Genomic DNA, 57,671 nt, shown 5'->3' with positions numbered 1-57,671 from the left:
GTAAGGGTTATTTCGGCAACCAATGCTGATTTACAACACGATATTAAAGCAGGGCGTTTTAGAGAAGATCTCTATTATCGCCTCAATGTAATTGAGTTACGCCTGCCGCCGTTGGCTGAGCGAAAAGACGATATTATGCCGCTCGTTAAACACTTTTTACCAAACCGAGAGTGTGGATTAGCAACTGAACAAGCGCTGGTAAATTACCCTTGGCCGGGCAATGTACGCGAGCTTGAAAATGCCTGTAAACGCGCTGCAGTACTAAAGCCAAGTGGTCAATTAGCATTAGCGGATTTTGGCTTGGCGACAGCAACGAACGAGGTAAAAACCGCGCTTAGTCACGAGCCAAATAAAATAGAAATCGAAGCGGCGATGCGCGAATATCACGGTGTTATTGCAAAGGTGGCTCGTCATTTTGGCTTATCTCGCCAAGCGCTTTATCGTCGTTTGCAAAAATTTGATATTGAGTATTGATAACAGATTATGAAAACTTTTTTTGCTCATTATCGTACCCAAACCAAATCGCAGTTGGCGGTTGTAATAAGCCTTATTCTGGTGCTGATCCCGTTATTACTGGTACTGGATGTCTCGCTGAAACAAAGTGTCGTGATTATATTAATTACTTTATGCGCGGCATGGTTTATTAGCGGCTTACTCACGCAATCGGTCAGCTCAGGGATTCAAGCCCTTGAAACCGGATTGTTAAATTTCAAAGATGGTGAATTTTCTAGCCTACTAGCTTACGATGCGCCAGATGAATTGGGCCGCCTTTGCCACATTTACAATCAAACAGCAGACCATTTACGCCAAGAAAAACAGTGGATTTATCAGCGAGAATTAATGTTGGACAAAGTACTGCAATCTTCTCCTCAAGCCTTGGTGCTGATTGATAGCAATGATTATGTGGTGTTTAGCAACCACAGTGCTAATCGATTATTTAATAGTGAACACAAACTTGAGGGCTTACAGCGTGAAGAACTCTACAAGGCCGCTAATGAACAAATAAAACAAGCAATGGAAGCAGGCAGAGATGGTTTGTTCCACTTACAGCACGAAAAAGATGACAGTGAAACATGGCATCTTTCTACAGGTCAGTTTCTATTAAACAATCACCAACACCGCTTGTATATTTTTAAACAGCTTACGCGCGAATTGAGTCGTCAAGAAGTAGTGGTATGGAAGAAAGTGATACGTATTATTAGCCATGAATTAAATAACTCGTTAGGGCCAATGTCATCGATGTTACACAGTGGCAAGTTGTTAGCGCAAAATGTGGATGAGCCGCGATTAGGACGTGTGTTCTCAACATTGCAGGAGCGGATCAGTCACCTGAATGAGTTTGTGCAGGGGTATGGTAAGTTTGCCAAACTACCATTGCCAAAATTGGAGTTGCTTGATTGGCAAAGTATGCTGAGTAATGTGCAGCAGCAATATGCTTTTAATCTTGATGGGCACGTGCCAAAGCACCGATGTTTTGCTGATCATATTCAACTTGAACAATTGTTGATTAACTTACTCAAAAACGCTCATGAATCCGGTTCGAAACCGCAAGATATTGCGGTTAGTATTGAAAATAAACAAAGTGGCACCGTTATCAGCGTGATCGATGCGGGCCCCGGCATGAGCGAAGCAGTTATGGCAAGTGCATTAATTCCATTTTACTCAACGAAAGCCAGCGGCAGTGGTTTAGGTTTGGCGCTGTGTCGTGAAATTGCCGAAGCTCATCATGGTCAGCTCAGTTTGCATAATCGTTCAGGTGGCAAAACGGGATTAGTGGTAAACGTATTTTTACCTCATGTAAAATAAATAGATAGTCACTGAAGGTGTTAAATCACCTTTAATCTTCTTTAATCAAGGTGATTTATAACTTAGGCTGTTATTTGTATCAAAAGCATAAGCTAAACAAAATATAAACTGACCTAGGTTACAATAACTAAAATCTGTTGTTTGTCCCCAAATTATGCAGCGTGTCTCTAATCAATGGCTTCTTTTATAAAATTTTGTTAAATTTTTATGACTGGTTTAGATAAACAGCAATAAGCACGTTAAATATTACTTCCCCAGCAGGTTACCTTTGAAATTCCCGTTCACTAAATTTAGCATTTTTGTTTTTATTTGTTGGTGTTTGCCAGCCACAGCAAAAATAATATTGCACACTGATAATGCACATGACTTAGCAAGCTTTAAACAAAGTGACATGCGCAGCTTATCGTCTGAAACAAATATCTTAGCCTTAACACAGCAAACGCATAAATTACATTTTGAGTTTGTGCCACTTAAGCGTTCGTTAAAGTTTATGGCAAAAGGCCAATCGATTTGCATTACGAATAAAATCAAAACGCATCAGCGCGCTCAGCAATTTATCTTTAGTAAACCCATTAATTTGTTTTTGGGCAGACGGCTCTATCAGCTCTCAGATTTATCATCGCAAGGTATTAACGAGCCGATTAGTTTGGCTGAATTGTTTGTGCAGTATCCACAAAGACGCTTAATTGTGTCAGACCAGATTTCATACGGCGATAAATTAGATCAGCAAATTACCAAATTGCCTGAGCAAAACAAGATTGTGCGACGCGGTGCATCTCATGTGCAAGGTATACTGGATATGTTTAGTGAAAAACGCGGTGAATACGCGCTTTTTTATCCACTTGAAATGAGTGCGAGGCAGTGGCAAGAATCAACGGTAAGTTACACGGTGGCAGGCATTGAACCTTATGTTTTAGGTCGTTTAATGTGTGTAAATAACCCGGAAACAAGGCAGTTTATTGAAAAAGTGAATAAGCAAATTGATGCATTAAATCAAGACGGGGCGTTATTGCGTGCTCATCTTAAATATTATTATAGTGATTTTCATCAAGACGTCACACGCTTTGTAACTGCTGAGTTTTTAGCTCCGCACTAGTTAACCAAAATACGGGTTAAGTCGTTTGCTCTTGGCATTTTTGCTTAAAGTCTTTTTGTACAATTTCAAGCGCTTGCAGTACGGTTTTAGCATCAAGTTCATGTTGTTCTAGCAGCATTATTAAATCTACCGCTAATTGAACGTGTTTAGGCGCGTTTGCTAGGGTATTACTTTCAGTCATCACTGTTACCACGTTTTGCAACGGCAGCGGTTGCAAACTCAATCGCGTCTCTTACGCGCTGTTCCATTTCTAAGCGTTCACTTTGCGATGAATAAAACGCCATATCCACTTCAAAGCGAATGTATCGTGATGGCAATTGATTCAATGCAGTACAACAAAAATCAGCCAATGTGTCGTTGTCATACTTAGCTTCAATTTTTTGCTTTTCAATTTCGTCGATTAATAATTTTTCGTAATAATTATGAATATCGTCATGTAATTTCATGCTATTCCTTAAGATTACTTAATGTGACTGTTCTTAGTATTGCTTATATCTTAGGAATCGTCTATCCATTTGTCATGCTTAAATAAAGTTGTTTATGAACATTTACTAGGTTGTCAACATTTCGCTGGTAACCGCCACCTGACGCCGTAAAAAGAGGGAGATCATGAGATGCACAAAACGAGATCACGCTTTGTTCGCGCTGTTTTAGGCCCGCTAAACTGACGTTGAAATAGCCTAGCTCGTCGCCGCTATAAATATCGGCTCCGGCATTGTAGAGCACGATATCAGGTTGCTCTACAAGCAATGTAAGCAAGCATTGCTGTAACATGGTTTGGTATTCTTGGTCATTAGCGTGTTTATTGAGCGTAAAATCGTAATCTGAATGTTGCTTTTTGGCTGGGAAGTTTTGCTCACAGTGCAATGAAATTGTGATGATATCGTCCATCGCTTGTGCGCACACCGCTGAACCATCACCTTGGTGTACATCAAGGTCGAGAATAACAACTTTGCTTACTAGGTTGTTATCAAGTAAATGGCGCGCGGCAATTACCAAATCATTAAAAATGCAAAAGCCACTACCAAAGTTGGGGAAGCTATGGTGATAGCCGCCGCTTATTTGACTCGCGATGTGTGTTTCAAGCGCAAGCTTTGCTCCTTGAATTGATGCGCCAATTGAATAAAGCGTGCGTTCAACAAGTTGTGGCGACCACGGAAATCCCATTTTACGTATCGCTTTTGGCTCAAGAGTGCCTGTTACAAACTGCTGTACAAAAATAGGGCAGTGTACTTTGCTAATATCATCTAAACTTGCTTTTTCGGGCGTGATAAAGCGAAATTGCTCAGCCAATTCTTGCTTAATAAACTGGTAGAGCAATTGGTATTTTTCAATTGGAAAGCGATGGTTGTCGGGCAGTGATAAAGATGAGTAACTAGGATGATAGAAAATCGGTATCGTCATTATCGGTTTGATTTCTCCGCTAGTTGAATTTTTTCCTCGACGGCCGTAATGGCCTTACGGCAACGGCCCAACCTACCATGTAGCACAAGGATTTCGTTATTTAACTCTTTGGCGCGCTCAGCACTGCAGTTTATTTTTTCGTTTTGTCTAAGTTCAATCATTTCTTGTAAGCGACGCTCAAACTCATGATTCTGAGATAGTTCACGATACAACTCTTGTGATGATTGAATGATTTTTTTAACTACTTTTTTATAGCGAGTAACTGGCTTAATTTGTTGTTCTTTTTGCCAAACGCTGGTGGCTTTTAATGCAGTGATAATAGCGTCAATTTGCTGTGAAATTGACTCAAGGGCAAAACGCTGGGCATGTCTTCGTTCGCTTGAGGGAAGTGCGTCGATATTTTCAAATACTTCATTTAAGTAATCGCTTAACTTTACGCTTTTAGTACGAAATAGGTGGTGTTCAAATAAACCGTGTTGGTTTTTTACAAAGCGTTCATTTTTAAATAAATTTTGCTGGTCAAATTGTTGGCAGCTAACTTTTAAGCGCTCAACTTGGTTTTTAAGCGTTTCGACTTGTGCACTTGTTTTAAGCATAGACATCTAAAATCAATTTTATGGCTAACACAATGACAACGGTATTGAACACAGGTTTAATTAACTTGCTGCCGAATTTAATTGCCGAATGTGCGCCTATCCATGCACCGAGCATGATAAATGCGCCCATGGTTAAACCTAACATAAAATGCACATGGCCAAGGGCTATAAAGGTTGCCAGCGATACTACATTACTAATGAAGTTCATCGAGCGTGCTAAACCGCAATTAAGCAATATACCCATTTTATACAAAAAGCTGTTTGAAGCGGTCCAAAATGTGCCCGCACCAGGCCCTGCAACACCATCGTAAAAGCCAAGAATAAGCCCTTGCCAGCTTTGCTTTACTTTTAGCTGTGAGTTTTGACTTGGCAGCTGCATATTTTCTGCGAATTGGCTTTTATTAAATAAGCTATATATTGCCACCACAATAATCACCACAGGAAGCAACACGTTAAGAAACTCTTGGGTAAGAAAATCAACAATTAATGTACCAAAGATTGCACCTAGGGCAGTCGCACAGGCTGATACCAGCCAAAAACGAGGGTTAAAAAGCTTTTTTTTGTAATACGTGAAACTTGCTGTAAATGACCCAAAGCTAGCGGCTAACTTGTTGGTGCCGAGTGCTAAATGCGGTGGCAGGCCAGCGGTTAAAAGGGCAGGCACGGTTAACATACCGCCGCCACCGGCAACAGCGTCTATAAACCCTGCGGCCAATGCTGCGGAGCAAAGCACAAGCCAAGTTGTTGGCTCTAAAGCTAGTTCTATCATTAATACTCGATTTTTCGTTTGAACGGGGGCAGCGAATCTAACATGGCTTTACCGTAGCGCTTGGTAACTAAGCGTCTGTCTAAAATGGTTATTTCACCACTATCAGATTCTTTACGAAGCAGTCTACCACAGCTTTGTACTAATTTCTTTGCCGCTTCGGGTACGGTGATAGACAAAAATGGATTACCACCTTTCGTTTCGATATATTCACTTTGTGCTTGCTCTATCGGCGAGGTGGGCACTGCAAATGGGATTTTGGTGATGATTAAGTTTGTCAGTAAATCACCTGGTAGGTCTAACCCTTCTGAAAAACTTTGAGTGCCAAACAAAATTGACCCTTTTCCATTTTTAACTTTGTCGCGATGAAGCGTAAGTAACGCATCGCGAGAGGCCTCTCCTTGCAGCAATAAACTGAAGCCTTTTTTTCTGAGACCCTCTGCCACTTGATTCATTTGCCAATAAGAGGCAAATAACACCAAGTTTGCTTGATCTTTTTTAATGTAATTGGGCAGAGTTTTAATTAACTCGTCGCTGAATTCTTTATGATTTGGCTCTTTGCTGATGTTAGGAATAGTCAGCACAGCATTTTCTTTATAATCAAAAGGCGATTGCGCTTTGATGTACTTAACCCCTTCGATAGGTTTCAAGCCCGCTTCAAAAGCAAAGTGGTCAAATGAACCTAGTGCCGATAAGGTTGCGGAGCAAAGCACCGCACCTGCACATTCTTGCCATAGCTTATCGTGTAAATAATAGCCGACTTGAATAGGGCAGTCTGCTAACAGGTAATCAACGTGATTTTTGTATTCAAGTTGCTTAAGCCAGCGTGCATGGGGAGGATTTGATTGTTCGATGGACAAGTTTCCCCATAACTTAGCGAAGCCATCTAGGCGCGTTAAGTAATGCCCACTTTCAGATAGCAGTGGCTCGGCGACTTTTTTGCTCACGTCGCCATCAGACAAATCTAAGGTAAGCGCGTCGTGCATTTTGGTAAGAAACTTAAGCATGTTGTTTGATGATTGCTTTAAATCTTTCACCCAATTGCTGATACCTTTTGGTAACTGCCCTTGCTCAAAGCGGTGCACATTATCTTCGTTAAATTCAAAGTAATTATCGGCAAAAAATGTTTTCACATTTTTTAAGTCTTTTGCACTGTCGTTGATCGCGTCTGCCAGTTTAAAGTTGAGACCCGTTGCCCGTGTTGAGCTAATCGCATTAGCCATTTTTTGGTTAAATTTCGCTAGCTTATCCAACCACTCTAAAGTAGCTACTAAAGTACTTGACGCGGATGAAAAGTCGCGTGCTACTTGCGGCAAATGATGTGCTTCATCGATTACGTAAATACTGTCTGCAGGTTCAGGTAAAATAACCCCACCACCTAGTTCTAGATCAGCGAGTAATAATGAGTGGTTTACAATAATCACATCAGCTTTTGCTAAACGATCGCGAGCGCTATGAAACGGACAGTGCGCATGGCTAGCTAATTGACGCTGGCATGAGTGTTTGTCACTTTGAATTAAACGCCATACATTGTCGGAGATGACTTTCGGCCAAGTATCTCTATCGCCTTGCCATGTGCCTTTCTTATAGGCGGCTTGCAGTTGTTTTAAACTATCTTGCTCTTTTTCATTCAGTGGCGCATCGGTGGTCGCTAAAAAATTAAGCTGCGATGGGTCTTCAACAAGCGCGTTGTATAAACGCTCAGCGCAAACATAACGCTGACGTCCCTTTGCAAGCTCAAAGCTAATTTCAATACCAGAGTTCTTTGCAAAAAATGGCAGCTCTTTATTGATTAGTTGCTCTTGTAACGCAACTGTGGCGGTTGAAATGATCAGACTCTTTTTGTGCTGCTTTGCGTAAGGAATAGCACCGATACAATATGCTAACGATTTGCCTGTACCTGTGCCTGCTTCTATTACTGCAATGCGCTCTGTGCGGTGGTAATTTCCCGCTAAGGTTTTAGCGATTTCTGCCACTAAGTAATTTTGACTCGGACGTGAACGGTAATCAGGTAATTTGGCTGCAATATTAGTATGAATAGTGCGAATGGTTTTTTTTAGGGAGTCAGCCAGCATGTTAGGTCCGAGAAAAGGCGTTTTCGCGATTTTAAAGGTGCTTGTAATTAATAACAATGCAATACAGGCATTTTTTCTTTTGTTAGACTGTCGCGATAATCAAGTTTAATAATAGTTGTAATGGTAATTGAGCGTACTTTTTCTGGGTTAATTTTAACCAAGCAACAGTTTGACCGTGACGGTAAGCTGATTTTAGTGTTTTGGTTAAAGTCTAAAGAAGGCCCTGTACGCGTGGAAGTTACAGGCGAACAGGCAGTGGTATTTTGTTTATCAGAAGATGCCAAATGGTTTGCCGATGCGCTTAATCGAGAGGGGATTGCTTTTGAGCAAAAGTCGCTGCCGCTAAAACATTTTAATCAAAGTAACGTTAGCGGATTTTATTTCACTAGCTTGAAAGCTTTTTTTGCTGCAAAAGAAACAGCAAATGAAGCCGGTGTGATCCTGTATGAACAGGATATTCGCCACGCCGAGCGCTATTTAATGGAGCGTTTTATTCAAGGGCAAGCATGGGCAAAAGGGCAATATAAGTTTAGCCAGGGTGTGCATTGTTTGTATCAAGCAAAACTTGCTAAAAGTGAACAAGCGAGTTTAGCCGCGCACGAATTGACTTGTGTCTCACTCGATATAGAGTGCAGTGGGTTAGGGGTGCTCTATTCGATAGGCTTTTATAATGCGAATTACCAAAAAGTGGTAATGATAGGGCAAGGTGAAAGTCATGAGTGGTTGGAGTGGGTTGCTGATGAAACCGCCTTACTCAAACGCTTCGTTGCCATTACACAAGAATTAGACCCAGATGTGTTTATAGGTTGGAATGTTATTGATTTTGACTTTTCGATGTTAGCTAAGCGAGCAGAAGCACTGGGTGTAACGTTGTCGCTTGGACGGTTTGCAAGTCAGCTTCGAGTGACGCAATCAAAAATCAATAAACTTAATTTACCCGGCCGTATGGTACTCGATGGTATCGATATGCTGAAAAACGCAAGCTACCATTTTTCTAGCTTTCGTTTAGGGCAAGTAAGCTACGAATTACTCGGTGAAGAAAAGCTGATCCAAGGCGGCGATACGCTTGCAGAAATCGAACGCCAGTTTAAACACGAAAAACTAGCGTTAGCCAAATACAATCTGCAAGACTGTAAGCTGGTATGGGATATTTTTCAGAACAAATCGCTAATCGATTTTGCAATTGCAAGGTCCAAACTCACAGGGCTTGATTTAAACCGCCTAGGTGGTTCCGTTGCGGCGTTTACCAATTTATATTTGCCGCATTTACATCGTGCTGGGTATATCGCCCCTAATTTAGGTGACTCCCCAGTACAATTTGAAAGCCCAGGTGGCTATGTAATGGACTCACTTCCAGGGCTTTATCAGAATGTCTTGGTCCTCGATTATAAAAGTCTTTACCCATCAATTATTCGCACTTTTAAGATTGATCCCATGGGGTTAGTTGAAGGGTTAATGGAAGATGATGCGATCGAGGGGTTTAACGGCGCTCAGTTTTCACGCACTGAACATTTTATTCCTTCGCTTATCAGTCAGCTATGGCAAGCAAGAGAAGCGGCAAAAAAAGCCAAAGATGAAACTATGTCTTACGCCATAAAAATTATTATGAACAGTTTTTATGGCGTATTGGGTTCTACTGGATGCCGGTTTTATGACCCGCGGTTGTCAAGTTCGATTACCATGCGTGGTCATGAAATTATGAAAAAAACCAAGCAGTTAATAGAACAAGCTGGTTACCAAGTGATCTATGGTGATACGGATTCAACCTTTGTCTCGATAGACGGAGAAGCCTGTAAAGCAACATGTAACGACATAGGTAAGCAATTAGTTAACAAAATAAATAGCTACTGGCAGGCTGAATTGAGCGAAAAAGGTTTAGACAGTGCACTAGAAATTGAGTTTGAAACTCATTATCAGCCGTTCTTTATGCCGACATTGCGCGGTGAAACAACCGGGTCGAAGAAGCGTTATGCCGGTATTAACCAAGCTGGAGAGCTAATATTTAAAGGTCTTGAAGCGGCACGTGGCGATTGGACTCGCCTAGCGAAAGAGTTTCAGACCGAGTTGTACCAAAGACTATTTAGCAATCAAGCTGTCGATGAATACATCACACAACAGGTTAGTGCCCTTAAATCTGGCGCTTTTGATCACAAACTTGTATATCGCAAGCGCTTGGGGCAAGAGCTTGAAATGTATCGCCGTAATATCCCACCTCATGTTAGAGCAGTGTTAGATTACCAGCTAAAACACCCCGATTTTTTCATCAAACGAGGCGACTGGGTGAATTATCTTGTAACACTTGACGGCCCCGTTTACTTAGCCGAAGGCGATGTGTCAGACGTAAATCGAATCGATTATCAACATTACTTAGATAAGCAACTAAAGCCAATTGTAGAGGCGCTTGAAAAGGCGTTAATGTTAAATTTTGAGCAGTTAGTTAATGAGCAACAAAGCCTTTTCTAAAAAGTTCAAAAAAAATGTAATTTTTTGATTACAATTAAAGCTTACGAGGCTTCAGGTTTTTTTTTGTTTTAAATCAGGGTTTTATATTTTTCGTGTACCTAAAAGCGGTGTATTTCTAAGTGTGTATAAATGTGATCTAACTGAAACATCTAAGTCTTAAATGTTAAAACTTTATAAACACATGTTGACCGGTGTTTGCCCTTATGATTATTATTGCCCTCGGATAAATGAGTTTCGACTCAAAAAAATCAATCAACAATTTGTTAGATTGTGAATAAAAGTAAATCCACAAATGTGGTCCAGGGAGAAATCTAAATGTTAAATAATAAACTAGCGAAGGCGGTTCGTTTAGCGATCGCTTTCGGTGGTGCTAGCACTGCTGTGTTTGCAGCAAACGCTAATGCCGCTGAAGAACAAGCAGCTGAAGCTGTTGAACGTATCGAAGTAACAGGTTCTCGTATCAAGCGTACTGATATGGAAGGTGCGAACCCTGTAGTTGTAATTGACAGAGCGTCTTTAGACAATTCAGGTCAATTAAGCGTTTCTGACGTGTTAAACAGATCTACGTTTAACTCTTTTGGTTCAATCCAACCTTCATCTGGTAATACTGCACAAAGCCAAGCTACTGTAAACTTACGTGGTTTAGGCTCAAGCCGTACATTGGTACTTATCAACGGTAAGAAAATGCCAGGTTCACCTGTAATGGGTGGTGGTGCAGCTGACTTAAATACAATTCCTTTCGCTGCGGTTGAAAGAATCGAAGTTATGAGTGATGGTGCGTCTGCGGTTTATGGTTCAGATGCTATTGCAGGTGTTGTAAACATCATTCTTCGTGACGACTTTGAAGGTGTTCAAGTTCAAGCTCGAGCTGGTAGCCCAAGCCGTGACGGTGGTGGTGATGAGTCTTCATTCTCAATCATCACTGGTCTTTCAAATGACAAATCAAGCATTGTTTTCAGCTATGAACACGACGAACGCGATATCATTTTCGCACGCGACCGTTGGTTTACGTCTTCTACGGACGATGGTTCAGGCACTTACGGTGGTACTACTGGTTTAAGCTGGTACGGCCGTAATATCTTAGATATGACTACGTTTGAATTCAACCCGATGATTAGTGGTCAAGACTGTTCACAATACGGTGACTTATTCAGTTATCACAATGATGCGCCAGATTATCCAGCAGACGACGGCTGTCATTTCGATTATACAGCGGTATCAGCAGATGCTGCTTCAACGAAACGTGATTCAGTATTCGTAGATTACGACTATGAAGTAAGTGATAACACAACTTTTAACTTCCGTTCTCTACATGCTCGTAACGAAAGCTTTGGTCGTTACGCTCCTGCAGCAGGTTGGTTCACATTCCCTATGGACATGCCAGCTGAAAATGGTCTAACAGCAGTTAACGAAGGTGACCGTGGTTACTACCGTTTCAACAATGTTGGCGCATCACGTGATACTTGGCAAGTAAGTAACATGCAAGATTGGGCCGCTTCTTTAGAAGGTCTTACAGATCTATTTGATTGGCACGTAGATGCTCACTATAACCGTTATGACATGAACGAGTGGGGCCAAGGTTACGTTCACCGCCCAAGCGTTGAGCAAGCAATTCGTGATGGTTGGGATCCTCGTGACCCAGATCAGTCGAAGTATACAGCGCAACTTGCTGACTTAGCTGCTAACAGTAACCGTCGCTCAGGTAGTACACTTCGCGAAATCAGTGGTGGTATGACGTTCAATGAACTAGCTGACTTGGGTGCTGGTTCAGTAGCTCTTTATGTTGGCGCAAACTACAAAGAAACAACATATTATGACCAAGCGGAAGCACAAAATGAGGCTAAGAACATCATTGGTACAGCAGGTGGTTCTGCATCAGGTGACCGTGAAGAGTACGCAGTATTTGCTGAATTAGTAGTACCAGTACTTGATAGCTTAGAATTTAACTTCGCAGGTCGTTATGATGACTTTAGCGATGTTGGTTCATCGTTTGTGCCTAAGGCTTCACTTCGTTACCAACCGTTTGAATCTCTTGTTGTACGCGCATCATGGGGTCAAGGTTTCCGCGCTCCAACACTTGAAGACTTATATAAAGCACCTCAAGAATCGGCAAGTAGTGCGAAAGACGTGGTACTTTGTTCAGCAGCAGGAACTAACCGTTCAGACTGTCGTTCGCAACAGCACACGACTTACTTTATTGGTACTGAAAACCTTAAACCTGAAGAGTCTGAAAGTGTTAACTTTGGTATTGTATATAATGTAACGGACAATGTTGACGTTTCATTCGATTACTACAATATTGACATCACTAACCAAGTTTCTTCTTTATCAACTCAAGACGTATTTGATTTAGAAAACATTGGCTTACTAGGTGATCCAGAAGATCCAAATGATAACGCGCCAGGTTATGAAGGTGCAGCTGTAGATCGTGGTGGTAACCCAACGGCGCGTTCACTTCTTGTTACGGCACCTATGGCAAATATTCCTGGTTTCTCGACAGATGGTTTTGATTTCAAAGCAAATGCATTATTCGATTTAGGTGGTGCAGGTGAAATTAAGACTAACTTTGCTTGGTCAGAAGTTCTGTCTTATGAAGAGCCAGATATCATTGGTTTACCTAAGGTTAACAAGATCGGTCGTAATGGTCTTCCTGAGCGTCGTATCTCACTAGGTGCTACATGGTTATTCGAAGATCACACTCTTAATGTGAATCTTAACCATATTGCATCTCAGGCTGAAGAAACTGAAACAGACGAAACAGGTACCATCTTCACTGCAGTTGGCGAGTTAGACGATTACAATATCGTTGACTTAAACTATACATATGCAACACCTTGGAATTTAGACATTACTGCTGGTGTTAATAATGTAACAGATGAAGATCCTGTTTTAGATAGTGACTTAGGTTACGATTCAAACTTATATAGCATCGTTGGTCGTTTATACTTTGTAGGTTTCCGCTACAAATTCTAATAAGATTTAAGATGTATTAAAGCCTGCAATTGCAGGCTTTTTTTATTTGTATGGAATTGATTTAGCTAATATATATAAATTATAAAGGAGTTTTTTTGATGACTTCACATTGGAGCGAATATTGGAAGCAAGGTCATTTAACGTCATTTGGTGAAAGTTATAAAAAAACTTATACGGGGGTGTTAAAAGATCAATGGTTCCCTTTATTTTCAACTCTAAATGACGGATTTAAATGCCTTGATATTGCAACAGGAAATGGCGGGTTAGCGATTTTAGTGGATGATTTTGCATCCGTTAATAAGATAAGTGGCAGTATAACAGCGATTGATTTTGCTAAAATTAATAACCATGCGATTGATATAGCACACAAGTTTAAAAACAATATTTTATTTAGAGAGTTATTTAAAGCTGAAGATGTAGACAAATTGGATGACAATTATGAGCTAATTATTTCTCAATTCGGTATCGAATATTCTGATATAAGTGAGTCGATAATTGCATCTAAAAAGCGTCTAAGTGCTAATGGTAAGATCGGCTTAATGATGCATCATTCTAATTCTGTAATAATTCAGCGAAATGAAAGAACGCTTACGTTAGTGAGGTCAGAGGCGTTTAGAGCCTGTATGGGACATTTCATTAACCTCGTTGAATGCTCTTTTGATATAACGAGCAAAGAATCACTTAGGCTATTAAAACTAAATGGAGATGCTGAGCATCACCGACATCAATTAAATTACTTATTAAAAGAATTATTTGAATATGATGAAATGGCTGTAAAGGATACGAGCTTACCTGAATATGTATCTCAGTTTATGAAAATTGGCGTCATTTCAGACTGTCATGTTAAAAAGCAATTTATCGAATATCTTAAGACACAGATCGAAACATTAGAGAATCGTTTGTCTGAGTTGGTAGATGCGGCTTTAACATCAGATAAATTATCTTCACTTATTGAATACGCGAAGTTAAATGGATTGACCGGTACCGAACAAAGTGAAGTTCTGAATGAGTCTGGCGAAATACTAGCTTGGTTTGTCGTCTTCGAACACAGTCATATTGAATGAATTTATAATCGTTTTGTCGAGTCTATTAAAGTAAGCTTATATAAAGAAGCATGACTTTTATGCTTCTTTATATACTTATGCGTACCCAAATGCATATTTAGTCATTTAAAAACAGAATATCTTTATCAATTCAGCCTAAAAACCTTTCAATAACTTTCTACCTAGACGTTTTTTTTGAAAAAAAAATTAATTGCGTTAATTGTTAATAATTTTTTACTAAAGCCAATCTGATATGGCTATAAACTCTCTTTCTTGGACGGTATAGCGCGATTAACAAAAGCTCGAATGTAAACAGTTTGTTTATTAAATTGTTGCATTAAAGCATTTGTTTATCTTAGAGCAGTATTTTACTAAGTTTGGCTGTTGACACTCTTCTATGCATTTAGCATTATTGGTGAGTTGGTGCATTTTTTATGTGCACCATTCATGATTGAGTTTTAATCAGTTTAAATTCTAAAAAAGTAACATTACTTAATTGGTTGGGAACTATGTCTGTTAAAATCAGAAAAAGTCTTGTAGCTTCAGCGTTGGTTGGCGCGGTTGCACTTACAAGCAGCAATGTGATGGCAGATCCTTTGAAAGACATTCACAATGTTGAAGGTCAGACTATTAAGGCTGCACAAAAGTCTCAGAACAAAATCGATAACGTATTCGAGCAAACAGTTGAACTGAAAGCGGAGTATGACACTACGATTAACCAAACTGAGATCCTAAAAGTTTATAATGATCACCTAGCACGTTTGGTTGCAGACCAAAATGCTGGTATCGAATCATTAAATAAACAAATCAAAGAAATCGATACAACTAAACGTAACGTTGTGCCTTTGATGTATCGCATGATCGATACGCTTGAGCAATTCATCAAAGCGGACGTTCCTTTTGACACTGAAAAGCGTTTAGACCGTGTTGAAAAGTTACGTGAGTTAATGACTAACTCATCAGTAACGACTTCTGAAAAGTACCGTCAGGTTCTTGAAGCTTACCTTACAGAGAAAGATTACAGCACTGTTGTAACTGCTACTCAAGGTGCTATCAACCTAGATGGTCGTGATATCACTGTAGACTTCGGTCGTGTTGGTCGTATCGCTTACGTAGCTCAGTCTCTAGACCTTAAGAATGCTTGGGTTTGGAACAACTCTACGAAGCAGTGGGACAAGCTAGGTGACGAATACATCAGCCCTATTACTGATCTTATTCGTATGGCGCGTAAGCAAAAAGCTTACGATATTGTTAGCCTTCCAATCTTTGGCGCGGAGTAATCACGATGAAGAAACTATTTAAAGGTTTAGCAGTTGCTACTGTTCTTTCTGTTTCTGCAGGTGCTGCGCTAAATGCACACGCAGATACAGCTGCTCTAGATAAAATCCTTGAGCAAGTTAAGCAAGACCGTATCTCGTCTGGCAAAATTAACAAGCAACGTGAGCAAGAGTTCTTATCAGCTCGTGCTGACAAGCAAGCGTTATTAAAGAAAGCTCAACGTGAACTAGCGGCTGAAGAAGCTCGCGGTGATCGTCTTAAGAAGCAATACGCACAAAACGAAGCGACACTAGCGTCTAAAGAAGCAGAACTAGAAACTGCGAAAGGTACGCTTGGTGAAATGTTCGGTGTTGTACGTCGTGCTGCATCTGAAACAATCGGTTCAATCGAAGCGTCACTAGTTTCTGCTGAAAAGCCAGGACGTGAAGAAGTTCTTCGTTCTCTAGCTGCTGCTAAAGAACTACCAACTACTCGCGAACTAGAAGAGCTTTGGATTGGTCTTCAAACTGAAATGACTGAGTCTGCGAAAGTATCATCTTTCGAAACTACAGTTGCTCAGTTAGACGGTTCAGAAGTTAACGCAAAAGTTACACGTATTGGTAACTTCAACCTTATCTCTGATCAAGGTTACTTAATTTACCACCCAGAAACTAAGCAAATCCAGCCGCTAGGCCGTCAGCCTGATGGTTACGTATTGTCTTCTGCTGAAGCGCTACGTGCTACTCCAGCTGGTTCTTACACTGGTTTCTATACAGATATCACCCGTGGTTCAATTCTACGTCTAAACACGCAGAAAGCGACTCACGAAGAGCGTTTCCACCAAGGTGGTACAGTTGGTTACCTAATCGCAGTACTACTAGTTATTGGTTTCATCATCGCGATTATTCGTCTTGCTGACCTTACACTAACTACTGGTAAGATCCGTTCACAGCTTAAGAATCTTAACACACCAAACGAAAACAACCCGCTTGGTCGTATTCTTAAAGTTTACCAAGACAACAAGTCAGAAGATGTTGAAAACCTTGAGCTTAAGCTTGATGAAGCGATTCTACGTGAAACGCCACGCATCGAAGCTGGTGTTAACATCATCAAGATCTTCGCAGCTATCGCACCTCTAATGGGTCTATTAGGTACTGTTGTAGGTATGATCGAAACATTCCAGCAAATCACGTTATTCGGTACAGGTGATCCGAAGATCATGGCTGGTTCAATCTCAATGGCACTAGTAACTACTGCTCTAGGTCTAATTGCGGCACTACCGCTAATCCTAGTTCACGCTATCGTTGCAAGCCGTTCTAAGTCTGTACTACACATCCTAGATGAGCAAAGCGCTGGTATTATTGCTGCTCACGCGGAGAAGGAGAAAGCCTAATGCTAGTCCTGATGGAGATCTGGGAATCTGTCAGGGATTTTGTGGCTACAGGCGGCCAGGTACTATATGTGGTCGCAATAGCACTCTTTCTTATGTGGGTATTAATGATTGAGCGCTATTGGTTCCTGACCAGCGTGTTTCCTAAAATGAAAAAGGGAATCATCGCTAACTGGGACGCCCGCCAGGACACTACGTCTTGGTATGCACACAGAATCCGTGAAGCATGGATTTCTGAAGCGTCTGAGAAATTAGATGAGCGTATGTTGTTGATCAAAACATTAGTAGCTGTATGTCCACTTATCGGCTTATTAGGTACTGTAACGGGTATGATCGCGGTTTTCGAAACCATGGCTACCCAAGGTACTGGTAACGCACGCTTAATGGCATCAGGTATTTCAATGGCGACGATCCCAACAATGGCTGGAATGGTTGCAGCACTATCAGGTGTATTCTTTAGCACACGTCTAGAAGCGAAAGCGAAGATGGCTAAGAATAAACTTATCGATAGCTTGCCGCATCACTAGAGAGAGATTTGAATATGGCACGTAATAAACGTATTCGTGAAGAAGATGACGCAGCGGTAGATATGACACCGATGCTAGACATCGTTTTCATCATGCTTATCTTCTTTATCGTAACAACGTCATTCGTTAAAGAAGCCGGTATTGAAGTTAACAAACCAAAAGCAGCACAAGCTACCAAGAAGAAAAATGCAAATATCTTTATTGCAATTCGTGGTAACGGTGAAGTTTGGATGGATAAGCGCCAAGTAGATGTAGAACGTGTATCTGCGAACATCGAGCGTCTATTAGCTGAACAACCTACTGAAGTCGTGATTATCCAAGCGGATAAAGAAGCGAAGCACGGTGTGGTTATGAAAGTTATGGACCAGATCAAGGCTACTGGTGACTACCTGAAGATTTCAATCGCTGGAGAAAAGTAATGATTCGTTTTCTGTTTTCACTGATTGCAGGTGGGGCAGTTACTTTCGGCTTATTTTATTTCATGGCGTTCTTGATTTCTGGCGGCGATAAACGCGCCGCTAATGACCAAGAGCAGATTGTAGTCGAAATTATGACGAATCCGCCTGAATCAAAGGTGCAGGAGAGGAAGCGTGTACCGCCTCCGCCTCCGCCGCCACCTAAGCAGCCGCCTAAACCGCAGCCGCCACAACCTGATAATTCGAGTAATAACAACTCAGGATTACAGTTTAATATGCCATCAATTGATGTTGGTGGTACGGCAGGTGGTCTAGATGGCCCAGGCGCATTTGGCCGAGATGGTGATGCTACACCAATCGTTCGAATTGAGCCTAAATATCCGCCACAAGCTGCGCGTGATGGTAAAGAAGGTTGGGTACAACTTCGCTTTACAATCGATGAAGTAGGTGGTGTAACTGATATTGAAGTAATTAACGCTGAACCGAAACGTATTTTCGACCGTGAAGCAAAACGTGCTTTACGTAAATGGAAATACAAGCCTAAGATTGTTGATGGTAAACCACAACGTCAAGCAGGCATTGAAGTTCAACTTGATTTCAAACTTGACCAAGGTTAGGAGGCAGTATGAAAACTTTATCTAAAGTGACCGCGCTTGCCTTATTAATTTCACTTGGTGGTGCAGTTTATTCTGCACCAACTTTGGCGAAAGCAGATCCTGCGAAGATTGAAGAACGCAAGAAACGCAAAACCAAGGTGATGGGTGAACGTACTGGTAAAAAAGTTGTAAAAGCATTTGATGTATACAACGGCGACCAGGAAAAGGGAATCGAGGGCGATGTAGCTGGTGCGCTTCAAATGATGAAGGAAATTGAGCCTTCAGATGAGTTTGATAGAGCACAAGTTAACTACTACATGGCGCAAATGAGCTACCAGCTTGAAAAGTTTGACGACGCAATTCGTCTTGCTAAAGCGGCAGCTAAGCCAGATGTTCTTAACTTTAAAGACCAAGCAACTGTAATGAAGCTTATTGCAGACTTACAGCGTCAAGAAAAACAGTATAAAGATGCTCGTGATTCTTACTACGCTTGGATGGATTTTACGGGTGAAGAAGACGCAAAAGTGTATTTAGCGATTGCATCAATTTACTACGAAACCAAAGAGTATAAGAATATCATTGCTCCGGCAGACCGTGCAATTGAGCTATCTAAAAAAGAGCCAATAAAAAGTGCTTACGACCTAAAAGTTGGTGCTTATGTTGAGCTTAAGCAGTTCAATAACGCGGTTAAGACAAGTGAAGAGCAAGTTAAGATTTGGCCAAATGAATATAAACTTTGGACACGTTTAGCATCGTTCTACATGCAGCAAGAAGACTATAAAAAAGGTCTGGCAGCTGCGAAGGTTGCAGAGCGTAATGGTGCGCTAGAAACAGCAAACCATTTTAAATTCCTAGCAAGTTTGTATTCACTTAACGAAATGCCTTACCAAGCAGGTGTTACACTTGAAAAAGCGGTAAAAGCAAAGAAAGTTAAGAAAGACAAATCTACGGTTTCGACACTAGGTGCATATTTCCATAATGCTAAGCATTATAACAAAGCAGCTAAGTTCTACATTGAAGCAGCTGATTTCGATAATGACTCTGAGTTATATCGTAAAGCAGGCTCAATGTTCGTAACGAGCGAAGACTATGCACTAGCGGTTAAAAACCTTAGCAAAGCACTTGAGCTTGGCAATAAAAAGAAAGGTCAGATCCACTTAGACCTTGCAGAAGCATACCTTCAGCAAGAAAAGTATAAGCTGGCTTATCAAAATGTTCGTAAAGCGATAGATTATCCGCAAACGAAGAAATTTGCTAAGAGCTGGTCTCAGTATATTAAAGACAAAGCGATCCGTAAGGGCGTTAAAATTTAATAGCTGAACGCGCACAAAAAGCCCCAATAGGGGCTTTTTTAATGCCTAAAATTTATCGTCTATTTTCGGCAATTAAATGTTGAATCGCGCAATCAGATTAATTCACAAGCTCGTCACATAAAATGCACCTGCTGTAGTGGTTTTTGTCGAATATCGACATCAATATGCCACTTGTTCGCTACAACACGGCACGCAGCGCTAACTCTACTCACTACAAAACAGCGCCGATTTTCCTTTCATGAAGCCGTTTCAAATGCTAGTGAATGGTATATGTTTCTAGTTGATACGCATTAATACCACTTTGCTCTGCATAATGAAGAGCGGTAATTGTCTTTTCAAAAATTGCACCAGGTTCAATAGTAAGCTCTGGCTTCACGTTCACGGCGCCAATGCTTAAGTTACAGTGCAATAAGCCCAACTTCTCTTGCTCCAATAACGCGTTTTGAATGCGGGAAACAATCACTTTAGTACCTTCGGTATCGAGTCCAAATAACCCCATTGCAAAGCAATGCTCGTTAAAGCGACACGTAATATCGGTGCTGCGTAGAGTTTGCTCGGTCAGAATATTACCTACTTGAATTAGTTTTGCTTTTTCAGTCTCAGAAGTGGTTCTGATATGTGGATTAAATAATAGAATAGACAAACTATCGTTATCACGTATTAACCTATGCCATTCGCGGTTAAAAATTTCCATAAAGTATGCTTGGTTGTATAATCCAGTTTCCGTATCGCGAAATGAGGCGTTTTGAAAAGAAAAAATCATAAGCGCTCTCCAGATTACCATCTCTTTTAAGGTTAGATTAAATTGATTAAATTTACGCAATTATTACTACCAATTTGTTTCGCTTTTTTATTATTTGGCTGCGATGATGCCTCAAACAGCCGCTCAGAGGCCGAGTTAGTAACGTCTTTAAAGCAGCTTAATACGTTGCTTTACCCGTCACAGAGCGAACCTAACGACGTTTTGTGGCCTATGAGCGACCGTTATTTAACGCAAAGAGATAGTCTATTTAAACAATTATTGCGAGCATCCGAAAAACCTCACCCAGAAGCCCAGTTGCTGGCGATAGAGCAGCGCTTTACCGAACGTTTCTTTCCTTGGCCGTACAATGCCAATCCGATATTAAATTATTTACAGAGCGCGTCTCATGTTGAAGGTGACGACCTCGCAGGCTTTATCGCCTTTAGTCAGCAAAAAATGAGCAATGCCTATCAAGACAAAGTTCGTCTCAGTCGCTTTGAGCTAAACGCGCTGTTACGCGAACTAGCTAGCGCGGAACAACAGCTAGAACCATTCCCAGCAACAAAAGCCGCATTGGCTGAATTTGAAAGCTATTTAAAAGATTACTCACCACGTAGAAGCCCTGGTATTGGGGCGTTACCTAATGGTAAAGATTGGTATCAAGCACGTTTAAATTATTTTACCAATGCGGCTCAAAAACCTGCGGATGTGTTAAATCGTCTGTTAATAATTAAGCAAAGTGTAAACAGCGAACCACAATTTATGATTTGTTTTACAAGCGCAAAATGCGCTAATAACTCAGGTTTAGACTGGCGTACAAAATACAGTGATCGCCGCGCTGAATTTGCAGTTGTGCCTTTTGGTAAAGAACAAGCGGTAATTGCAGAAGTTGATTTCGGTATTCATGCGCAGGCATGGAGTAGTGAGCATGCACTTACTGTGCTAACCAAGCAGTTAGAGATTGATGAAGAACGCGCTAATCGTGTACTAGCAAAAATATTACAAGAGCCAGCGCTTGCGATGGTAAATATCCCATTAGGCTAACGCCTAATGGGAACATGCTTTACAGCGTTGTGTTGCTGGGTCGTTATCGAGTAACTCTAATTCAATAGGCTCTTCACAGTCTGCACAATAGCCATATTGGCCAATTTCAAATTGTGCAATTGCCGCCTCCAACTGAATTAATCGACTCAGTTTAGGTTCATGATTTAATAGAAAGTGCTGTTCCAGAAAGTCTGGCCAATCGCTATAGTTAATAGCATGTAAGTCATTAACAATTGCGGGCTGAACTTGTCCATAATGTTCAATTACCTCTTTGCGTAACGCTTCCAATTCTACTTCAAGCCTACGTTTGAATAACTCAAGTGACACGGTCATTCTCATTCCCCTTTTTATTCCTAGCACCTAAGGGTGCAATATTGAATTATAGGGACTTGATAAACGCGCGATATGATATGAATCAACAAGTAGTAACTTTGTTACTCGCCTGTAAAATTTTATCGAGCACTTCTTGACTCGATTTAAGTCGTTTTATTTCTTCAAAAAAGAGGTTTGCATCGGTGTATTGCAGTTTTAAATAGCCAAGCCACTGTTTTGTGCGACTGGCGAAGTAACGTTCACTGTTACCGCCATCACAATGCATTGATGAGTCAATTATATGATGTAGTATTTGCTTCCACGATAATGCAGTGTAATGTTCGCCATTGCGCTTGCTGACAATTTCAGCTGCCAGATCGGGCTTTGCCAACACACCACGACCTAGCATCACATCATCACAGCCACTGCGTTGTTGGCACAATCTATAATGGTCAAAATTCCACACCTCACCGTTGGCAACGACATTGATATCAGAGGTAGTTTTGAGTGGTTTTATTTTTTCCCAATACGCAGGAGGGCGGTAGCCGTCACGTTTTGTTCTTGCATGAATCGCGATACTTGAGGCGCCGGCACTGCAAACAGCATCAAAAATTTCTTGGCTTTGAGAACAGTCATCAAAACCAAGGCGAACCTTAGCTGATACCTCATCATCCACAGGCACCGCATCTCGCACAGCTTTTACAATTTGATAAATTTGCTCTGGCTCTTTGAGTAGTATTGCGCCGCCTTTACTTTTATTGACGGTTTTTGCAGGACAGCCAAAATTCAAATCAACACCGTGAGAACCAAGTTCAACTGCACGCTGTGCATTTTCTGCAAGCACATTTGCGTGTTGTCCCAGTAATTGAATGCGCACAGGGGTGCCAGATTGGGTTTTTCCCTGATTGTTTAACTCAGGGCAGTATCGATGAAATACACGAGCAGGTAATAATGCATCAACAACACGGATAAATTCAGTAACACACAGGTCAAATCCACCAATATCGGTGAGTAATTGTCGCATATGGAAGTCAACAACACCTTCCATCGGTGCCAAAATCAGTTTCATTGTAACCCGTGTAATAGCTATCTCGGCGGCGATTTTAACGAGCTTATGAGCGAAACACTATTATTTTTTTTATTACAAGGCTAAACTGATATTGCTCAATGGGTTAGCTGTACCATAATGAGATTTACAAAACGAATTGATCAAAAAATTTTAATTTATTTGAAAGAATATTTTTAAAAGCTAGGTCATTTTAAACAATCAAGTAAACGTAAAACGAGACAACTATGAAAACACTTAATAAAAATTCAGTAGCTTTAACAGTAGGTGCAGCAGTGATTGGTGCATCAAGCCTAGTTTCTATAGCGGCAAACGCTAACCCTTTCCAAGTTACCGCAATGCAATCTGGCTATATGCTTGATGCTGGCGAAGGCAAATGTGGTGAAGGTAAATGTGGCGGCGACAAAAAAGCTGAAAAAGAAGGCAAGTGTGGCGAAGGTAAATGCGGCGGCGACAAAAAAGCTAAAAAAGAAGGTAAGTGCGGCGAAGGCAAATGCGGCGGCGACCACAAAGCTAAAAAAGAAGGCAAGTGTGGCGAGGGTAAATGCGGCGGCGACAAAAAAGCTAAAAAAGAAGGCAAGTGCGGCGAAGGTAAATGCGGTGGCGACCACAAAGCTAAAAAAGAAGGCAAGTGCGGCGAAGGTAAATGCGGCGGCGACAAAAAAGCTAAAAAAGAAGGTAAGTGCGGCGAAGGTAAATGTGGCGGCGACAAAAAAGCTAAAAAAGAAGGTAAGTGTGGCGAAGGCAAGTGCGGCGGCCACAAGTAATTAGTTAACCCTATTTCAGGCTAACTAGTCAAAAGGCCAGCTTAGCTGGCCTTTTAGTTAATTAAAGAATAAATATGTTTGGAGGGGCGGTGAATAAACACAATTTTGGAATGGTAGGGCTTGGTCTACGACGTGAAATGCTTGATCCATTAATCGAAGACTACCCAAAACAAATCGATTTTTTAGAAGTTGCGCCTGAAAATTGGTTGATCTTAGGTGGCGCATTAGGCAAAAAGTTTAAGCAATTAACCGAACAACATAATTTTGTGTGCCACGGGTTATCCCTTTCAATCGGTTCACCTGAGCCACTTGATATTGATTTTGTTAAAGATCTTAAAGTGTTCTTTAAACAACATAATATTAAAGCCTACAGCGAACATTTAAGTTATTGCTCGGGTACAGGGCATATGTATGATCTCATGCCAATTCCATTTAGTGAAGAAGCAGCCCGTTATGTCGCAGAGCGCATTCGCACGGTGCAAGATATTCTTGAAATGCCTATCGCGATGGAAAACGTATCGTATTACGCAGCGCCTGGACAGCAAATGTCTGAGTTAGACTTCACTAACTTGGTTTTAGAAGAAGCCAACTGCGAGTTATTACTCGATGTAAATAATATTTATGTTAACGCCGTCAATCATGGTTACAGTGCCAGCGAATTTTTAAAAGGGCTTCCTACCAAACGCATTAGCTACGGCCATATCGCCGGGCATTATAATGAAGCGGATGATTTAATTGTTGATACCCATGGCGCAGATGTAATAGATCCTGTTTGGCAATTGTTACGCGAGGCATATCAAATTCATGGCGTGTTCCCGACCTTGTTAGAGCGTGATTTTAACATTCCGGCGATGCCCGAATTATTAGGTGAAGTTGACACCATTGCCGCAATTCAGGCAGAGAATATTAAGCGAGAAACAGCTTAATGAGTTTTCAAGCTACCCAAAATGCCTTTATGCAGCATATTCGCGATCCTGAAAATCACCAGTTCCCCGATATTGAAGATCGTCGCTTAGCAATTTACCGAGAGCTTTTCTTTAACAATGTTGAAGGCTTTGTCAGTTCTGCGTTTCCGGTACTTCAGTCGCTTTATAGCGAACAAGATTGGCTGGTATTAGTACGTAAGTTTTTTAGCCAACATGATTGTAAATCACCTTACTTTTTGCAAATTTCTGAAGAGTTTTTGGCGTTTGTATCAAATGAATATACGCGTACAGCGGCCGACCCAGAATACATGCTGGAACTTGCGCACTACGAGTGGGTTGAATTGGCACTTTCAATCGCCGATCAAGATCCCAATGAAAAGGCTGTTTCCGATATCCAAACGCAACCACTTTATTTTTCATCGCTTGCGTGGCGTGTAAGTTATGCTTACCCCGTACAATTCGCATCAAGCGAGAATTCCGAGCTATCAACACTTGAAGAAGGTAATCATTTGGTTATTTATCGCGACTGTGATGATGATATTCAGTTCGTCGCCATTAATGCGATAACCGCGCACTTAGTACAATTAATTGAGTCAACGCCAGGCATAAAATTTAGTGCAATACGCGACACAATGCAGCAACTGTTACCCCAGTTTGATCCAGCTACGCTAGAAACAGGTTTAATCACTACACTTAACGATTTAGCGCAAAAAGCAGTATTGGTCACAAAATAACACTTTTGATCTAGATCAACTTCTACTATTATATGCGGCGATTTTTCGTGCTTAAGATGTAGAGGTAATGATGGCGCACAAAGGTGATTTTAAAGACCCGTTCAATGCAAAATACTTTATTGGTTTCCTAGTTGTATTTGCAGGCATTGGTTGTTTAAATGCAATTCTAGGTTGGGCGACGCTACTAAGCGCTTAATACCATACCTTCCACATATTTTGTGATTTTAGGCCGATTTATCGGCCTTTGTTGTTTCTGCAATACCCTGTTGTGCAATAGATAATCGAAAGGGCTCGATTAATTATGCGAAGCGGAGGTTTTTTGTTTCAAACTTTGTATAATGACCTGTAATTAAAATATTGGGGAAAACCATGACTTTGTCAGTTTCAGACCTAGAACTAGTAAAAAACAGCATTGCGACTGTGCCAGATTATCCAAAACCAGGCATTATGTTCCGCGATATTACTAGCTTATTAGCTGAGCCTAAAGCGTTCCAAACCGTGCAAAAAGCACTGGTAGAAAAATACAAAAACCAAGAATTTGATGTAATTATTGGTACTGAATCTCGCGGCTTCATTTTTGGGGCACCGCTTGCACTTGAATTAGGCATTCCATTTGTCCCTGTGCGTAAGCCAGGCAAATTGCCACGCGAAACGGTATCGCAGTCGTATCAACTTGAATACGGTGAAGACACCCTTGAAATTCATAAAGATGCGATTAAAGCGGGCGATAAAGTATTGCTAGTAGACGACTTATTAGCAACTGGCGGCACTATCGAAGCAACCGTTAAATTGGTTGAAAAACTCGGTGGTAACGCAACCGACGCAGCATTTGTTATTTCATTGCCAGAACTTGGCGGTGAAGCGCGCCTAGACGGCCTAGGTTTAAACATACTTAAATTAGTTGAGTTTGAAGGCGAGTAAATGAGCTATCAAGTTCTGGCAAGAAAGTGGCGTCCACAAAACTTTCATCAGTTAGTTGGGCAGCAACACGTTAAACAAGCATTAGTAAACGCGCTTGATCAAAACCGTTTGCACCATGCTTACTTATTTACCGGTACACGTGGTGTAGGTAAAACCACTATTGCCAGAATTTTTGCAAAAAGCTTAAACTGCGAATCAGGCATTACAAGTCAGCCTTGTGGCAGCTGTAATGCCTGTGTTGATATCGAGCAGGGCCGTTTTATCGACCTAATTGAAATCGATGCAGCGTCGCGTACCAAAGTAGAAGATACGCGCGAAATTCTCGATAACGTGCAATACGCGCCTACGCGTGGCCGTTATAAAGTGTACCTTATCGATGAAGTGCACATGCTCTCTAAACATAGCTTTAATGCGCTATTAAAAACACTAGAAGAGCCACCAGAGCACGTTAAATTTTTACTAGCTACGACCGATCCGCAAAAATTACCCGTCACTATTTTATCGCGTTGTTTGCAATTTAATTTGGCCGCATTGTCAGAAAATGAAATTGAAACACAACTAACGCATATTTTGCAGCAAGAGCAACTGGGTTTTGAACCAGAAGCGCTTAAGCAATTGGCACAAAGTGCCAAAGGCAGTATGCGCGATGCACTGAGTTTAACTGACCAAGCCATCGCTCAAACTAACGGTAATATTAGCCATCAAGCAACCAAACAAATGCTTGGTTTAATGGATATTACTTGGGCACAAAGTTTATTGATTGCGGCCATGGCCAGCGATGGTGATAGCTTATTAGAGTTAAGCGCGAAATTGGGCTTACAAAATGGCAACTATGGTGCGGTACTTGATGACTTAATTAAGCTATGTCATTTAATACTCGTGTCTAAGTTGGTGCCAAGTGCTGCACAACTGAGCGACCAATATGCTGATTTTATTAGTGAACTGGCAAATGAAGCAGATACCCGTGAAATACAGGTGTATTACCAGTTACTGTTAAACGGTAAAAAAGATTTAATGCTTGCGCCAACCGAGCAACTTGGCTTTGAAATGGTGATGTTAAAGTTACTGGCGTTTGAACCTGCACAAATGCAGGCGCAGCAAAACCAATCAGCGCAAACACAGCCACAAGCTCAACAAGCAACGCCAAGCGCGCGTGTTTCGCTAAAAGAACAATTAAAAAAACAAAAAGAAGCACTCGATAATAAACAGGTAACGCAGCCACAACCTGAGCCTGTACAACCTGTAGTTGAAAAACCAGCACCGCTTGCTCCTGCAACAGAAGCTCCTGCGCCGCAACAGCAAATAGCACCAGTGCAATCTCAGGAACAACATTCGCAAGAGCAACCATCTCAAGAACAATTAGAGCAGCAAGTAAATCAGCAAATGGATGACGTACTTGCACAAGCTGAGCAGTTGACGTCACAATCGCAAGCGCCTGAAATGTTTGAGTCACAGCAACAGCAACAGCAACAGCAACAGCAACAGCAACAGCAACAGCAACAGCAACAGTTCGATAGTGCACCAGAGCCACAGCAAATGCCTGAGCAGGTGGTAAATGAACAGCCACCAGTAGAAGAATCGTCTCAGCCAAGCTTTGAGCAAAATTTTAATAACGAAGCCGAAGCCATTGCTAAAATTTTAGCGCGACGCAATGTATCTGGTTCTGGTTCACTTATTCAACCAGATGGTAGCGAAACATCGATAAAAAAGACTGAGCCCCAGCAAAGGGGCGAAAATGGTGCAAAACCAAAACAAAGCCCACTTGAAAAATACCGCGGAGAAACTCAGCATGTGGCACCTGAGTTAATTGAACAATTAACGCCAGAGCCAAAGCAAGAGGAAGCACCTGCCCCAGAGCCGCAAGTTATCGAAGGCTTTGAAAGCCCAATTTCACAAGAGCGTTTCGCTCATCAGCAAGACGATTGGGCAAATAAAATTGAAACTATGGGACTCGGTGGTCGCGTACGTCAATTTGCTCTGCACAGTATTTATCAGCAAAATGGGGCTGAAGTGAGCTTACTGGTTGACAGTGAACAGCGACACCTCGACTCACCCATGCTGCGTGAACAGTTGCAACAAGCACTGTCAAATTTACTAAATACGCACGTTGAATTAATTATTAATTTTAACGATGTGGTAGAACAAACACCGTTTAAAATTCAGCAAAAGATTGATGCATTTCGTCATCAACAAGCGGTGCACACCATTAAAAACGACCCAATTATCACTCAGCTCATGACACACTTTGACGCAGAGCTAGATGAAGGTACAATAAAGGCATTATAATTCTGTTGGTAGCCTCGCTGCCATGCATTAAAAGAGAGAAAAATTATGTTTAAAGGCGGAATGGGTAACATGATGAAGCAAGCGCAGCAAATGCAAGAGCGCATGCAAAAAGCCCAAGAAGAAATTAAAAATATGGAAGTAGTTGGCGAAGCAGGCGCAGGCCTTGTTAAAGTAACTATGCTAGGTAGCCACAATGTTCGTCGCATCGACATTGATGAGTCATTAATGGAAGATGACAAAGAAATGATCGAAGATCTAGTTGCAGCAGCAATTAACGATGCAGTACGTCGCGTAGAAGAAGGCTCAGCTGAGAAAATGGCTACAGTAACTGGCGGTATGCAAATGCCTCCAGGCTTCAAAATGCCGTTCTAAGTTAGAAAGCATTTTATGTTTTAAAAATAGCGCCTTTTGGCGCTATTTTTATATGTATCAGAATTCAAAACTACTTTTGATACAGGGTAACTACCACAGCGCCACCTAACCCCACATTATGCTGTAACGCAAGCCTTGCGCCTTCAACTTGCCTTTTTCCTGCTTGGCCTCGTAAATGCCAGCTTAATTCAACACATTGCGCTATGCCAGTTGCACCAATGGGGTGGCCTTTTGACATCAATCCCCCAGATGGCCCAATCACAAACTTACCTCCGTAAGTATTGTCGCCGTCTGAAATCAGCTTTATTGCTTCGCCTTCTTCACATAATCCAAGCGCTTCATAATTAATTACTTCATTGGTGGTAAAGCAATCATGTAATTCAATTACATCAACATCTTGAGGTGAAACACCCGCTAGGTTAAAGGATTTATTGGCAGCGCGTTTAGTCATATCAGCGCCAACCGAAAGAATAGGATCTTGCCATGACTCTTCAGTGTCGGTTGCCATGGCTTGGCCAATAATTTTCACCCCATGTTTAATATTATGCTTTTTAGCGAAAGCATCACTACACAGAATAGCAGCTGCAGCCCCACAGGTAGGCGGGCACACCATAGTGCGCGTCATGTAATCATCAAAAATAATTTTGTCGTTAAGCACACTTTCTACGCTAAGTGGTGTTGAAAACAATGAATAAGGGTTATGTATGGCATGACTTCGTGATTTTACGGCCACTTTTGCATAAAGCTCGCTAGTGACATTATATTTTTCCATATAATGCTTACCCGCTGCACCAAATGCACGAAGAGCAATAGGTGCTTTTGCAATACCAAATTTATCATACACCGCATTAGCTCTATCAAACGGGTTTTCCCTGTCAGACCAATGTGAACCCAGCGCACCTGGTTGCATTTCCTCAAAGCCAAAAGCCACAACACACTCAACCTCACCAGACAATATAGCTTGCCTTGCAGCATAGAGCGCTGTTGAACCACTTGAGCAATTATTATTAACATTAATGATAGGAATACCGGTTTGGGCAACGTCATAAAACGCATGTTGCCCACAGGTGCTATCGCCATAAATATAAGCTGCATATCCTTGCTCGATTTGGCTTACATTAACGCCAGCGTCAGTAAGTGCCAATCTAATAGCGTTTGCAGCCATTACGCGATACGGCTCTTGTTGGCCAGGTTTACAAAACTGTGTCATACCGACGCCAGCTACGATTACATTCTTCATTTTCAGCCTGTTGTTTTTATTATCTGAATTTTATTTTTACATTAAATACCAAGTATTAAGTGATTTAAAAGATTAACCAAATACCTTACTTTTTAACACTTTGTTTGTGTTATGGAACACATAAACCGTAAAAATAACGCTAAAAAGCGCTTCTCCAGTAGTTCGGAATTTCAATTACGAAAGCCTTTATATTATTTAAGCCAAACTGCAGGTGATATGTTTTGGCACATTCCTTGACATATTATTAGATAGTTTATTAAAACGTTTTAAGGATGCATTAATATGGTGCAAGCACTCTCTACCAAGTTCCTGACTAAATTTTTAGAAAAACATGCGCTTTCTCAGGAAGTTAAAAAAACAATAAAAACTTGGTACGCGCCAATCGCAGAACAAATCGCACTGCACCAAAATAGAACAAAACAGCCATTGGTGATTGGTATAAATGGTTGCCAAGGTTCGGGCAAAAGCACGCTAACGGACTTTTTAAATCAATATTTACGCATGTACTTTGGTTTAAATGTGGTGTCGATTTCGCTGGATGATTATTACTTATCTGCGTCTGAGCGCGAAGAACTCGCCACACATATTCACCCTTTACTTGGTACACGCGGTGTACCGGGTACCCACAAAATTGATCAGCTTGATCACGACTTAGCAGCGCTTACGCGTAAAACTCTAAAACGCCCTTTGTTTATTCGCCGTTTTAATAAAGCCACAGACAATCCGTTTCCATCAGATAAATGGACCAAAGTAACATCAGCACCCGATGTGATTATTCTAGAGGGGTGGTGCGTAGGGCTTAACGCAGAGCCACAAGACGCTTTAAAAGCACCTATAAACCAGCTTGAAGCAATAGAGGACCCAAACGGCACATGGCGTGAATACGTAAATAACCAGCTGAAGGGTGCTTACCAAAATGTGTTCGAGCGGGTAGACCGCTGGATTATGCTAAAAGCACCTAGTTTTGATGTGGTCGCACAGTGGCGCAAAGAGCAAGAAGCCAAGCTGCGCTTGCAACAAGACAAACTACTAGCCAATAAAATAATGAGCGAACAAGAAATAGAGCGCTTTGTGCTGTTTTTTGAAAGGCTTACCCGAGTTGGTTTAGTTGATTTTAGCCAAACCACCGACATCACCTTACACCTAAATGAAACACGCAAAATTGTTAACGTAACAGGGCGTTTTAAACAGTTATGCTTTCCTGAAAAATTAGCGATATTTACTGACCTCGACGGCACGTTATTAGATCATTACAGCTACGAGTTTCAGCCTGCAAAAGTGAGTGTTTTTTTATGCTACGAACTGGGCTTTCCAATTATTCCGTGTACCAGTAAAACCTTTAAAGAAATTATCGCCATTCGCACCCAGTTAGGGCTAGGAACGCCGTTTATTGTGGAAAATGGCGCAGCCGTATTTTTACCCAAAAAGTGGTTGAAAGAATATTTAATTGATCCTGTTGGCTTAATTGAATTCGGCGAGTTTTACATAAAAGAGTTTGGCCAGCCGCGCAGCTTTTGGTTAAACCAACTAAAACAATACGCCAATGATTTTGCCCATCTATACAAAGGCTTTGCGCAAATGACTAATAGCGAATTAGCAGAGCTTACAGGCCTAAGTGAAAAAGACGCCGAAAAAGCCAAATTACGTCACTACTCAGAGCCGCTTCATTGGTTAGGTGATGCTTGCCAGAAAAAGGCATTTATAAAACGTATGCGTGAAAATGGCGCAACCATTATTGAAGGTGGGCGCTTTTTGCATGTGTGTGGCGACGAAAGTAAAGGCGTTGCATTGAATTGGTTGTTTAACCTAATCAAGCACGAATTGCCGGGAGATTGGCTTAGTGTGGCACTCGGCGATAGCGAAAACGACAGCGCCATGTTAGAGCAAGCCGATATTGCAGTACAAATCAAATCAATGACTCACCCGTTTATTACACTTGAGCGTTCAAAAGGCGTTATGCGCTCAACTATGCCTGGGCCAACTGGCTGGCACGAGGTGATGATGCAACTAATTAGCGAGCTTGATAACCATCATATTGAACGCATCAAATCGATACCTAACCACCCTCTAAAGGAGAAACACTATGGCTGATTTTTACCAAAATGGCATTGTAACCACTCTGCACAACTTAACAAATCGAGGCGTGGAAGAGTTAGAAAGCGAACTTGTTGAGTTTTCAAAAACCCGGCCAATGGGGCTAATTTTACCTTCACTTTACAGCGAACTTGAAGGCGAAGCGCTACCTAAAATTGTTGAGCATTTAAGTGAAGTGCCATATTTATCGCAGGTGATTATTGGCCTAGACAGAGCCACCGAAGATGAATTTTGTAAAGCCATTGAGTTTTTTAAATACTTAGGGCAACCGCATCAAATTTTATGGAATGATGGCCCACGATTAAAACAGCTCGACGCTGAATTACAAGCACTTGGTGTGGCACCAACCGAAATGGGTAAAGGCCGCAATGTGTGGTATTGCATGGGGTATGCGCTTGCCACCAAAGAGGCCGAATCTATCGCACTGCATGATTGCGATATTTTAACCTACGATCGCAGCTTACTTGCCCGCTTAATTTACCCTGTGGCGCACCCACAATTTAACTACGAGTTTTGCAAAGGGTATTACGCCCGATATTCCGATGGCAAACTCAATGGTCGCGTAGCGCGTTTGCTTGTTACGCCGCTTTTAAAGGCGCTTAAACGCGTGATGGGTCATAACGACTACCTAGATTATATGGATAGCTACCGTTATTCGCTCTCGGGTGAGTTTTCATTTAGGCAAGATGTGCTAAACGATATTCGCATTCCTAGCGACTGGGGGTTAGAGATTGGCGTACTGTCAGAAATGCAGCGCAACTATGCATCAAACCGTTTATGCCAAGTGGATATTGCCAACGTGTACGACCACAAGCATCAAGACTTATCACTGCATAATAGCGAAGGTGGCTTGTCTAAAATGTCGATAGACATAACCAAAGCATTTTTTCGAAAGCTTGCAACTCAAGGCTACACCCTAAACACAGAAACCATGCGCACCATAAAAGCTACTTATTACCGCATTGCGCTCGATTACATCGAAACCTATAAAAACGATGCGATTATTAATGGCCTGCAAGTGGATATTCATACCGAAGAAAAATCGGTAGAAATGTTTGCTAAAAACATTATGGCGGCAGGGCAATCATTTTTAGAAAAACCCATGGAAACGCCGTTTATTCCATCGTGGAACCGCGTAATTAGCGCCATGCCCGATGTACTTTCTCGCTTAGAAGAGGCGGTAGAAGAAGATTACCTCGAATTTTCAGCAAAACTGCGCAAAAAGGTAAGCTGATGACCTATCCATTAAAAGAAAAACTGCTTAAGCAACTGCAAGTAATTTATGAAGGGGTCACACTAAATGACTCAGTGGATGCCATCGCCGATAAGCTTTTAACCCAAATGGCGTTAAGTGAAAACGCGCAGGCGCCAACGCCATTTTTAAATCGCTGGAATGAATCGGATATTGTGATGATCACCTATGGTGACAGCATAGTAAGCGACAGTGAAAAACCGCTGGTAACCTTAAAACAGTTTATTGATAGCCATTTAAGTAATGAGCTAAGTGGCGTGCATATTTTGCCGTTTTTCCCGTACAGCTCAGACGATGGTTTTTCAGTGCTGGATTATTCCAGCGTGAATGAATCACTGGGTGATTGGCGAGATATTAGTGCCATAAGCAACAGCTACAAGTTGATGGCCGATTTAGTGATTAACCACTGCTCAGCGCGTTCCATTTGGTTTGAAAACTTTATAAAAGGCGAAGGCACAGGTCACAATTACTTTTTTACTGCATCGCCAAGCGACCCGCTTGATAAAGTGGTTAGGCCGCGCACATCGCCCTTATTAAAACCAGTAACCACCAAACAAGGCGAGCAGTTTGTGTGGTGCACTTTTAGTCATGATCAAGTCGATTTAGACTTTTCAAACCCAGAGGTGCTTATTGCTTTTGTGGGTATTATTAAGCAATACCTTGATGCAGGCGTGTTGATATTTCGCTTAGATGCCATCGCCTTTTTATGGAAAGAAATAGGCACAAGTTGCATTAACTTGCCGCAAACTCATGAGGTTGTAAGGCTATTACGCACGCTGATTGAATGCGCCAATGAAAACGCCATAATAATTACCGAAACCAACATTCCTAATATTCAAAATTTAGCGTATTTTGGTAATGCTAATGAGGCCCATGCCATTTATAACTTTTCGCTGCCGCCGTTACTAATTTACAGCTTAATCTCCGGCGATTGCCAAGCGCTAAAACACTGGTTAATGCGCATGCCGCCCGCGCAAAACGGCACCTGTTATTTTAACTTTATTGCATCGCACGATGGCATTGGCTTAAGGCCAGCAGAGGGTTTACTGAGCGAGAGTGAAATTGGAACCATGGTTAATACCATGCAAAATTTTGGTGGGCTTATTTCGTGGCGAACTGGGGAAGATGGCAGCCAAAAACCTTACGAAATGAATATTGCCTTGTATGATGCGCTGAAAGGTACGCTTGATGGCCCAGATAAACATCAGTACCAGCGTTTTATTTGCGCGCACAGCATTATGATGAGCTTAGAAGGCATTCCCGGTATTTATATTCACAGTTTGCTTGGCACCGAAAACGACTATGAAAAATACAATAACACCCATCATAACCGTGCAATTAACCGCCACCGCTGGCAAAGCGAATTGTTAAATGAGCAACTTGCCAATCCTTATAGTCATCACAGTAAGGTGCTTGCAGGCTTAAAAAAATTAATTGCTATTAGAAAGCAGCAAAATGCTTTTCACCCCAATGCCACCCAATTTGTGTTGCAACTCGGGCCAGAACTGTTTGGTGTATGGCGACAATGCGTGAATCGCAGTCAAAGTATTTTTTGTGTGGCGAATATTACAAACAAACCACTTTCACTGCGTTTAAACGAGCTTAACTTAATTGAAACCGAGCAGTGGCACGACTTAATTACAGGCCAACACATTACCGATTTAAACAGCGAGTTTGCGCTGTTGCCATATCAAACCATTTGGCTGACCAATAAAAACACGGGAGAATAACAATGAAAAAAGTAACCAAAGCGGTGATCCCCGTTGCAGGCCTTGGCACACGCATGCTGCCAGCAACCAAAGCCATCCCAAAAGAAATGCTTACACTGGTAGATAAACCACTTATTCAATATGTGGTAGAAGAAGCGGCTGCCGCTGGCATTAAGGAAATTGTGTTAGTTACTCATGCCAGTAAAAACTCTATCGAAAACCACTTTGATACCAGTTTTGAGCTAGAAGCGCAGCTAGAGTCGCGTGTTAAGCGCTCGCTCTTACAAGAAGTTAAAAGCATTAACCCCAAAGGCATTACCATGATTTCAGTGCGCCAAGCTGAGGCAAAAGGGCTAGGACATGCCATTTTATGTGCGCGTTCGGTAATTGGCGAAGAGCCATTTGCGGTCATTTTGCCCGATGTCATTATTGATAAATACCACTCAGACTTAGGCGTAGAAAACCTCGCAAAAATGGTAAGCAACTACAACGAAACAGGTGTTAACCAAATAATGGTAAACCCAGTAGATATGGCACAGGTGCAAAACTATGGCGTGGTTGATTTAGACAACCAAACTCTGTGTGCGGGCGAAACTGCAAAAATTATCGGCATGGTAGAAAAACCACCACGCGAAGAAGCGCCTTCAAACCTTGCCATTACGGGCCGTTATGTACTTTCTGAGAGCATTTGGCCAATTTTAGCCAAAACCCCACCGGGTGCAGGCGATGAAATTCAGCTAACCGATGCGCTTTATACGCTATTAGACCAAACAGGGTTAGAGGCGTACCAGCTGGTGGGTAAAACCCACGATTGCGGCAATAAACTGGGCTTTATTAAAGCTAACATAGAATACGCTATTCAACGTGCTGAGTTTAAAGGCGAGCTGAGCAATTATATTGAAACCATATTGGCGGAGAACAAACACTAAACAAAAACTTAGCCTAAAAGCCTCAGCAAAGAGGCTTTTACTACCTCACTTCCTTTCATACGAGTAGTACCGCTCTCCATATATCTACTTTTATATTCTTGGTAATAACACGTAATACCTAAATTCCAATCAATCCTGATCATTTGGGAGATAGTAATAAATTAGCGAAAACGCGTTTCCATAATGAAAACATACAATTAAATTAAAGAGTTACTTAAATAAAAACTTGTTTTTCATCAAGGGTTTTTGTTACATTTTTGACTATTGTAACCATGGAGCGGTAAGCATTTGAGCCCATCAATGACAGACGTCAATTCTCAATACTACAACACACATGCAACTGAATATTTCCTATCAACCGTAGATGTTGATATGCAGCCTGTTTATGACAAATTTCTAAGTAAAGTAATCACTCATGGGCATATTCTAGATGCTGGCTGCGGTAGTGGTCGCGATAGCAAAGTATTTAAATCATTGGGCTTCCAAGTGACCGCAATGGATGCGAGTGAAAAGTTGGCATTACTCGCTACAGAACATACTGGCATTCCAGTGCTGCATAAAACGTTTCAAGAAATTGATGAAGTAGATTGTTATGACGCAATTTGGTGTTGTGCGAGTTTATTACATGTTCCTTTTGACGAATTAAACAGCGTATTTTCACGTTTGGCAGTTGCGCTTAAATCAAGCGGTGTGTTGTATATCTCGTTCAAATATGGCGAACCATCAATTGTACAAAGAGAAGAAAATGGCAGACGATTCACCGACCTTAACGAAACAATATTAAGCAAAATAGTAAAAGACATTCCTAGCCTGACAATTTCATCAATCTGGAACAGCAAAGACAGGCGCTCAACGACACAAAGTACCACTTGGTTGAATGCATTAATAATCAAAGGTGCAGTGTGAATAGTCCTACTGCAAATACTACTAACTACCAGACGTCAAACCTGCAATTACAGTTAGGCTTTATTAACTACATACAACGCCTTCTTGTTGAGGGCGACTTTAGTGCAACATACAAGTATGCGTTATTACACGCATTAGCGGATTGTGCAGTTGAATATCCGCTAGACGATGAACGAGCGAGCCTTTGTATCAAGTTTGATAGCTTAGTTGATAAGTTTATAGAACTGTATTGGCACCATGCCACGCCCTTTGCAGGCACAACTGGAACGAATGATTTATTGCTGCAAAACGCGGGTAAGCAATCTAAGGTGATCAGCGAACTAAACTATTGCCAATCTAAAAATATTCGTACGCTAAATGCATTAAAACAAAGTCAATATTGGCACTCTATACAAAAAGCCACGCTGCAAACTTTAAAAGAGGGCCCTTTATGGCGGTTACAAAAACTATCGAAAGTGGATGAATGCTTTTTATATCCGCATGTGAAAGGCAAAACGTTTATTACACTCAACCCTGGAATTGCGCATTGCTTTAGGCGTTTTTATGATTTAGTGGTTCATCTTGCCAGAAATGCATGGTTGTTAAAAATTCAAAGTATAAAGCAAAATCAACATATTATTGGTGCGCAAAGCCAGTTGTATGATTTTTTATTTGGTTGTGATCGCCAAAATTTAGCCAAGGCTGTGCCAGTTCTTTTTGAAATACAAAAGGGCAACTGTTTTTACTGTAATAAGCCACTTGGTAATAGCAAACAAGTTGACCATTTTATACCTTTTGCCCGCTATGCGCACGATCTAGGACACAACTTTGTGTTAGCCCATGGAAAATGTAATAACGCAAAGCGTGATTTACTTGCCGCACCAAAGTTTAAAGATGAGTGGATTAATCAAAACCTCGTGATTCATGAAAAAGAGATTACCAAAGCATTAGAGAGTTACTTTTATTGTGATGCAGCGAAGTCTCTTGCTGTTTCTGATTGGGCTTATGATACGGTTGCCAGTAGTAAGGGACATTTTTGGCATGGACTGATGCCGGCAATAAATAGTGCTCGAACTGATTATCGATAACAGTTACAACAAAATAATGAAAAATGGATTTTACAGTGATATTACGAATTTTATGCTTGCTTTTATTAGTTACTAATTTATCCGTATTTGCTGCAGTACAGTACAGCGACGGAACGTGTATTTTATTACAAAATCAAGTTAAAGAGTTTAGCTTTAATAAGCAATCTCAGCGTTACAAAACGGCAAAACGCTCTGTTGACAGACACTGTATTAACCCCGTCAAATCATCTAAGGGTGATCAAACAAGTAGCACCAAAAGTTCCGAAAAGGTTACGCCAATTTATACAACTAAAAAGTTACACTCTCAAAACTTGACGGAGCCATCAAATCAAGCCGTTGTAACGAAACCACATCAAGCTAAAACATCAGTTCCCGCCAACACTATGCAGAGCTTAGTGCTTAAGATAGGTGTGTGGGTGTTAGTCATTATGTTTGTTTTAGCTTTTCTCAAAGCAATCATTGTACTATTTGCCAAACGCGCTGCTAAATCACTACTTAAAAAAGTAACAGGTCGTATTGAACCCGTTGTAAGTAACCTGCCTGTAAGAAAAGCTGAAGACATTAACCCTAAAACTACTGCAAACGTTTCAGATAAATCTTGCTCTGTACTAAAAAATACCATAGCCGAAATTGTTGCTAATGATGCAGGCAACTCAAGTGGCCAGCAAGGAGAGGTTGTTGTAAATAATTTAATTAAAAAGGTTATTAACAACAAAGTGTTATCTGCGGCGAGTAATGTGAGTCATTATACAAGTGTGCTGCTAACGAACGATAATGATGAGCTTACTGAAATTGATCATTTAATTGTTTCACCAGTTGGCGTGTTTGTAATTGAGAGCAAAAATTACAGTGGTTATATATTCGGTAGTCAGCACCAAGCGAAATGGACGCAGACTTTAACAGGGCGTAAAACCCAATTTATGAACCCGCTTAGGCAAAATTATAAACATTGCTTAGCAGTCAGCCGATTACTTGGCGTTGTTGATGGCGTTGAATCCTTAGTGCTGTTTCATGATAAAGCGAGTTTTAAAACAAAATTTCCACCGAATGTACGTTATGTTAGTGAGCTGGAAGCATTTTTATCTGGCTTTACCCATGTTAAATTTACCGATAGCCAGCTTGAAGAATTTAACACACGACTCGCTAAAGTGATTTCGGTTACGACACGTGAAGATTTTAAGCAGCACATTAGCGAAGTAAAGGCAAAGCAATGCGATATTTAGAAATTTGCACTGCAACATCTTAGTCAATTCGTTTTACCTAACCCATATCTCGAGTAACTATTTCATTTTGTGTCGTTGAAAATTAAGCAGCTGACTTTCAAAAATAGTAAAAATCTCACCTTTTAAAATACTTAACTTGCATAGAATGCATCATTTTTGTGCAATTTGTCCCTACTTTTATTACAGGTATTAGTCAAAACGTTTACTTAATTGTGAAAATTCGTAAATGCGCTAGAACATAAAGGCATAGCTTAAATTAGTTTGGTTATAAGCAAGCAGTAGCGGCTCTTGAGGGGGTATAACTTAAGTTTACTTATATTTTACAAATGTACCTAATAGGGGTTCCTAATGATTGTGTCCTAGTTTATTTTTCCTAGTAATAAGGTGTTTGTTTTTATTTAACCTGTTGTTTTAATTTGTTTAATCTTGTTTTTGTTTTCTCGGAGTAGTGTTATTGCTCCAATTTCACTAATTGTTAATCATGTGTTAGTTATAAATAGTCGAAAGACGTTAGCTAAATTCCATTAGGGGGAAGTATGAGTAACAAATTAGTAGGCAAGCGTTTATTTAAAATGAGCGTATTGTCGTTAGCTGTAACTGGGTGGGCAGCCCATGCAGCAGTGGACTGTACAAACATTGCCGAATGGCAATCAGGTGTGGCTTACACCGGCGGGCAGCAAGTGCAAAAAGCCAATATTGCTTATGAGGCGAAGTGGTGGACACAAGCCGATCCGGTAACCCATTCAGGGCAATATCAAGAGTGGAAAAACTTAGGTGCGTGTAGTGACGGTCAAGTAAACGAATCACCTATCGCAGAGGTTTTATCACCTATGAGCGGTAGTTCTTTTACCGAAGGTGACAGCGTTGTCATTGAGGCGCAAGCATCAGATTCTGACGGCACCGTTGTGAAACTAGAGGTACTGGTTGATGGTTTGGCGATTGCAACATTAAGCTCTGCGCCATATTCAACAACTTGGCTTGCAGTGACAGGGCAGCATCAAATTTCGGTACGCGCTACCGATGATAAAGGTGCTGAAACAACATCCCCTGCAAATAGTGTTACTGTGGCTGAAGTAGTGCCAGATAATTATGCACCAACGGCAAGCCTTACTAGTAATGCGAGTTCAAATACCTTGAACTTAAATGACAGCGTTGTCTTAAATTTGAGCGGTAGCGATCAAGATGGCACAGTAACAAGTCTTGAATTGTTTCAAGATGGCGCGTCTATAGCGCAAATTTCTGGAGCAACAGGCAGTTTTAATTTTACCGCAACAAGCGCAGGTAATACGCAATTTAGTCTTGTTGCAACCGACGATAAAGGCGCAACATCTGATGCGCAAACATTGGGTTTCCGTATTGTTGATGGCACTACACAACCGGGTGACCGCGATGCCTGTAAGCCGGAAGGTTTGTACCAAACACCGGGTGTAAATACGCCGTATTGTACTATTTACGATGCCGATGGTCGTGAAGATATGGGTGCCGATCACCCACGTCGTGTCATTGGTTATTTCACCAGTTGGCGCAACGGTGCCAATGGCCAACCGTCTTACCTAGTAGATGATATTCCTTGGGATAAAATCACCCATATTAACTACGCGTTTGCCCATGTTGATGCCAATAACAAGGTTTCAATTGGCGATCCAAGTGCGGCGGGTAACCCTGCTACCAATATGGAATGGCCAGGTGTAGCAGGTGCTGAAATGGACCCAACACTGCCGTACAAAGGTCATTTCAACTTACTGAATAAATATAAAAAACTCCATCCAGACGTTAAAACACTGATCTCTGTAGGTGGTTGGGCAGAAACGGGTGGTTACTTTGACGCAAACGGTAACCGTGTTGCAAGCGGTGGTTTCTACACTATGACAACCAATGCTGATGGCTCAGTAAACACTGCGGGCATTAATGCGTTTGCAAAAAGTGCGGTTGAGTTTATTGAAACGTACGGTTTCGATGGGGTTGATATTGATTACGAATACCCATCATCAATGAATGATTCGGGTCACCCTGATGATTTCCCAATTTCAAATGCACGCCGAGCAGGGCTAAATGCCTCTTACCAAGTGTTAATGAAAACCCTACGTGAAGAGCTTGATAAAGCGGGTGAATTAGCTGGTAAACACTACATGCTTACCATCGCATCGCCGTCATCAGGTTACTTATTACGCGGTATGGAAACCTTCCAAACAACTAAGTACCTAGATTACGTAAACATTATGTCTTACGACTTGCACGGTGCTTGGAACGATCACGTTGGTCACAACGCAGCGCTTTACGATACAGGGCTAGACTCAGAGCTTGCGCAGTGGAATGTGTATGGCACCAAAGAGTTTGAAGGCATTGGCTATTTAAATACCGACTGGGCAGTGACGTATTTCCGCGGTGGTTTAAGTGCAGGCCGCATTAACATTGGTGTGCCTTACTATACCCGTGGCTTTAAAGATGTATCGGGTGGCGAAAACGGTTTGTGGGGGCGTGCTGCGTTACCTAACCAAGCTGATTGTGCCAAAGGTACTGGTGTAGGTGAGAAAAACAAATGTGGTAACGGCGCAGTTGGTATCGACAACATGTGGCATGACCTTGACGAAAACGGTAATGAAATGCCAGCAGGTAGTAACCCATTATGGCATGTTAAAAACCTACAAAACGGCATTTTACCAAGTTACCTTGCAGCTTACGGCTTAGATCCAGCTAATGATCCAACTGATAAGCTAGTGGGCACTTACACTCGTCATTATGATTCTGTGGCAGTAGCGCCTTGGCTTTGGAATGCTGATAAAAACGTGTTCTTGTCGATTGAAGATGAAGAATCAATGGGCACTAAGCTTGATTACGTAATCAACAAAGGCCTTGGCGGTATTATGTTCTGGGAGCTGGCAGGCGACTTTGACTACGACAGCGCGAAGAAAGAGTACTTTATGGGTTCTACTATGACCTCGCTTGCTTACAATAAGTTTGCACAAGCGGGTTCTAAGTACGACATCAACAAAGGTGAAAAAACACACCAAGTACCAGCAGAAGCTGTAGACGTAAGCTTTGAAGTGAAAGACTTCCCAATTGGTGACGACAACTACCCAATTGCGCCAACCTTTAGCTTTACTAACAACTCAAACATTGATTTGAGCGGTGCAAAAGTATCGTTTGATGTACCAGTGGCTACGTCAGCAATTTTCAAATCAAACTGGAATGCGCAAGAAAAACTCGGCATGGCAGTTGACGTAAATCGTTCAAACGCAGCGGGTAACAACATTGGTGGCTTTGAAAACGAGTTCCACCGTTTCTCAATTACCTTTGTTAACGAGTGGGGCGGCGCTGCTAAGTCGTTCGCGCCGGGCGAAACCATTAATGCGCAAGTAATGTATTACATGCCAATTACTGGCCCAGTAAACCTTGTATTTGAAAAAGACGGTAAGCAATACGCCGCTAAATTTGAATACCCACATCTACCAGATGCAACAGCCGGTAACGGTGGTGGCAATGATGGCGGCGGCAACACCGACACATGTGAAGGTGTTGCAGTAGCTGATATTCCAGTTTATCCAAACTTTCCACAAACAGATTGGGCAGGCAACCCGTCACACGCTGCAGGCGGTGACTTAATGGTTGATGGCGCATCTACTGCGGTTTACAAAGCGAAGTGGTGGACATCAACTGAGCCTGGCACATCTGCCGATTGGGATAGTGTGTGTACTTTATAACGCAACCTATGTGAGGCCGTGCGCCTCACTGTTTGGAGAAGATTATGAATACCAAATTTAACATCAGTGTGCTCTCTGGTTCAGTGCTATTAGCATGTATTGCAGTGCCGTTTAATGCCAGCGCACATGGTTACATGGATAGTCCTAAAGCACGACAAGCATTTTGCCAAGCGCAAGGCGGGTATTGGTGGCCAGAAGACGGCAGCAATATTCCAAACTTGGCATGTCGCGCCGCATTTTTAGAATCGGGCCATGTGCAGTTTATTCAAGAACATGAGTTTGCAGTTAATACGCCCGATTACTTAAATCAAGCTGCGGTTGAAGCAAATGTGCCCGACGGTACTTTGTGCGCTGCGGGTAGTCACGAAAAGCGCGGTATGAATTTACCGTCAGCGCATTGGCAAAAAACTGTGGTTACGCCAAACGCTAATGGTGAAATTCAAGTGCGTTATCGCGCAACCACACCGCACAACCCAAGCTTTTGGCAGTTTTATTTAACCAAGCCGGGTTTTAACCCTGCAACCGATACACTGACTTGGAAAAATATTGAGCTTATTCAAAGCCACGACAATATTGAGTTTGTAAAAGACCTAGATGGTAAGCGTTACTATGAAATGAGCGTAGCCATTCCTGCAGAGCGCGCCGGTGAAGCGGTGCTTTATAGCCGCTGGCAGCGCGTTGATGTGGTGGGTGAAGGCTTTTATAACTGTAGCGATATTATTATTGAGCGCGACACAGTCACACCGGTTGACTGGTTCCCGCTCGGTTATTTTGTACGTCAAGGTCAAAACGCAAATGCTGGCGACACAGTTCAAGTGCGTTTGTTTGACGCAACGGGTCTTGAAGTGGTTAATCAGTTGTTCGCGGTAAACGCTAGTAATCAAGCAACTTGGCAAAGTGAACTTGCAGCTAAGCTTAATTTAGATTACGCATCTGAATTGCAAATTGGTGTTAAAAACGCCAGTGGCGATATCGTGTTTGACGAGGCTAATTTGGCGTCAAATCAGGTATATGCAACTTCTAGTGATCACAGTTTTGCGCTGTCGGTGATTGCTGCATCAGAAAATACCGCACCGAATGTTAACCCTGTGGCAGATGTGGTAATGGATGAAGGTTCACAAACATTGGTGCACGTGCATGCTTTCGATGATGAAAACGACCCGCTTAGTTACCAATTCACTGTGCCTAATGAGTTCACCTACAGTGTAGACGGACCAAACCTTACTCTTAATGCACCTGAGGTTTCAGCGAACGCTAACTTCACGATTCAGGTGTCAGTATCTGATGGCAAGTTAAGCACACCAACAAGCTTTACGGTAACGGTTAACGATACCGCAACGAACCCTGATGTACCTGCGTGGAATGCCAGCAAAGCTTACAACGCCGGCGATAAAGTTAGCTACTTAGGTACGGTTTATAAAGCCAAATGGTGGGTGCAAGGCGAAAAACCAAATAGCAGCGATGCGTGGCAATCGCTTTCACAGTCAACTGACGATGCGTGGTTAAGCTCAAAAGCGTATTCGGCGGGCGATATTGTTAGCCATAACTCGCAAAAATACCAAGCACGCTGGTGGACCAAAGGAGAAGAGCCTGGTACTGCCTCAGTGTGGCAAACCCTTTAATTTAATCGGCTAAAGCGAGCAATAAGTTTGCTTTAGCTACTTTAGTTACCCCTTGCCGCAACGGCGGCTTGGTTTGCGACGTTGCGGGTTTTTAAAATTTAAAGAGAAACATTATGATTAAAAAATTATCTCTAGCAGTGGCAGTTGCACTTTGCTCTGGGCATGTAATTGCAGCGCCTTCTGCACCTAGCTTAAGTTGGGAAGACCAAAAATATTCATTTGTTGATGTAAATATTGACGGTCAAGGTTCGTATAAGTCATTAGTTACACGTAAAGATGTGGTTGATATTGCTATCAAATGGAATGCGTGGAGCGGTGAAGGTGGCGATAGCTACAAAGTAAAATTTGACGGTGTAGTAGTAAACGAAGGTACGCTTGCTGCTGGCACTAAGTCGGGCACAATTACCTTTCCATACACGCAATCGGGCCGTCATCAGTTAACGGTTGAGCTTTGCCAAGGCACAGTATGTGCGGCAAGTGCGCCAAAACCAATTGTAATCGCTGATACAGACGGTGGTCACCTTGATCCATTACCAATGAATGTAGATCCAAATAACGGTAACTACGGCACCTCGCCAGACACCGTTGTAGGTGCTTATTTTGTTGAGTGGGGCATTTATGGCCGTGACTTTGATGTAACAAAAGTGCCGGGCCAAAACTTAACGCATATCTTGTACGGTTTTATTCCAATTTGTGGCGCGAACGAGTCATTGAAAGAAATTGAAAACGGTAACAGCTGGCGCGCATTACAAAAAGCGTGTGGCGACTCACAAGATTATGAAGTAGTGATTCACGACCCGTGGGCAGCGATTCAAAAGTCACTGCCGGGCGTAGATGCAAAAGACCCAATTCGTGGTACTTACTCGCAGTTAATGGCGCTTAAGCAGCGTTACCCTGATTTAAAAATCTTACCATCGGTAGGTGGTTGGACACTGTCAGACCCATTCCATGGCTTTACTGAAAAAGCGAATCGCGATGTATTTGTGGCGTCGATGAAAGACTTCTTAAAAACTTGGAAATTCTACGATGGTGTCGATATTGACTGGGAATTCCCAGGTGGCGGCGGTCCAAATCCAAATCTTGGTGACCCAGCAAAAGACGGTCAAGCTTATATTGATCTAATGCGTGAACTACGCGCTATGCTAGATGAATTAGAAGCGGAAATTGGTAAACCGTACCAACTTACCTCTGCTATTGGCATGGGTTATGACAAAATTGAAGACGTAAACTATCCGCAAGCAGCGCAATATATGGATTACATCTTCGCCATGACCTATGACTTCTACGGCGGTTGGAACAATGTTACCGGTCACCAAACAGCGCTTTACTGTGGTAGCCATATGAGCACAGATGAGTGTAATGGTACTGGTCTTGATGATAAAGGCGAGCCGCGTAAAGGCCCTGCGTACACCACAAATAACGGTATTCAATTGTTGCTACAACAAGGTTTAGATCCGGCGAAAATTGTATTAGGTACGGCGATGTATGGTCGTGGTTGGGAAGGTGTATACCCTGCAAATACAACAGACGGCGTAAACCCAATGACAGCACCGGGTAACGGTAAACTTACCGGCACTACTGCGCAAGGTGTGTGGGAAGCAGGCGTAATTGATTACAAAGGCATTAAAGCCCATATGATTGGCGCGGCAGAAACTGGTATTAACGGTTTTGAGGTTGGCTATGATGAAGTGGCTGAAGGTGCCTATGTTTGGAATAAATCAAACGGCAAATTAATCACATACGATAGCCCGCGCTCAGTAAAAGCGAAGGGTCAGTATGTTCGCAACTTAGGCCTTGCCGGTCTATTTGCATGGGAAATTGATGCAGACAACGGCGATATTTTAAATGCAATGCACGAAGGCCTAGGCGTTGTAGGTGGTAACACTAAACCTGTGGTATCAGTACCGGGTGTAACTACGGTTAAATCAGGTGAAAGTGTTGTACTTTCAGCAACTGCCAGTGATCGCGATAACGACCCATTAACATACAGCTGGACAGGCGATGCAGCGTTAACGCTTTCAGGTGTAAACACAGATACGGTATCAATTACTGCGCCAACGGTAACGCAAGATACTGATTACACAGTAACCGTTGCTGTATCAGACGGCACAGACACTGTAACTAAATCGGCGATTATTCGCGTGGTATCAGATTCGGTAGTGATTAACGAACCGCCAGTAGTATCACCAATTGCTAATGTTAGTGTGGAAGAAGATAAATCAGCTTCTGTCAGCGTAACTGCATCAGATGCTGATGGCGATACACTAAGCTATAGCTGGAATGTACCTGCGGGCTTAACACTTTCTGGCAGCGGCGCAAGTGTGACGCTTACAGCAGGCGAAGTTGCAGCAGATACAAACTTGAGCGTATCAGTAACGGTATCAGACGGTACTGATGCTGTAACAGAAAGCTTCACAGTAACAGTAACTAATGTAGATGGCGGTGGCAGCACAACGTGGAATGCCGATGCAATTTACACAGGTGGCGATACTGTGCTTTACAATGGTGTTGAGTACAAAGCGAAGTGGTGGACACAAGGCGACCGTCCAGATCTTGGCGGCCCGTGGGAAGAAGTTATTCCAAACGATGGCCAAGTTCGCGCATGGCGTGCTGACCTTGTTTACAACACAGGTGACAAGGTGACCCACAATAACAACACTTACACAGCAAAATGGTGGACTAAAGGCGAAGAGCCGGGCGTTGCCGATGTGTGGGCGAAATAAGTTTTCATTCTAGTTCAAAAGGCAGCTTCCGCTGCCTTTTTTTGTACTTGTACTTTGCTGTATTGGTAATAGTGCAGCTCTTTGTGCAATCGCAATGCCCAATCAATATAAAAGAGCAGGGGTTACCTTTTCTGAATAAAAGTTAATTGTTCATGAAAATCTCGTCAAAAATCAACAGGTCTTAATATTTAACGTCTATTATTGTGTTAATAACTAAAAGTCTTTTGAAAGTGACATGACCCCAAAAATATCGTTATTTGTAATCTGGCTTGCAATGACATTATTTGCATTTACTGCGAGTAATGCGTTGGCTAATGGGCAATCGTCGTCGCTGATCAACGAGTATGCGATTAAAAAACTGGGCACTGAAGATGGTTTTGTTTCTTCCGAAATTTATTCAATTGTTCAAGATAATCAAGGGTTTTTATGGTTTGGTACCGCTGAAAATGGGGTGATGCGATTTGATGGTCGCAAGGTTGTATTGTTTGAATTTAATAAAATGAATGAAAACGGCTTATCACATAATGACGCGGGCAATTTAATGCTTGATAACGACGGCAGGATTTGGATTGGCACGTGGGGCGGCGGCGCTAATCTTTACGACCCTAAAATTGGACGATTTGAAAACTTCCTACACAGTGCATCGCAAGAAAGCTCGGTATCTTCTAATCGCATTCAATCATTATTACATGACCAAACGGGCATTATTTGGCTTGGCAGCTACGATGGTGGACTAAATAAATATCTTGGCAATGGTCAATTTGAACACATTACAAAAACCGGTGACTCAGAGCCAAGCTTATCTCACAACCGTATTTGGGATATTGCAGACAAAGACGATAATTTTCTGTGGGTAGCGACCAGCTATGGCTTAAATCTATTTAACAAAAACACTCGGCAGTTTAAGCACTTCTTTCCAAACCCAAATAATAAAACCCCAACTGGGGCCAACGAAATTAGAAGTATGTTAATTACCAAAAGCGGAACATTTTATGTCGCCACGCAACAAGGTCCGTTTTTGTTTGAGCCAAATAGCGGTAGCTTCACCGCTATTTTAAATGTAGATCAGCAAGCACTTGGTCAAGTAAATTCGATGATTGAAGACCAAGACGGATTTGTTTGGTTTGTTACAGCAACGGGCATTTATCGCTATGCCAACGACATTGAGCAAATTGAACGGCTAGATTTAGGTTACAACAATGGTTTTCGCATTATTTTTGAGGATTCTTTTGGTGTTATTTGGATCACAAATGAAGTGCACGGCATTTTTAAACTGACACCACAGCGTAAATTTAAATCGATTAATAGCTCGCAACTAAGTGCGCCAAATGGCATAACAGTTGATGAAAACGGCGATGTGCTTATTGCTGCTTCCTCTTCCGCCTTGTTTAAATGGCAAGTACGGGCGAAAAGCTTAGAACCTATTTCGGGCCCGCTTTTCACTAAAGAAAACGGTTTGGCGAATAGTGGCGCTGTAGAAAAACCCATTATATTAAAACAAGGCACCAATTTACTTTGGGTTGCACAAGATCAAGGGCTTGCTAAATACAATTTGGCAACTGGGCAAATTGAAATCATCCGCTACCCTAAAACCGCTGAAAATTACCAAGAATTTAGAGAGTTACGGGCGTTAGCGCTCGATGAACAAGGCAACTTATGGATTGGTACATACAAAAATGGTGTATACGTATACAACACAACGCATAAAACCTTTACACATTTAGACGAAAACAACGGCTTATCGCACCCTGAAGTGCTAAAAATAATGCGCGATAACGACAACAACATGTGGGTTGGCACCGGCAATGGCGTAAACCTGTGGTTGGCTGATAAACAGCGTTTTCGCGTTTACAAAATGGATGAAGCCGATGAGCAAACCTTATTGGGTAGTATCGTACAAGATATTTACCAAGCCAAAAATGGTGCGATTTGGATAGCAACGCAAAAAGGTCTCAACTTATATCAACCCAATAGCCAAACCTTTAAGCATTACAGCGTGTTAAATGGCCTCGCTACATCGTTAATTCGCGCTGTGGTAGATGATCAAAACGGCAACTTATGGCTCACCACTAACAAGGGTATTTCTACCTTAAACCCAAGTACCGATGAAGTTGTTAACTATGATGGCAGTGAAGGGATTTTAGGCGCAAATTATTACGCAAATAGTTTAGTTGTGGCTGCCAACAACACCTTATTTACGAGTAGCCAACGTGGGGTTGAATACTTTAATACTGATCTTGAAGAAAACGAAGTTAAATCACCTAATGTGGTACTGACTGGGTTTAGCAAAATGGGCGAGCAGAAAAAGCTCGATAAACCGTATGCTTATGTGAAAGAAATCGACCTGTCGTATCAAGATTACTTTATTTCATTTGAGTTTTCGGTGTTAGATTTTACTGCGCCTAGCAAAAATCAGTATGCCTATCGCCTTGAGGGGTACGATAACAACTGGATAGAGTTAGGTAACAATAATATTGCGTCATTTACTAATCTGGATGGCGGCAGCTACACCTTGCAAGTTAAAGCAACTAACAGTGCAGGCAAATGGAGTAATGAACTGCTTTCAATCGATTTAAATGTGGCGCCTTCGCCTTTTAAAAGCTGGTGGGCTTATACGCTTTACACTTTATTTGCCGGGGCATTGATTTTTTTAATGATATATCTGCGCACTCGCTTACAACAAAGCGAGATAACTCGACAAAAGCAATTTGTAGTGGCATTAGAAGAGCAAGTTGCTGAAAAAACGGCGTCGCTTGAGCAACAAGCCAAAGAACTCAAACTTGCCTTACAAAAAGCAGAAACCGCAACTAAGTTAAAGTCTGAATTTTTAGCCAATATGAGTCATGAAATCCGCACACCAATGAATGGCGTGATTGGTATGCTGCAACTGTTAAAAGACAGCAGGCTTTCGGATGAACAAGCACACCGCGTGAGCATTGCCAGTTCAAGTGCAAAGTCGTTACTGACGCTGATTAACGATATTCTGGATTTTTCAAAAATAGAAGCAGATCGCATTGAACTTGAATACATTGATTTTGATCTACGTAACTTACTTGAAAAACTCGCAGAATCTGTGGCCCTTGATGCACAGTTAAAAGATGTTGAGGTTATTTTAGATATCAATGCCATTTCGGTCAGTCATGTGAATTCCGATCCTGGGCGAATTCGTCAAATACTCACCAATATTTTAAGTAATGCTGTTAAGTTTACCGAGTCGGGTCAAATTGTGATCCGTGCAGAGCTTTGTGACTCTGAAAAAATAGGGTTCAGCCAGTTAAACTGCGAAATTCAAGATACCGGCATCGGCATTGCCAAAGATAAAGTAACCTCGCTATTTGATGCATTTAGTCAAGGTGATGCATCGACCACACGAAAATACGGCGGCACTGGGCTTGGCCTAAGTATTACACGAAAACTGTGTAATCTACTGCAAGGGGATGTAACGGTTACCAGCAAATTAGGCGAGGGCAGTTGTTTTAATGTCACCTGTTTAGTGAAAAACATCGCGCAGCCAACAAAGGTAAACGATGGCCCACTATTTGCGTTTTTAACGATGTTGATTGCTGACGCTAATGACACTAATTGCCAAGTGATAAAACAGCTTTTAGAGGGCGAGTCAGCAAACGCAATCGTTGCCAATTCTGCTGAGCAGGTAATGGCACATTTAAGTAGTGATTTAGCAACTATCGACTTGGTATTAATGGATGCAAAGTTGTATGAAAATGACTTATTACAACAGCAATTAACGCGCTTAACGCAAACTAATAAAACACAGCTAGTTATAATGGCGCCAATTAATAAACAATTCGATAATGATACGTGTGAAGCGGGTAATATTAGCGCGATTTTAGCAAAACCCGTAACACCAAAAGGCCTGATTAAAGTAATTAAAAGTACGTTGCAAAAATCATCTGAACACACTGATGATGCAAGTGAGCAGCCGACTAGTTTAAATGATACAGACACCACAATTTTTAATGACGTACATGTATTGTTAGTTGAAGATAATCCAGTAAATCAGATGGTCGCGTTGAGTGTTTTGAAAAACTTAGGAGTCACTGCCGATGTTGCCTCAAACGGTCACGATGCGTTAGCAGCACTTAAAGCGATGGATAAACCAAGCGACTATGCGGCAATTATTATGGACTGCCAAATGCCAGAAATGGACGGTTATGAGACCACATCTAAGATTAAATCGGGCGAGGCAGGGAAAAGTGCAGCAAACATTCCCATAATTGCGATGACTGCTAATGCAATGCAAGGTGATGAGCAGAAATGTTTGGCAGCTGGTATGGATGACTACATGACAAAACCGATTGAGAAGGAAACGGTATATCGTAAGTTAAAGCACTGGGTTGGTATAACAAAATTAATATAAAGTAGGGTGTATTCTGAACAATAATCACTTTTTGATATGCCACAATAGCAATGTATCAGATGTTTAATTAGGCTCGTTTGCCGTGAATCTTATTAGCATATTTGGTTCGGGCTAAGAAGCAGATGGATACATACGTTTAAGCACTTTCATCTGCTTAAATCAACCACAGATTCTAATTAGTTACGTTTATTGCGAACTTATTTTTAGCAAATTAGCAGACCCTTAAGCTCATTCAGTTAAGGGATGCGAAGCGTAAATTTACGATGGCTTTATACATTAAAAAATCGTATGAAGTCGTTTTTAAAAATCTAGTTCTACACTTAATAAAAAAGGCCGCATGTGCGGCCTTTTGTTGTCTTCAGAGAGTTTTCTAAGGTCTGTATTGTGCGTCTACGGTTACGCCAGAGTATGCTCTGTATCCATATGCGCCAATGTGCCATGTACCTGCACCTGGGTTGTTAATAGTACAGGTTTCTGTGTTGCCATCGTTCCATGAACGACAGTCGTATGATGACGTGCTTGGCTGGCTACCGTTGCGAATATAAAGATCTGCATCACCTGTACCACCTGAAAGCGTTACTGTGAACGTTGACATACCTGCTGGTACGTCAATTGTGTAACGGCTCCAAGCGCCACGACTTGCTGATACGTTATCAACTGAACCGCCGCCACCATTCGTGCCTCCTGTTGTTGATGATGTGATATTGCCTGTTAGTGACGCACCAGAGAAGGCTTCGTATGCATTTAGCATTACGTGATAAGTACCTGCTGTTGGGTTATCAATAGAACAAGTTTCACCGTTACCTGAGTTCCATGAACGGCACTCATAGCTTGAGGTCGTTGGCTTGCTGCCAGCACGCACATAAAGGTCTGCATCACCCGAGCCACCTGCTAACGTGAAAGTTACGTTAGTTGCGCCAGATGGTACTTCCATGGTGAAGAACGACTGTGCGTTTTTAGCGCCAGAAAGACCAGTTTTAGCAACCTTATCTTCTAACACGTTATCGCCTGTTGGTGGTGTAGTAGTGTCGCCAGACGCCGCATTTACAGCAGCAAGTGCATCAACAATACCGGTACCACAGTTGTTACATGTAGCAGGGAATGAACGCGTTGTTGATTTTAGGATTTGTTCAATTTCATCAGGTGTAGCAGATGGTTTTGCTTGTTTGATTAACGCAGCAACACCGGCAACATGTGGCGCTGCCATTGATGTACCTTGCGAGTATGCATAACTGTCGCTACCTGGGCCTGTTGAACCTGAGTTGTAAGTTGAAAGAACGCCTTCAGGATCGTTTGCAAAGCTCTGTGCGCCACCTGGTGCTGCAACATCAATATTTGCACCATAGTTTGAATAGTATGCACGGCCACCGTTACGGCCAACTGAAGCGACGTTTACAACGCCTGAACAGTTACCTGGGTTGTAGTTTGCAGAGTTATCGTTATCGTTACCTGCTGCAATTACAACTACTGCGCCATTTGCACGGGCAGTGTTAATTGCTGCTTGTGTGGTCGCGCTACACGCACCTGAACCACCTAAGCTCATATTAATAACAGATGCAGGGTTAGCATTCGCTGTGGTGCCAGAAACTGAGCCACCAGATGCCCAAATAATACCGTCAGCGATATCTGACGTTAAACCACCACATTTACCAAGTACACGCACTGGCACAACTTTCGCGTCGTATGCTACACCTGCAACACCTTCGCCGTTATTCGCCACTGCTGCAACCGTACCTGCTACGTGAGTACCGTGCCAGCTTGAACTTTGATCTGAGCGTGGTACTGGTTGACCTGAGCTATCTGTACCACATTCACCCGTTGTAGTTGCATCACCTGGATCGCGTGCATCGTTATCACGACCGCCGCCATCGTTTGCTACGAAAGTATTTGAAATCATATCGTAACCAGGTAATAGGTTTGCATTTAAATCTGCGTGTGGACGGTAACCTGTATCAAGTACCGCAACAGTTACGCCAGCACCTGTTGCTTTATCCCATGCGCTCGGTAAGTTAAGGCCACCGTTTGCTTCATAGTAGTGCCACTGATCTGAATATTGCGGATCATTAGGCGTAGCAAATGGTTGTAACATTTGGTCGATTTCAATGTATTCAATATCACCAGATGCAATCATGTCTTGCATATATTGCTGTGTTTCTTGTGCAGATAGCTTGCCGTCTACTTTAACTACGTGAAGGCCTTGCATAGCCATAGGTCGTACGTAGCGAGATTGCTTTTTAAGCTTCGATTTGAAGTTTGATACAAACGATTGTGCTGAAGCGCGCGGTGCAAAAGATTGCGTATCTGCAGTATGTGCAAATTCTGCAGCGGTTTGCGTTTTGTATTTAATAATGAATTGTGTCGAAAGCTGAGCTTGACCCACTAATTTAGCTTGTACTTCAGCAAGTTGTGAAGGTTCGCTTAATGTATTTGCGTTAGCGCTGATTGCGAGCGGTACTAGCGTGGCTAATAAGCTCTTTTTTAATAATTTATTATTATTCATAGTATTCCCTAGAATTATTGTGATGTTGCCATTTTGGACCCAAATGAGGATCTATTGTTAATTTAATGTGAAACAAAAACTAATAAATTACTAAAAAGCTATAAGTTAATAGTAAATGGTTATAAGCAAGGTGATTGCTTGTCTGCCACCTAGGTTAGCTATGTAAATGGATGTTAATAGCTATATTTCAATAGCTTAGAATTTTCATGACAGGACATTTGTCTGGTTTTTATGAAATTAATACAAAACCATGAGATCAAAAGTGTGATTTAGATTTGTTAATTTTTGCCCTAAATGCAATAGTAGTTGAATTTTACGAAAATAGTCGTAGTTATAGTGGGTGATAACCAAACCAATCTGGTTTGATTGCTTGGCGCTTGCCTGAATAGCTTAATTTGATATAAAAACCATCAATTAAGTTCACAGATAATAAATCATCCACCGCCATTAAACGGTCTTTATGTGGTTTCGATAAATTGTTCGGCACACGCGAAAGCGCGATTTGTTTTGCTTGTTCGGGTGATTGCGCCACGATTAATTCAAAACTGTGTTGCTCCATAATGTGATCAGGGTAATACGCACCTAAATTAACAAAAAACAGGGTGTGTTGACTTGGCTCTGGGTGCTCTGAGAGCGAAATTTCAAAGCCGTCAATGTGTTTTATTTCACAGTAACTGTCCATATGCACCTTGGCTTTATCGCCACACCATTGCTGTTTCAGCGCATTAAACGTTTGCTCTATGGTTTCACCTACGACAAAACGAATATCATGCATTTCGATATTGCAGCCGCTTACTTTACCGCCTAAACACACCATAAATAGTCGTTTCACAGTTGACCCTTTTGTTAGTTTTTAAAGGTTTTAGTCACGCATAAAGGATACGCGTTTAATTAAACCGTCTTCAATTTGGTAGCTCGCAATCACCACGACATCGGTATCAATAATATTTGGGTCTTGTGATGCGCTACAGGCACGCTCTTTATCGACCAGAAAATTGTCATTTACAATACGGTTTAACGATGTAGCATTTAAATACACTAGCGACGCAAACTTAGCACCATACCGTTTGATTAATTCGTCTTTGCCCTGATACTGCAATCCGCCAGGAAATGCATGAATTTCTACGTCATCGTGGTAGGTTGCAGCAAACGCATCAATATCGCGGTTATTGTAGGCATCAAGTTGCTTATCAACGATGGCAATGGTTTGTTGTTCTATCTCTGAATAGGTCATTGTAAATTGCTTGTATTAGCTCAAAGAGCGCGATTGTAGTAAAGTTTTACCTTTCGCAACATGATTTTGCGATAAACTTGTAGTTGCCAGCCTATTATTATTTTTCAGTGAGCCCAAATGAATCAAACACAGTTACAGCAAGCGCTAAAACACCATTTTAACTTTGATGTTTTTCGTGAAGGACAAGGACAAACCATTTCGCAGCTTTTAGCAGGCCATTCAAGCCTTGCTGTATTTCCTACCGGCTCAGGTAAGTCTTTGTGTTACCAACTTACCGCGCTGTTGTTACCGCATTTAACCTTAGTGGTGTCACCCTTGCTCGCACTGATGAAAGATCAGGTGGATTTTCTTAATAGCAAAGGCATTGCAGCCGCGAGTTTAGATTCGAGCCTTGATAAAGATAGTTACTTTGATGTGGTTAATCGTGTAAGGCAAGGCGAAATAAAAATTCTTATGGTGTCGGTAGAGCGCTTTAAAAACGAACGGTTTAGGCAGTTTATTAACTCGGTTGCGATTTCTATGCTGGTGGTTGATGAAGCCCACTGTATTTCGGAATGGGGTCACAACTTTAGGCCTGATTATCTAAAATTGCCGCAGTACCGTGAAGAGCTGAATATTCCGCTGGTATTACTGTTAACGGCGACCGCAACAAAAAAAGTTAAACAGGATATGGCGGCTAAATTTCAAATCCAGCAACAGCATATAGTGCAAACGGGTTTTTATCGTCATAATCTCGATTTATCGGTGATCCCAGCGGTTGCGGGGCAAAAAACACAGCAACTAGTTGATGTTGTAAAGTCACAACAGGGTTGTGGCATTGTGTATGTGACGTTGCAGCAAACTGCAGAATCTGTCGCAACCATACTTGCTGATCAGGGAATTAATGCAGTCGCGTATCATGCTGGTCTTGGCGCTGAGCAACGTCAAATGATTCAAAATCAATTTATGCAAAGCGACAATCAAGTGGTTGTTGCAACCATCGCCTTTGGCATGGGTATTGATAAAAGCGATATTCGCTTTGTGGTGCATTATGATTTACCGAAATCAATCGAAAACTATTCGCAAGAAATTGGCCGAGCGGGGCGTGATGGCAACCCATCTAATTGCTTTGTATTGGGTAATCTCGATGATGTAACTACGCTTGAAAACTTTGTCTACGGTGATACGCCTGAAGCAACGAGTTTGCAGCGGTTTTTTAACGACATACGCGAGCAAAGCCAAGATAATTTATGGCAGTGCCAAATTTATTCACTGTCACAGACAACAAACATTCGCCAGTTAACGTTAAAAACGGTACTCGTACAATGTGAGCTGTTAGGTTTATTAACCGGCAAGTACAGTTATTTTGCTGAGTATCGCTATTTTTTCAAATCGGATAAAGCAAGCGTCTTAGCTAAATTTAATCCCGAGCGACAAGCATTTTTAAACCAGTTATTTGATGCAACTGACTTTAAGAAAAAGTGGGGCAGTATCGATGTTAGTGAGTTTGCCATGCAATCTGGGCTTGACCGTTCGCGAGTATTGTCGGCACTTGAGTATTTACACGAGCAGGGCGATATTGAGCTTGAAAGCAAACAGCTTGTAGATGTTTATGCCGTTAATTCTAGCTTATTAGATAATAATGAGCTGCTTAGTCAGCTAACAGATTATTTTGCGAGTAATGAAAAAAGCGAAGTGGCGCGTATCAACACCATGTTGCGCTATTTTCAGCTAGACACGTGTTTAAGTTACAATTTGGCGCGCTATTTTGATGATCAAGGTGCGCCACAGCAGTGTGGTCATTGCAGTGTGTGCCGTGGGCAAGTTGCTAAGTTGCAATATATTGATACGCAAAAACAGCTCATAGAAAATCAAATCAATGGTTATTTAACACCATTAGATATTGCATTAAATGGGCAAGGGTTTGAATTAAGCGATACGCTAGCCGCGCGATTTTTAACAGGCTTAACACAACCTGTGTTCACAAAAGTAAAAGCGTCAAAAATGGCAGGGTATGCGGTATACGATACCGTGCCATTTGAATTGGTGAAGAGCGCAGTAGCGCGAAACCGCTAGCCTATTTTTTCAATGTATTCTAGCGCCGTCATTTGGTGGTAAGTGACATCGCTGTGTAATACATGAGCCGGATTGGGGTCAACTATCTCAATTGGAATAGCATTTTGACGTGCCACTTCGAGCGCCATTTGTGTAATGTTGACACTA

At 41.8% G+C, this 57,671-nt stretch carries 46 protein-coding genes (2 of these 46 only partly in view); 32 read left to right on the top strand and 14 right to left on the bottom strand.

Going from position 1 to position 57,671, the window contains the following annotated elements; all coding sequences use genetic code 11:
* The 3 genes from PSPO_RS09195 to PSPO_RS09185 form a co-directional block, all read left to right on the top strand.
* A protein-coding gene (locus tag PSPO_RS09195) for a sigma-54-dependent transcriptional regulator (RefSeq protein ID WP_010559738.1) crosses the window boundary here: on the top strand, positions 1–474 show its end. Its footprint begins 858 nt before the window's first position; the window shows 474 of its 1,332 coding nt (coding positions 859–1,332); its start codon lies beyond the left edge, outside the window; it ends in the stop codon at positions 472–474.
* Positions 475–483: 9 nt separating this feature from the next.
* Positions 484–1,806: a sensor histidine kinase gene (locus PSPO_RS09190; RefSeq protein ID WP_010559739.1), complete on the top strand. Its 1,323-nt coding sequence runs from the start codon at positions 484–486 to the stop codon at positions 1,804–1,806.
* A gap of 343 nt (positions 1,807–2,149) precedes the next feature.
* Positions 2,150–2,902 carry a type 2 periplasmic-binding domain-containing protein gene (locus PSPO_RS09185; protein WP_148665236.1) on the top strand — a complete coding sequence of 251 codons (753 nt, stop codon included), beginning with the start codon at positions 2,150–2,152 and terminating at the stop codon, positions 2,900–2,902.
* A gap of 16 nt (positions 2,903–2,918) precedes the next feature.
* On the opposite strand, the gene PSPO_RS09180 is transcribed toward PSPO_RS09185, so the two are convergent.
* From PSPO_RS09180 to dinG, 6 genes are all read right to left on the bottom strand, one after another.
* Positions 2,919–3,083: a YbaM family protein gene (locus tag PSPO_RS09180; protein ID WP_010559741.1), complete on the bottom strand. Its 165-nt coding sequence runs from the start codon at positions 3,081–3,083 to the stop codon at positions 2,919–2,921.
* Positions 3,076–3,348, bottom strand: a complete 273-nt coding sequence (locus PSPO_RS09175; RefSeq protein WP_010559742.1) for a late competence development ComFB family protein — start codon at positions 3,346–3,348, stop codon at positions 3,076–3,078. The genes PSPO_RS09180 and PSPO_RS09175 overlap by 8 nt, the downstream gene beginning before the upstream one ends.
* Before the next feature lie 61 nt (positions 3,349–3,409).
* The gene (locus PSPO_RS09170; protein WP_010559743.1) at positions 3,410–4,306 is read right to left on the bottom strand and encodes a histone deacetylase family protein; all 897 of its coding nucleotides are present in this window, start codon (positions 4,304–4,306) and stop codon (positions 3,410–3,412) included.
* Entirely contained in the window at positions 4,306–4,902 is a 597-nt protein-coding gene (locus PSPO_RS09165; protein ID WP_010559744.1) for a primosomal replication protein, read from the bottom strand. Before PSPO_RS09165 ends, PSPO_RS09170 begins: the two co-directional genes overlap by 1 nt.
* Positions 4,895–5,671 (bottom strand): sulfite exporter TauE/SafE family protein, encoded by a 777-nt coding sequence (locus PSPO_RS09160; protein ID WP_010559745.1) that lies wholly within the window; start codon positions 5,669–5,671, stop codon positions 4,895–4,897. The genes PSPO_RS09165 and PSPO_RS09160 overlap by 8 nt, the downstream gene beginning before the upstream one ends.
* A complete protein-coding gene (dinG, locus tag PSPO_RS09155; RefSeq protein WP_010559746.1) occupies positions 5,671–7,743 on the bottom strand; it encodes an ATP-dependent DNA helicase DinG in 2,073 nt (690 codons plus the stop codon). The genes PSPO_RS09160 and dinG overlap by 1 nt, the downstream gene beginning before the upstream one ends.
* 120 nt (positions 7,744–7,863) lie before the next feature.
* Here dinG and PSPO_RS09150 point away from each other — a divergent pair, with 120 nt between their 5' ends.
* The 9 genes from PSPO_RS09150 to PSPO_RS09110 all read left to right on the top strand — a co-directional run bounded on the left by PSPO_RS09150 (position 7,864) and on the right by PSPO_RS09110 (position 19,721).
* Positions 7,864–10,206: a DNA polymerase II gene (locus PSPO_RS09150; RefSeq protein WP_010559747.1), complete on the top strand. Its 2,343-nt coding sequence runs from the start codon at positions 7,864–7,866 to the stop codon at positions 10,204–10,206.
* A 315-nt stretch (positions 10,207–10,521) separates the two neighbouring features.
* Positions 10,522–13,179, top strand: a complete 2,658-nt coding sequence (locus tag PSPO_RS09145) for a TonB-dependent receptor plug domain-containing protein (RefSeq protein ID WP_010559748.1) — start codon at positions 10,522–10,524, stop codon at positions 13,177–13,179.
* A gap of 98 nt (positions 13,180–13,277) precedes the next feature.
* Positions 13,278–14,243 (top strand): hypothetical protein, encoded by a 966-nt coding sequence (locus tag PSPO_RS09140; protein ID WP_010559749.1) that lies wholly within the window; start codon positions 13,278–13,280, stop codon positions 14,241–14,243.
* 488 nt (positions 14,244–14,731) lie between these two features.
* Positions 14,732–15,502 (top strand): DUF3450 domain-containing protein, encoded by a 771-nt coding sequence (locus PSPO_RS09135; RefSeq protein ID WP_010559750.1) that lies wholly within the window; start codon positions 14,732–14,734, stop codon positions 15,500–15,502.
* Between the two features lie 5 nt (positions 15,503–15,507).
* The gene (locus PSPO_RS09130) at positions 15,508–16,872 is read left to right on the top strand and encodes a MotA/TolQ/ExbB proton channel family protein (RefSeq protein WP_010559751.1); all 1,365 of its coding nucleotides are present in this window, start codon (positions 15,508–15,510) and stop codon (positions 16,870–16,872) included.
* Positions 16,872–17,396, top strand: a complete 525-nt coding sequence (locus tag PSPO_RS09125) for a MotA/TolQ/ExbB proton channel family protein (RefSeq protein WP_010559752.1) — start codon at positions 16,872–16,874, stop codon at positions 17,394–17,396. Before PSPO_RS09130 ends, PSPO_RS09125 begins: the two co-directional genes overlap by 1 nt.
* 14 nt (positions 17,397–17,410) lie before the next feature.
* Positions 17,411–17,815, top strand: coding sequence for an ExbD/TolR family protein (locus PSPO_RS09120; protein ID WP_010559753.1), 405 nt, complete (start codon positions 17,411–17,413; stop codon positions 17,813–17,815).
* A complete protein-coding gene (locus PSPO_RS09115; RefSeq protein WP_010559754.1) occupies positions 17,815–18,429 on the top strand; it encodes an energy transducer TonB in 615 nt (204 codons plus the stop codon). Before PSPO_RS09120 ends, PSPO_RS09115 begins: the two co-directional genes overlap by 1 nt.
* Positions 18,430–18,437: 8 nt before the next feature.
* A complete protein-coding gene (locus PSPO_RS09110; protein WP_010559755.1) occupies positions 18,438–19,721 on the top strand; it encodes a tetratricopeptide repeat protein in 1,284 nt (427 codons plus the stop codon).
* A 256-nt stretch (positions 19,722–19,977) separates the two neighbouring features.
* On the opposite strand, the gene PSPO_RS09105 is transcribed toward PSPO_RS09110, so the two are convergent.
* Positions 19,978–20,484: a nucleotidyl cyclase domain-containing protein gene (locus tag PSPO_RS09105; RefSeq protein WP_010559756.1), complete on the bottom strand. Its 507-nt coding sequence runs from the start codon at positions 20,482–20,484 to the stop codon at positions 19,978–19,980.
* A 42-nt stretch (positions 20,485–20,526) separates the two neighbouring features.
* On the opposite strand from PSPO_RS09105, the gene PSPO_RS09100 reads away from it, so the two are divergent.
* Entirely contained in the window at positions 20,527–21,507 is a 981-nt protein-coding gene (locus tag PSPO_RS09100; RefSeq protein WP_010559757.1) for a DUF885 domain-containing protein, read from the top strand.
* A gap of 3 nt (positions 21,508–21,510) precedes the next feature.
* Here the strand turns inward: PSPO_RS09100 and PSPO_RS09095 are convergent, their stop codons facing one another.
* Both PSPO_RS09095 and PSPO_RS09090 read right to left on the bottom strand, forming a co-directional pair.
* Positions 21,511–21,840: a TraR/DksA family transcriptional regulator gene (locus tag PSPO_RS09095; protein WP_010559758.1), complete on the bottom strand. Its 330-nt coding sequence runs from the start codon at positions 21,838–21,840 to the stop codon at positions 21,511–21,513.
* Positions 21,841–21,922: 82 nt separating this feature from the next.
* On the bottom strand, positions 21,923–22,888 hold the full coding sequence (locus PSPO_RS09090) for a tRNA-dihydrouridine synthase (RefSeq protein ID WP_010559759.1): 966 nt from the start codon (positions 22,886–22,888) through the stop codon (positions 21,923–21,925).
* 224 nt (positions 22,889–23,112) lie between these two features.
* Between PSPO_RS09090 and PSPO_RS09085 the strand changes: the two genes are divergently transcribed.
* From PSPO_RS09085 to PSPO_RS09060, 7 genes are all read left to right on the top strand, one after another.
* The gene (locus tag PSPO_RS09085) at positions 23,113–23,652 is read left to right on the top strand and encodes an HvfA family oxazolone/thioamide-modified RiPP metallophore (RefSeq protein ID WP_010559760.1); all 540 of its coding nucleotides are present in this window, start codon (positions 23,113–23,115) and stop codon (positions 23,650–23,652) included.
* A gap of 74 nt (positions 23,653–23,726) precedes the next feature.
* Positions 23,727–24,578 carry an HvfB family MNIO-type RiPP peptide maturase gene (locus PSPO_RS09080; protein WP_010559761.1) on the top strand — a complete coding sequence of 284 codons (852 nt, stop codon included), beginning with the start codon at positions 23,727–23,729 and terminating at the stop codon, positions 24,576–24,578.
* Positions 24,578–25,312: an HvfC family RiPP maturation protein gene (locus PSPO_RS09075; RefSeq protein WP_010559762.1), complete on the top strand. Its 735-nt coding sequence runs from the start codon at positions 24,578–24,580 to the stop codon at positions 25,310–25,312. The genes PSPO_RS09080 and PSPO_RS09075 overlap by 1 nt, the downstream gene beginning before the upstream one ends.
* A 67-nt stretch (positions 25,313–25,379) precedes the next feature.
* Positions 25,380–25,508, top strand: a complete 129-nt coding sequence (locus PSPO_RS21950) for a hypothetical protein (RefSeq protein ID WP_021033034.1) — start codon at positions 25,380–25,382, stop codon at positions 25,506–25,508.
* 173 nt (positions 25,509–25,681) lie between these two features.
* Positions 25,682–26,233 (top strand): adenine phosphoribosyltransferase, encoded by a 552-nt coding sequence (gene apt, locus PSPO_RS09070; protein WP_010559764.1) that lies wholly within the window; start codon positions 25,682–25,684, stop codon positions 26,231–26,233.
* Positions 26,234–28,519: a DNA polymerase III subunit gamma/tau gene (gene dnaX / locus PSPO_RS09065; RefSeq protein WP_096035289.1), complete on the top strand. Its 2,286-nt coding sequence runs from the start codon at positions 26,234–26,236 to the stop codon at positions 28,517–28,519.
* A 45-nt stretch (positions 28,520–28,564) separates the two neighbouring features.
* Entirely contained in the window at positions 28,565–28,891 is a 327-nt protein-coding gene (locus tag PSPO_RS09060) for a YbaB/EbfC family nucleoid-associated protein (RefSeq protein ID WP_010559766.1), read from the top strand.
* A gap of 70 nt (positions 28,892–28,961) precedes the next feature.
* Here PSPO_RS09060 and PSPO_RS09055 read toward each other — a convergent pair whose 3' ends face one another.
* Entirely contained in the window at positions 28,962–30,131 is a 1,170-nt protein-coding gene (locus PSPO_RS09055) for a lipid-transfer protein (RefSeq protein ID WP_010559767.1), read from the bottom strand.
* Positions 30,132–30,413: 282 nt separating this feature from the next.
* Between PSPO_RS09055 and PSPO_RS09050 the strand changes: the two genes are divergently transcribed.
* From PSPO_RS09050 to PSPO_RS09000, 11 genes are all read left to right on the top strand, one after another.
* Positions 30,414–32,222 (top strand): HAD-IIB family hydrolase, encoded by a 1,809-nt coding sequence (locus PSPO_RS09050; protein ID WP_010559768.1) that lies wholly within the window; start codon positions 30,414–30,416, stop codon positions 32,220–32,222.
* Positions 32,215–33,459, top strand: a complete 1,245-nt coding sequence (locus PSPO_RS09045) for a glycosyltransferase family protein (RefSeq protein WP_010559769.1) — start codon at positions 32,215–32,217, stop codon at positions 33,457–33,459. Before PSPO_RS09050 ends, PSPO_RS09045 begins: the two co-directional genes overlap by 8 nt.
* The gene (locus tag PSPO_RS09040) at positions 33,459–35,207 is read left to right on the top strand and encodes a sugar phosphorylase (RefSeq protein ID WP_010559770.1); all 1,749 of its coding nucleotides are present in this window, start codon (positions 33,459–33,461) and stop codon (positions 35,205–35,207) included. The genes PSPO_RS09045 and PSPO_RS09040 overlap by 1 nt, the downstream gene beginning before the upstream one ends.
* A 2-nt stretch (positions 35,208–35,209) precedes the next feature.
* On the top strand, positions 35,210–36,115 hold the full coding sequence (gene galU / locus PSPO_RS09035) for a UTP--glucose-1-phosphate uridylyltransferase GalU (RefSeq protein WP_010559771.1): 906 nt from the start codon (positions 35,210–35,212) through the stop codon (positions 36,113–36,115).
* 300 nt (positions 36,116–36,415) lie between these two features.
* A complete protein-coding gene (locus PSPO_RS09030) occupies positions 36,416–37,021 on the top strand; it encodes a class I SAM-dependent methyltransferase (protein ID WP_010559772.1) in 606 nt (201 codons plus the stop codon).
* Complete coding sequence (locus PSPO_RS09025) at positions 37,018–38,088, top strand: HNH endonuclease (protein WP_010559773.1); 1,071 nt, start codon at positions 37,018–37,020, stop codon at positions 38,086–38,088. Before PSPO_RS09030 ends, PSPO_RS09025 begins: the two co-directional genes overlap by 4 nt.
* Positions 38,089–38,123: 35 nt before the next feature.
* Complete coding sequence (locus PSPO_RS09020) at positions 38,124–39,311, top strand: nuclease-related domain-containing protein (protein ID WP_158523441.1); 1,188 nt, start codon at positions 38,124–38,126, stop codon at positions 39,309–39,311.
* Positions 39,312–39,847: 536 nt separating this feature from the next.
* Positions 39,848–43,012, top strand: a complete 3,165-nt coding sequence (locus PSPO_RS09015) for a glycosyl hydrolase family 18 protein (protein WP_010559775.1) — start codon at positions 39,848–39,850, stop codon at positions 43,010–43,012.
* Positions 43,013–43,056: 44 nt separating this feature from the next.
* Positions 43,057–44,634, top strand: a complete 1,578-nt coding sequence (locus PSPO_RS09010; protein WP_010559776.1) for a lytic polysaccharide monooxygenase — start codon at positions 43,057–43,059, stop codon at positions 44,632–44,634.
* Positions 44,635–44,747: 113 nt separating this feature from the next.
* Positions 44,748–47,357 carry a glycosyl hydrolase family 18 protein gene (locus tag PSPO_RS09005; RefSeq protein ID WP_010559777.1) on the top strand — a complete coding sequence of 870 codons (2,610 nt, stop codon included), beginning with the start codon at positions 44,748–44,750 and terminating at the stop codon, positions 47,355–47,357.
* 235 nt (positions 47,358–47,592) lie between these two features.
* Positions 47,593–51,735, top strand: a complete 4,143-nt coding sequence (locus PSPO_RS09000; protein ID WP_010559778.1) for a hybrid sensor histidine kinase/response regulator — start codon at positions 47,593–47,595, stop codon at positions 51,733–51,735.
* A gap of 370 nt (positions 51,736–52,105) precedes the next feature.
* Here PSPO_RS09000 and PSPO_RS08995 read toward each other — a convergent pair whose 3' ends face one another.
* From PSPO_RS08995 to PSPO_RS08985, 3 genes are all read right to left on the bottom strand, one after another.
* Positions 52,106–54,235, bottom strand: a complete 2,130-nt coding sequence (locus PSPO_RS08995; RefSeq protein ID WP_010559779.1) for a S8 family peptidase — start codon at positions 54,233–54,235, stop codon at positions 52,106–52,108.
* Between the two features lie 331 nt (positions 54,236–54,566).
* The gene (locus PSPO_RS08990; protein ID WP_010559780.1) at positions 54,567–55,052 is read right to left on the bottom strand and encodes a DUF1543 domain-containing protein; all 486 of its coding nucleotides are present in this window, start codon (positions 55,050–55,052) and stop codon (positions 54,567–54,569) included.
* A gap of 45 nt (positions 55,053–55,097) precedes the next feature.
* Positions 55,098–55,469, bottom strand: a complete 372-nt coding sequence (locus tag PSPO_RS08985) for a nuclear transport factor 2 family protein (protein WP_010559781.1) — start codon at positions 55,467–55,469, stop codon at positions 55,098–55,100.
* Between the two features lie 117 nt (positions 55,470–55,586).
* Here PSPO_RS08985 and PSPO_RS08980 point away from each other — a divergent pair, with 117 nt between their 5' ends.
* Positions 55,587–57,524: a RecQ family ATP-dependent DNA helicase gene (locus PSPO_RS08980; protein ID WP_010559782.1), complete on the top strand. Its 1,938-nt coding sequence runs from the start codon at positions 55,587–55,589 to the stop codon at positions 57,522–57,524.
* Here the strand turns inward: PSPO_RS08980 and PSPO_RS08975 are convergent.
* Positions 57,521–57,671: the 3' portion of an SIR2 family NAD-dependent protein deacylase gene (locus tag PSPO_RS08975; RefSeq protein WP_010559783.1), read on the bottom strand. Its footprint extends 572 nt past the window's final position; the window shows 151 of its 723 coding nt (coding positions 573–723); the start codon falls outside the window, past its right edge; it ends in the stop codon at positions 57,521–57,523. The two genes, PSPO_RS08980 and PSPO_RS08975, sit on opposite strands and share 4 nt — an antisense overlap.

Source organism: Pseudoalteromonas spongiae UST010723-006 (assembly GCF_000238255.3).
GTDB lineage: Bacteria > Pseudomonadota > Gammaproteobacteria > Enterobacterales > Alteromonadaceae > Pseudoalteromonas > Pseudoalteromonas spongiae.
This window is presented reverse-complemented; position numbering and strand designations above follow the sequence as displayed.

Bases quoted from the DNA above. Each gene is read 5' to 3' on its own strand.
- PSPO_RS09190 (WP_010559739.1), top strand. From the start codon at position 484: ATGAAAACTTTTTTTGCTCATTATCGTACCCAAACCAAATCGCAGTTG.
- PSPO_RS09180 (WP_010559741.1), bottom strand. From the start codon at position 3,083: ATGACTGAAAGTAATACCCTAGCAAACGCGCCTAAACACGTTCAATTA.
- PSPO_RS09175 (WP_010559742.1), bottom strand. From the start codon at position 3,348: ATGAAATTACATGACGATATTCATAATTATTACGAAAAATTATTAATC.
- PSPO_RS09170 (WP_010559743.1), bottom strand. From the start codon at position 4,306: ATGACGATACCGATTTTCTATCATCCTAGTTACTCATCTTTATCACTG.
- PSPO_RS09165 (WP_010559744.1), bottom strand. From the start codon at position 4,902: ATGCTTAAAACAAGTGCACAAGTCGAAACGCTTAAAAACCAAGTTGAG.
- PSPO_RS09160 (WP_010559745.1), bottom strand. From the start codon at position 5,671: ATGATAGAACTAGCTTTAGAGCCAACAACTTGGCTTGTGCTTTGCTCC.
- dinG (WP_010559746.1), bottom strand. From the start codon at position 7,743: ATGCTGGCTGACTCCCTAAAAAAAACCATTCGCACTATTCATACTAAT.
- PSPO_RS09150 (WP_010559747.1), top strand. From the start codon at position 7,864: ATGGTAATTGAGCGTACTTTTTCTGGGTTAATTTTAACCAAGCAACAG.
- PSPO_RS09145 (WP_010559748.1), top strand. From the start codon at position 10,522: ATGTTAAATAATAAACTAGCGAAGGCGGTTCGTTTAGCGATCGCTTTC.
- PSPO_RS09140 (WP_010559749.1), top strand. From the start codon at position 13,278: ATGACTTCACATTGGAGCGAATATTGGAAGCAAGGTCATTTAACGTCA.
- PSPO_RS09135 (WP_010559750.1), top strand. From the start codon at position 14,732: ATGTCTGTTAAAATCAGAAAAAGTCTTGTAGCTTCAGCGTTGGTTGGC.
- PSPO_RS09130 (WP_010559751.1), top strand. From the start codon at position 15,508: ATGAAGAAACTATTTAAAGGTTTAGCAGTTGCTACTGTTCTTTCTGTT.
- PSPO_RS09125 (WP_010559752.1), top strand. From the start codon at position 16,872: ATGCTAGTCCTGATGGAGATCTGGGAATCTGTCAGGGATTTTGTGGCT.
- PSPO_RS09120 (WP_010559753.1), top strand. From the start codon at position 17,411: ATGGCACGTAATAAACGTATTCGTGAAGAAGATGACGCAGCGGTAGAT.
- PSPO_RS09115 (WP_010559754.1), top strand. From the start codon at position 17,815: ATGATTCGTTTTCTGTTTTCACTGATTGCAGGTGGGGCAGTTACTTTC.
- PSPO_RS09110 (WP_010559755.1), top strand. From the start codon at position 18,438: ATGAAAACTTTATCTAAAGTGACCGCGCTTGCCTTATTAATTTCACTT.
- PSPO_RS09105 (WP_010559756.1), bottom strand. From the start codon at position 20,484: ATGATTTTTTCTTTTCAAAACGCCTCATTTCGCGATACGGAAACTGGA.
- PSPO_RS09095 (WP_010559758.1), bottom strand. From the start codon at position 21,840: ATGACCGTGTCACTTGAGTTATTCAAACGTAGGCTTGAAGTAGAATTG.
- PSPO_RS09090 (WP_010559759.1), bottom strand. From the start codon at position 22,888: ATGAAACTGATTTTGGCACCGATGGAAGGTGTTGTTGACTTCCATATG.
- PSPO_RS09085 (WP_010559760.1), top strand. From the start codon at position 23,113: ATGAAAACACTTAATAAAAATTCAGTAGCTTTAACAGTAGGTGCAGCA.
- PSPO_RS09080 (WP_010559761.1), top strand. From the start codon at position 23,727: ATGTTTGGAGGGGCGGTGAATAAACACAATTTTGGAATGGTAGGGCTT.
- PSPO_RS09075 (WP_010559762.1), top strand. From the start codon at position 24,578: ATGAGTTTTCAAGCTACCCAAAATGCCTTTATGCAGCATATTCGCGAT.
- PSPO_RS21950 (WP_021033034.1), top strand. From the start codon at position 25,380: ATGATGGCGCACAAAGGTGATTTTAAAGACCCGTTCAATGCAAAATAC.
- apt (WP_010559764.1), top strand. From the start codon at position 25,682: ATGACTTTGTCAGTTTCAGACCTAGAACTAGTAAAAAACAGCATTGCG.
- dnaX (WP_096035289.1), top strand. From the start codon at position 26,234: ATGAGCTATCAAGTTCTGGCAAGAAAGTGGCGTCCACAAAACTTTCAT.
- PSPO_RS09060 (WP_010559766.1), top strand. From the start codon at position 28,565: ATGTTTAAAGGCGGAATGGGTAACATGATGAAGCAAGCGCAGCAAATG.
- PSPO_RS09055 (WP_010559767.1), bottom strand. From the start codon at position 30,131: ATGAAGAATGTAATCGTAGCTGGCGTCGGTATGACACAGTTTTGTAAA.
- PSPO_RS09050 (WP_010559768.1), top strand. From the start codon at position 30,414: ATGGTGCAAGCACTCTCTACCAAGTTCCTGACTAAATTTTTAGAAAAA.
- PSPO_RS09045 (WP_010559769.1), top strand. From the start codon at position 32,215: ATGGCTGATTTTTACCAAAATGGCATTGTAACCACTCTGCACAACTTA.
- PSPO_RS09040 (WP_010559770.1), top strand. From the start codon at position 33,459: ATGACCTATCCATTAAAAGAAAAACTGCTTAAGCAACTGCAAGTAATT.
- galU (WP_010559771.1), top strand. From the start codon at position 35,210: ATGAAAAAAGTAACCAAAGCGGTGATCCCCGTTGCAGGCCTTGGCACA.
- PSPO_RS09030 (WP_010559772.1), top strand. From the start codon at position 36,416: ATGACAGACGTCAATTCTCAATACTACAACACACATGCAACTGAATAT.
- PSPO_RS09015 (WP_010559775.1), top strand. From the start codon at position 39,848: ATGAGTAACAAATTAGTAGGCAAGCGTTTATTTAAAATGAGCGTATTG.
- PSPO_RS09010 (WP_010559776.1), top strand. From the start codon at position 43,057: ATGAATACCAAATTTAACATCAGTGTGCTCTCTGGTTCAGTGCTATTA.
- PSPO_RS09005 (WP_010559777.1), top strand. From the start codon at position 44,748: ATGATTAAAAAATTATCTCTAGCAGTGGCAGTTGCACTTTGCTCTGGG.
- PSPO_RS09000 (WP_010559778.1), top strand. From the start codon at position 47,593: ATGACCCCAAAAATATCGTTATTTGTAATCTGGCTTGCAATGACATTA.
- PSPO_RS08995 (WP_010559779.1), bottom strand. From the start codon at position 54,235: ATGAATAATAATAAATTATTAAAAAAGAGCTTATTAGCCACGCTAGTA.
- PSPO_RS08990 (WP_010559780.1), bottom strand. From the start codon at position 55,052: ATGGTGTGTTTAGGCGGTAAAGTAAGCGGCTGCAATATCGAAATGCAT.
- PSPO_RS08985 (WP_010559781.1), bottom strand. From the start codon at position 55,469: ATGACCTATTCAGAGATAGAACAACAAACCATTGCCATCGTTGATAAG.
- PSPO_RS08980 (WP_010559782.1), top strand. From the start codon at position 55,587: ATGAATCAAACACAGTTACAGCAAGCGCTAAAACACCATTTTAACTTT.